Raw genomic sequence first — 41197 nt, 5'->3', positions numbered from 1 at the left:
TTAAAGAACGTTTTGAGTCGCTTTAGCGTCTCAAGGGATGCGAATAATACACCCTTTATTTTTCGAGTCAACACTTAGTTTTAAACTTTCTTTTTAGATAATTTAAAACCGAAGTTTTATTTAACTCTCTGAGTAGTTCGCTCCTCGCTAGGCGTTGGCGTTTCCCGTCTCAGTGGGGTCGCATTATAGGGATAAACGAGTGAGGGTCAATACTTTATTTCAGCTTTTTGACAATTAAATAAATTTAGTATGAAAGCTATACAAATAAAGGTCTGCATAGGGTTTTATGCTCAAAAATCAGGCTGCATTTACAACAATAGCTGTGTAAAGCACTATCTCTGACTCATAACTTAATAACACTGTTATATATACAATATAAACAACAAGTACAGTTGTGCTTATTTTTAGACATTTACCTATAACAGGATTAAAGGTATTAAGCTTTTGATAGAAGCCTTTTAAGCTCACCAAACCCATACCAGCTATATACCTTTATCGTATTATTATAGAAGGAGTAAAATACTGTGTTCACTATATATAGTATTAGATACATTTTTTAATCTGTTGTGACAAAAAGCTATGACTCAATTTATATTTAAAGAACCCTAAGAAGACAGTAAAACGATAATAGCTTTAGAGGTCTCGCCTATTACAACATTTGATCACTACATTCTGATAATAACGAATATAAAGGTTTTAATTAAAATTCACTTAAACGTGAAAATATTTTAAATGGGTGGTGTCCGCGAGTAAATGCAGTTGAGTTTACTGCACTCAAATTTTTGACATAAAAAAACCCCGACCAATTTGGTCGGGGTTATAAAAAGTGGTACCAGCGGCCGGACTCGAACCGGCACTCCTTTCGGAAGGGGATTTTGAATCCCCCATGTCTACCAATTTCATCACGCTGGCGTCATTTTTCTTTGACCTTCTAAACACGAGAAGATAAAGAAAAACCACTTTAGAGCTAAAGCTTATTAATGTGCCTTCGTCTCTATGCTAAGCATTATACAAACAATAAAGGTAGCAGCAAGCGTTTTATAGTATAAGTGTGATCAACCGCTTAACAATTAAGCAACCATTAACATTTTAAGGCAACTCTTATTTCTACACTTTGTTGAGACAGCATAGATCCTAGTATTTATTAACCTATTTGATAAACTAACGTACATATTAATAATGAGAGTATATTTATGTCTGGTGAGTTTCCACGAGCTGGTTTTTGGCGCCGATTTGCGTCGTTAATTTACGATGCATTAGTTGTAATTTCTTTATCTATGCTAACCGCCATACTCTATTTTGCGGTTATCCAAGCATTAACTTCTTTAGGTGTTATTGCCCAAACAGAAGACCCTGCTGCTTTGATACAAGATTCACCTTTGTTGTATGGTATTAGAAGTGCATTATTTGTCGGTATAAACATTTTCTTTTTTACTTACTTTTGGACTAAAAGTGGGCAAACCATCGGAATGCGCGCATGGCGTTTAAAAGTACAAACCAAAGATGGTGAACTTATTAGTTGGTCGCAATCTATTGTTCGTTGTTTAAGCGCATTACTTGGATTGGGTAATTTATTATTAATCATTGATTTTAAAAACAGAAAAGCGTTGCAGGATTACATCTCTAAAACAGAAGTTATTGCGTTAACTAAAGAAGAAAACAAGCGTATATATCGTGAGCTAGATTAGAGTTAAGCAACCTAAGTACTATGAGCGAAGCTTGAATAGATCACTAATAACAAAAAAGCGTGACCATTGGTCACGCTTTTTTGTTTTATCTTGTAAGTTATTATCTAAACTATCTTAAAAGCATTAAACCCGCTTATTCATTAAGTAAGTTGCAAAACCTATAAATATAATACTTGGTAATACCGCCCCAACAAATGCAGGAATTTGATAAACCATTACAACAGGACCAAATATCTCGTTTGTTAAATGAAACACAATGCCTGTCACTACGCCCATTATTATACGTGCCCCCATAGTTACAGTACGAAGGGGACCAAATATAAATGATAATGCGACTAATAACATGACTGCAACAGATATTGGCTGCATGACCTTGCGCCAAAGGGCTAGTTCATAAGTACTCGTATCTTGCTCATTTTGCTGTAAATAACTTAAGTATGACCATAAACCAGTAAACGATAACGACTCAGGTTTTACCGATACAACACCGAGCTTTTCAGCAGTGAGTTGTGAAGTATAAAATTCCTCAGCTACCTGCTCAGTCGAAGTTTTTTCATCTGTAATTATTACCTTGTTTACATTACGCAGTAACCAACCATCTTTACGACTTACAGCTTCTTTAGCTTTGGTTATTTGCGTTAAATCTAACGATTTATCAAAATGATACATATGCACACCATGCAGCATACCGTTTTGATCAACATCTTCTATATTAATAAAATTGTTGCCATCTTTAGCCCATACACCTTTTTGTGCATTATAAACATCGCCGCCGTGTATTGCTTGATTACGCATTTCTTTAGCATGCAGCTGTGCTTCGGGAGCACCCCATTCACCAAGCGCCATCATACAGATAGCCATAAATACAGCGGTTTTCATTACAGATACAATTATTTGCAGACGTGACATACCCGCTGCCTGCATAACCACCAGCTCACTATTTGAAGCAAGTGCCCCTAAGCCGGTTAAGCCTCCGATCAATGCTGCCATAGGGAAAAAAACAACAAGATCGCCAGGTATTGTATACAAAGTGTAGAGCATGGCGGTCATTAAATCGTAACTACCGCGCCCTACCGACTTAAGCTGTTCAATAAATTTAATTAAAGTACTTATACCCACAAGCACCAAAAGTGCAAAGCCTGTCGTTTGTAAAATACTGCGACCCAAATACCAATCAAGCATTTTCATTATGAGCCTACCTCCCGCTTAGTTATTACAGCTTTAAGCCAAGCGCCAAGTGGTCGTCCCTTAATTATTAATAACCCACCAATAAAGAGTGCACTTAAGTGAATCCACCATAAACCAATTGAAGGTGGTATTTTCCCGTCTTCTACTGCAAATTTAGCGGCGTTAAGTAAAATGAAGTAACCTAAATATAGGCTAATCGCAGGTACTAATTTGGCAAATTTACCTTGGCGAGGATTAACCACGCTTAAAGGCACAGCAAGTAATGTAAGTAACGGTATTGAAAGTGGTATGGCTAGTCGCCACTGCCACTGCGCTATTGACTCTGGTGTATTAATCGCAAGTAGCTGATTGGTAGGTACCGCTTCTAACTTACGTCGCTGATGTTCTATTTCTTGTTCTCGAATTTGTACGCTATAACCATCAAACTCAGTTAAATTAAGTGCAGGTGTAGTGCCGTCTGTTTCGTAACGTTTACCGTCGGTTAGTACCAATTGTTGTTCGCCATTTTGCGCTTCAACAACAACACCTTGCTCTGCATATACTAGGCGCGCAAGGTTATCTTTTTCACTATCGGGTAATTGTGCTACAAACACTTTATTTAGCTCTTTGCCGCCCTTTTCAATATTATGGATAAACACCACGGCTTTTTCGTTACCGGTTTCTTGAAAACGCCCTGCTCTGAGTGCAGATAACCCGGCATCCGCTTTAGCTTGTTCTTTTAATTGATATTCTTGCTCACTTGCCCAAGGGGCTAAATACATGGTGAGCGCAGCGGCTAAAAAGGCAAGCCCTGCACTTGATATAAGTGTTACTCGCACAACATACCACTCACTTACCCCACAAGCTTTGAGCACGGTCATTTCGCTGTCGGCATATATACGACTGTAAGCTAAAATAATGCCTAAAAATATGCTCAGCGGTAATATAAGAGAAGCAAGTTGCGGTAACTTAAGCGCTATCATCGATAACACTAATTTAGCCGGAATGCTGCCCTCAGAGGCATCACCTAAAATAACAACTAACTTTTGTGACAAAAATATAGTCATTAAAGTTAAAAATACGGCGACCTGCGATTTTAAAACCTCAGCGGTCAAATAACGGAAAATAAGCAATGCTCGCCCCTGTTAAACATGGAATTTCACTACAATAGTGATAATTGGATAGTTAAATAGCTATTTTATCCAGTTTGATCTGGCAAATAGAGTATTATTATAAGCCATCAAAATTAATTATCCTACCTAAGTGCACGATATAATGTTGCATTAGTAGCCCTTATGCATATAAAGTTCAATTACACAGTAAGAGTCAGAAAAAATCAGCTAAAATGAGTATTATCTCTACATAAGCTGAGCGGGTAAGACTAGAAATTATTTTTTTAGCCCTTATTAATAGCCTAAATGACTCAAAATCAGGAGTGACAATGGAATTTAGCGTAAAAAGTGGTAGCCCAGAAAAACAACGCAGTGCGTGTATTGTGGTTGGTGTTTACGAGCCACGTAGGTTATCCCCCATTGGTGAACAACTCGATAAAATAAGTGATGGTTATATCTCTAACTTACTTCGCCGTGGCGATTTAGAAGGAAAACCAGGTCAAGTTTTATTATTGCATCATGTACCTAATGTATTAAGCGAACGTATATTGCTTGTAGGTTGTGGTAAAGAACGTGAACTTGACGACAAACAATACAAACAAATAATTTCTAAAACAATAAATACCTTAAACGATACAGGCTCGATGGAAGCGGTATGCTTTTTAACAGAGCAACACGTTAAAGGTCGCGATACCTACTGGAAAGTACGCCAAGCAGTAGAAACTACGCAAGATTGTTTATATACATTCAATCAATTAAAAAGTAAGAAAGTAGATCCGCGCCGACCACTTCGTAAAATTGTATTTAACGTATCAACGCGTCGCGAACTGACTATAGGCGAAAGCGCTATTGAGCACGGTTTGGCTATTGCAGCTGGTAGCAAGCTATGTAAAGACGTAGCGAATATGCCACCAAACATTTGTAACCCCGCTTACTTAGGTGAACAAGCACAAGAGCTTGCAACTAATTTTGACAACATTACTGTTGATCTGATTGGCGAAGAACAAATGGCAGAGCTAGGTATGAACTCTTACCTAGCTGTTGGTCGTGGTAGTGTTAACGAATCAGTTATGTCGATTATTAACTACAAAGGTACCGCTGATGACCAAGCTCCGATTGTGCTGGTTGGTAAAGGCTTAACGTTTGACTCTGGCGGTATTTCATTAAAACCAGGAGAAGGCATGGATGAAATGAAATACGACATGGGTGGTGCAGCAGGTGTTATTGGTGCAATGCGCGCATTAGCACAAATGCAATTACCTATTAATGTTATTGGTATTTTAGCCGGCTGTGAAAACATGCCAGGCTCAAATGCGTATCGTCCTGGTGATATTTTAACAACAATGTCAGGCCAAACAGTTGAAGTGTTAAACACCGATGCAGAAGGTCGTTTAGTATTGTGCGACGCATTAACGTACGTTGAGCGCTTTGATCCAGATACTGTTATTGACGTAGCAACGCTTACAGGCGCATGTATAGTAGCACTTGGTGCACATGCAACTGGTTTGCTGTCTAATCATAACCCACTAGCGCACGACTTATTAAAAGCATCTGAGCAAAGTGGCGATCGTGCATGGCAGTTACCACTGTGGGATGATTATCAAGATCAACTAGATAGCCCATTTGCAGATTTTACAAACTTAGGCGGGCGTTCTGCTGGCACCATTACTGCAGCATGCTTTTTATCTAAGTTTACTAAAAAATATAACTGGGCACATTTAGATGTAGCCGGTACGGCTTGGAGAAGTGGCGCTAAAAAAGGCGCAACCGGTCGACCAGTACCAATGCTTACTCAATATTTATTAAATAGAGCAGGTGTGAGCGAAGCAGCTCAAGATTAAACATTAAATTAAGTTAAACCTGTTTATAAGGCGCCGTTTGGCGCCTTATTTATTTGTGTATTAATTGAAGCAAAACGCGTTATATGGCAAAATCTGCCTCTTAATTTATGTGTATCAACTTAATACACATTCAATGTCATGGGAAGCCCCGATACAATGAACATGAACGCACAATTTTTCGTTCTAAAGCAACAAGATGAATCGTTGGCAAAGCCAGATGATCATTTTGCTTTGGCAGCTCAAATTGCAGCCGATCAGTATCGAAATGGTCAACGTGTATTTATATGTGTAGATAACAACGAAACCGCCTGTGCCATTGATGAAATAATTTGGGCATTCGATCCCGACAGCTTTGTGCCACATAATTTACAAGGCGAAGGCCCTAAAGGTGGCGCACCTGTAGAAATTGGCATAACGCCTCCTGTTGGTAATCGTAAAGTTTTAATAAATTTGGCTAATAACTTGCCGGATTTTATTCGTCGATTTAACCAAGTTTTTGATTTTGTACCCGTAGAACCCGTTGCTAAGCAAGCTGCTCGCGAGCGCTTTAAAAAGCTGCGCCAACTCGGTGCCAATATCACCACGCAAGATATTAATAACTAAAAACACGTTTAGTTAAATAGCTAACCAACTAATTTAAGTACTTATTTAAGGTTCTGTGTAATGGATAAAACCTACAATCCGCAAGATATTGAACAGTCTCTATATCAAGACTGGGAACAAAAAGGCTACTTTAAGCCATCTGGTAAAGGCGTACCATATTCAATTATGATCCCGCCGCCAAATGTCACTGGTAGCTTACACATGGGCCACGCCTTCCAAGATACAATAATGGATACCCTAACGCGTTTTAAACGTATGCAAGGTAACAACACATTATGGCAAGTAGGTACTGACCACGCAGGTATTGCAACGCAAATGTTGGTTGAGCGTAAGCTTCATGCCGAAGAAGGTAAAACACGCCACGATTTAGGTCGCGAAGATTTTATTAATAAAATCTGGGAATGGAAAAAAGAATCGGGCGGAACTATTACCAAGCAGCTTCGTCGCCTTGGCGCATCGGTTGATTGGGATCGTGAACGTTTTACAATGGACGATGGCTTATCTGAAGCCGTTAAAGAAGTGTTTGTACGCCTTCATAAAGAAAACCTAATTTACCGTGGTAAACGCCTAGTAAACTGGGATCCTAAATTACACACGGCTATTTCTGATCTTGAAGTTGAAAACAAAGACAAAAAAGGCCACATGTGGAACTTACGTTACCCACTAGCTGATGGCGTTACAACACAAGACGGAAAAGACTACATTGTAGTAGCTACAACCCGTCCAGAAACCATGCTTGGCGACTCGGGTGTTGCAGTAAACCCAGATGACGAACGCTACATAGATTTAATTGGTAAAGAGATTTTATTACCAATCGTTAATCGTCGTATTAAAATTGTTGCTGATGAACATGCCGATAAAGATAAAGGTACGGGTTGTGTAAAAATAACCCCAGCGCACGACTTTAACGATAACGAAGTTGGTAAACGTCATCAAATGCCAATGATCAACATTTTCGATAAAGATGCAGCTATTCTAACCCAAGGTGAAACATACACCTTTGATGGTAAAGAAATTGAGTTTGATGCGCCAATTCCTGAGCGCCTACATGGGCTTGATCGTTTTGCAGCGCGTAAAGCGATTGTGGCAGAATTTGAAGAACTAGGCTTACTAGAAAAAATTGAAGATCATGGTTTAACCGTACCTTACGGTGACCGCTCTGGTGTTGTAATTGAGCCACTACTTACCGATCAATGGTATGTACGTGTTGCACCACTTGCTGAACCGGCAAAAGACGCTGTTAAAAACGGCGATATTCAATTTGTACCTAAGCAATACGAAAACATGTACTTCTCGTGGATGAACGACGTACAAGATTGGTGTATTTCACGCCAGCTTTGGTGGGGTCATCGTATTCCAGCTTGGTACGACAGTGAAGGCAACGTATTTGTTGGTCGCGACGAAGCTGAAGTACGCCGTGAAAACAACATTGCAGACAGCGTAACGCTAAGCCAAGACGAAGACGTACTTGATACATGGTTCTCATCAGCGCTTTGGACGTTCTCTACACAGGGTTGGCCAGAAAATACCGATGATTTAAAAACCTTCCACCCGTCTGATGTACTGGTAACTGGTTTTGATATTATTTTCTTCTGGGTTGCGCGCATGATTATGATGACGCTGCACTTTGTAAAAGACGAAAATGGCAAACCACAAGTTCCGTTTAAAACCGTGTATGTAACTGGCTTAATACGTGACGACAATGGCGATAAAATGTCTAAGTCAAAAGGTAACGTACTTGACCCACTAGATATGATTGACGGCATTGAACTTGAAGACCTAGTACAAAAACGTACTGGTAACATGATGCAGCCAAAACTTGCCGCTAAAATCGAAAAAGATACGCGTAAAGTATTTGCAGGCGGTATTGAAGCACACGGCACCGATGCCCTTCGCTTTACCCTTGCTGCAATGGCATCTACCGGTCGTGATATTAACTGGGATATGAACCGCCTTGAAGGTTACCGTAACTTCTGTAACAAATTATGGAACGCGAGCCGTTACGTATTAATGAATACAGAAGAGCAAGACTGTGGTTTTGCAAATGGCGCTCAAACAGAGCTTTCATTAGCTGATCGCTGGATTTTAGGTCAATACGAAGCTACCGTTAAAACCTATACTGAACACCTAGATAACTACCGCTTTGACTTAGCTGCTAACACGCTTTACGAATTCACTTGGAACCAGTTTTGTGATTGGTACTTAGAGCTAACTAAGCCGGTATTATTTAAAGGCAATGAAGCGCAGCAACGTGGTACACGTAATACACTTATTACCGTACTTGAAAGCTTACTGCGTTTAATGCACCCAATGATGCCATACATAACAGAAACTATTTGGCAACGTGTTGCACCACTTGCAGGCATTGAAACAGCAAATACCAGTATTATGGTTCAGCCGTTCCCAGTATATAATGCAGCAAGCGTTGATGCTAAAGCGATGGACGATTTAGAGTGGGTTAAACAATTCATTTTAGCGATTCGTAATATTCGTGGTGAAATGGATATTAGTCCAAGTAAGCCACTTAATGTATTACTTGCAAATGCATCGAGCGACGACGTGCGCCGCATTGAAGAAAACAAATCATTTTTAGCATCACTTGCAAAAATTGAAGAGTTTACAATGCTTGAAAACAAAGATGACGCACCTGCATGTGCAACGTCTTATGTTGGCAACCTTGAAATTATGATCCCAATGGCAGGCTTAATTGATGTAGAAGCCGAGCTTTCGCGTATTAATAAGCAGCTCGAAAAAGCCGAAAAAGGCCTAGCACAAGTGCAAAACAAACTCGCTAACGAAAAGTTTGTAAACAACGCACCTGAAGCGGTACTTGCTAAAGAAAATGCAAAACTGGCTGAGTTTAGCGACGCTAAAACTAAGCTACTTGAGCAAAAAACTAAAATAGAAAGTTTATAAGCTTTCATAAAAATGCCTATTAACACTATTTAATAGGTATTAAAAAAGCCGCTCATATTATTAAGTGAGCGGCTTTTTTGTGCCCAGAGCCTAAGCCCTAAGCATTTATACAAATATTAAAATTTGTAGTTGTACTGAGCACCAATTAATACTGCATGACCTTTTGATTCAAAAGACCATTCACTGCCAGAATCATCAGCTTCAGTAAAGTTTTGTGTTTTACCACGAATAATACTCGCACCTAAATCAACGTTAGAGTTTTGATCTATTGTGTAGTTACCACCAAACGAGAACCAAAAACGATCTGTATCTGGAATCGAAATTGATAGGTGTGTTTGTGATACAGGCGACTCATCAAATGCAACACCGGCACGAAGTAATAAATCTTCATTTAGTTGATAGTCAGCACCCACAGAATAACGGAATGAATCACTGAAGCTTTCATCTTTTTCAAATCCAACAAACTTATCACCAGTTGGTGCTGTTACTTGTGCTTCTAAAGACTCAAAGCTACTCCAGCCAGTCCATAATACACTGTAGTGTAAACCTAATTTGTCGTCTAACTGATGAGAACCAGAAAACTCAGCAATAGCTGGTAAAGTAATTTCTACTGAGCCAGGAAGCTCAGCACCACCAGTACCACCTGCAGCGGCTGGTAATCCGTTAGAAAAATCGCCATCAAACGTAATATCAGTTTCTGTACGGTAGTTAAAACCAAAGCGGCTATTTTCATCTAACTGATACATTAAACCTACGTTTAAGCCAAAGCCAGTGTCGTCACCTTGAAGGTTTACTGCATCAGTACCAAAATCAAAGCCACTTGCATTTGCACCCACTTTACGAATAACAGTCGCATCAGCATAAATAGCATTTAAGCCTATACCAAAGCTAAATTGCTTAGATACTTTATATGCAACGCTTGCATTAAGGTTTACTGTAAATATTTCTGTCTCACCAGCAATTTGACCAGCTACATAATCATCTTGAAACTCTGTAGATAAACCAAAGTTAGAAAATGCACCAAAGCCAATCGATACTCTGTCGTTGTATGGCATAGTAAAGTAAATTGCAGGAACAATAGCGCTAGGAGCAATACTGTCATCATCTAATGCATTAGGATCAATACCGTTATTAGTGCCTTCACCTTCAATACTTACATCAGGGATAACACCAATGGCTGCAACGCTTAGTTGCTTTTCTTTAAATAAAGTCATTAGTGCTGGGTTACGAGCAACAACAGACGCGTCGTCTGCAATAGAAGCTTCACCAGCATATGCACGGCCTAAACCCGATGCATTTTGCTCTGATAATTGAAACGCAGCTGCAAAACTGTCAGCTGAAACAAATGCAAGCGAAGCTGCAATAAGAGTTTTAGTAAATTTCATTGTTGTGTCCTCACCAAACGAACTGTTTGGATAACTATGTGTGTTGTTATTAGGGTTTCAAACCTTGTCACACTACCTTAATTTTTTGTAAAAAACTCTATGAATAAGTTAAAAAACAGCAAAAAACATGATTTTTAACGGCATTTTAACAACTAATTAAAACTCATCGGACTAGAAGTGTGCTATTAGAGCATATACTCTAAATGTAATTAGTTATCATTTAGATTGACTTGAAAAATTTAGCAATTTACACTGAGTATAAAATAACAAAGGGAATAAAATAGTGACCATTTCACTCATTGTGGCTGGACTTTTTTTTTGTGGTGCAAGTGTGTTCTGCTTTTACAAGGCTAACTACTGTGCATGTACCCAAGCAGGTCAATGCGATAATCCAGTAAACCATTATTGGCTTGGGGCTATGTTTAGCGCATTAATTTCATTAGCGCTTTGTTGCTTAGCACTGCATGTAGAGCTGGGTACTTTATTATGGTTAACGCTAATGGGAAGTTGTTTTTTAGGTGCGTTTATTTCAGCTAGGCAATATAAGTATAAGCAGTGCAAAAAATCTACGCTAACAAATGCTCCTTCAATAAACGAGATAAGTTAATTTGGTAGTCGAGTGGCTTAACACTCGCTAAAATTTTAAGCTCTTGAGTGTGCTCACTCAAATCGATGTCTTTCGCTGTAATATGATGTTTATGCTTAGCATTATAAAATAGCTTAATTTTAGGCTTAATAGGATTAAGTACATTCCCCTCAAGTACTAACGCTAAACGTTCGTTTGTTAACTTAACAATAGTGCCTACTGGATGAACACCTAAGCATTTTATAAATCGTTGTACTAACTCTCCATCAAATAACTGTTTATTGGCTAATAAATAACGTAATGCATTAATAGGCTCATCGCCCTCTTGATGAGGTCTGTCGGCAGTCATTGCATCATATACATCAACTATTGCCATTATACGTGCCGGACGACTTAGTTTTTCAGCTTCTATTCCTCGTGGATAACCAGAGCCATCTAATCTTTCATGATGATTCACTATCATATCGAGCATAAGTGGTGTAACGCCCTTTTCACCCTTAACTAAAGCTAAACCTTGTGCTACATGTTTTTTAATTGCCAGCAGTTCATTATTCGTAACTTTAGTTGGTTTTGAGAATATACCTTGAGGTAGTTTGGCTTGACCTAAATCATGGAGTAAAGCGCCCATGGCAAGTTCTTGCACAACAGCTTGTTTGTATCCCAAATATTTAGCAAATACAGCGGTAAAAATGGCGCAGTTAATCATATGACGCCAGTTGTAACTGTGTTTATCTTTGATACGAGTAAGAATACTCATAGCATTAGCGTTACGAAAAACAGAACTAACTATTTCATTAGCAATTTCATCAAGCACCTTCATATTGATAGTAAGACCTGATGTTAGATCACCATATAAGGATTGTAATTTTCGGTTATTTTGCTCATAGCTCACACTTGCTTTAGAGAATTCTTGCTCTATAGTTATAATTAACTTAGCTTTTTCAGGCTTTAGCTGACTGTTAGACGTTTTAAGTTTACTTTGCGGTTTATATTTGCCGGGTATTGCAGCATCACCTTTAGCAAAATCAATTAAAAGCTCAAGCACTCCCTCTGCAACTAAACGCTTAATAATAGATTTATCGCGCACTAAGCCACTCGTTTTAATTTTTATGCTGTTGACCCCTTCATGTTGCTTAGTAACGCTATCGACATACATGCCAGGTACAAGCTCTGATATAGGTAAAGTAATAAGCATAAAAGTGAGTTTTTCTACAAAAAATAAATATGTGTATTAAATAACACCTATCAACCCTAAAAGTCTACTTTTTGAGTTAATGGTAATGATAAATAACTAACACCGTAACTTGTAGTTCAATTTAAGTATTGTTGTAACGAGCGTTACTTTCTCTATGAGTAAAACTAAATCTTATTGATATTTAACTAATCATTATAAAAAATCGAACTTAATTAACCTAATTTGAACATAATATTGTTTAACCTCGGTCTAAATAAATATAACAACTAATAGCAGCTTTAAATATTTAAGAGTATTAACGTATATGACAAAACTAAACCAACCTGTATCAAATTTAAGTGTGGCAGCAATAAACACCGCTTCGCCATTAGGTCATATATTAAAAGTAGCAGCTCCGTTGCTCGACAGTTTATTAGGCATAAATAAACTACGTAATATTTACCTCTCTAATAATTTATCGGGTTTACCTAAACAAGAGTTTAGCGAGAAGCTTTTAAATGTATTAGGTATAAATGTAATTGGTGCTCAAGGTGTAACAAGTAAAATACCTCAGGAAGGTCCTTGTATTGTGGTATGCAATCATCCTTATGGAATGATTGAAGGCGTGATTATTGCCAAGTTATTAACTAATTATCGTAAAGATACAAAAGTAATGGCTAACGTAGGTTTAAAAATATTTAAAGAAATAGAAGAGTATTTTATATTTGCTAATCCACTAAAGCCAAAAGCCGCTATTAATACTTCCGCTATTAAGCAATGCTTTAAACACATAAATAACGATGGTTTACTTGTTGTATTTCCGGCAGGAAGAGTCTCATTTTTTCAATCTGATAAACAGCGCATAACCGATGCTGAATGGAATAGATTAGCAGCTCAGTTAGCACTAAAAACACAAGCCCCTTTATTACCTGTTTTTATTAGTGGCGAAAACAGCCCAGCGTTTCATAATTTAGGACGAATTTATTACCGTTTTAGACTACTCATGTTGGTGCGAGAATTACTTAAAATACAAAAAAGCACTATTAGCTTAAGTGCTGGTAATTTACTAACATCAAAATTATTAGGTAAGTTTGACCAAACTGTCGACGTTAATGACATAGCTCGTTTGCAGTGTTATTTAAATGATGAACGTTACATAACACCTTGGCAAGATGATAACCAATCAACTCAACTTAAAGCAATTATGCCCGATGTTGATAAAACAAAAATGACGAACGAACTATCTAACTTGCCAAGTGAGCAGCATTTAGTCGATTTTAAAAACTACTCTGTTTATTACGGTTATCAACAGCAAATACCTAATTGCGTAGCGGAAATAACTCGCCTTAGAGAAATAACCTTCCGTACATTAAATGAAGGGAGTGGCGAGCCGTGCGATACCGATAAATTTGACGCAACCTATATGCATTTGTTTATTTATGATCATAAAAATGAAGAAATCATTGGGGCTTACCGAATAGGCCAAACTGATTTATTACTAAAAAATAATGACATAAGTGCTTTATATTTGTCGCAAATGTTTAACTTTGAACCCTCTTTTATTAATCAACAACAGCCATGCTTAGAAATGGGTCGCTCATTTATAGTTGAGGAACATCAAGGGAGCTACCATGGGTTGTTATTGTTGTTTAAAGGGATTGGTGTGTATATGGCGCAAAACCCACGTTACCGAACATTATACGGCACGGTTTCACTCAGTAAGCTTTATGATCCTCGCTCTGTAGCAATTATTGACCATACAATGGTAAATAATAAAGATGGCGTAAACGCAAATACACCTTTTGATAATAAGATTCACCCAGAATTTACCGATTTTATTAATAACCGCACATTAAACATCGAGCAAGTATCAACTTTAGTAATGGGGATAGAGTCCGATAAAAAAGACCTGCCTATTTTATTAAAGCAATACCATAAGTTAGGCGCTCAATTTCATTGCATGGGAATTGATAGCAACTTTAATCACACTCCAGGGCTACTTTTGAGCGTTCACTTACCTAGCGCTCCGGAAAAGCTATTAAAGCTCTACCTTGGTGATAAAAAAGATAATTACGTAAACTACCCAGAAGCTGCTTATACTAATTCGCTTAATTAAATAGTCTATTTTGAGGTAAAAAACCTTGAAGATAACAAAGTAGAAATTCGTTATTTAGTTGTTCTCGGCAATTGCTCCTGTGTTGCTCTATCTCCTGTATTCATGTAGCTGTATATCAGAGATTTTTAACGCAGTTAGCGTCAGGTTTAATTCTTCAAATTGATTAAGTACTAATCCACTAAAAAGCCGAAGCAATTAATTGCTTCGGCTTTTTAAGTATTCATTTAAGCGCTATTTGATATAAATTACATAACTTATGATGTAGCTGACTTTAGACAATTAACACTACTAATTCGTTGAGATTGCTTATCTAAATAATCAAAGCTAATAGTATTACTTACCTGAATATGGCTAATGCTGACAGTCATAGCATCATCTCGGTGCATATTAACGCCATATTGCCCTTGCTTATCTTTACTATAGTGAAATGCTAAAAACTGCTCGCTTACTGGGTGTCTTAAATCAATCATTTTTTTAAATTGTTGTAGTCGTTTTTTAGTTACGACCTCTAATTCGACCCCTGATGACGTAACAATCGGTTCAATTTCGCATTGAGTTAACTGCTTAGCATCCCACCTAATAAAATTAACATCGTTATTATTTAGTGATAATTTAGCGGGGAAAATACACAACTTAAATGGTGCATATCCCGATAAATCTAAATTTTGTAGTTGCTGTAAAACACTTACATTATTGTTCAATAGTAATGGTATTAAAGCTCCTCGACTGTATTTAACTGCGTCTATATCAAATACACTTTGGTAATCGTTTAATAATGCTAACGTTTGCCCAAAACTCGAAACCCCCAACCATGTACCACCACCTTGCGGATCGGTTGGATAGATTACATTACCATTATGCTTTTTTGGCGGTAATGCCTTTGTTCGCGTTTTTTGTTCATCACGATTAAAAAACAACTCATAACCATCTTCAGTTAAAAAGTAGCTTAAAGTGCACATTTAATTTTGAGTCGTCTTAGTTTGCATTAGTTGATTTTTTTCTCTTAAAAAAGTAGCCGTACTTGGCGCTAAGCCAAAGCTTTGATCGAATTGTGATTTTTGAGCAAATGATATTTGCGAAATCATCGCATAATGATGTACTGCATGACTGCCTACAAAAATAAGCTCTCGTGCTAATGAAGTCGTTACTGTTTGTACATTTTTGCTTTTAATCGAAACTTCAGTTGAAAGTAATAATGGTTCATTAAAATTACTTTCACTGAGCTGTTCAATCCACGATGCTATTTCATCAATTTTACTGATTGCTGCCTTTGGACAACTTTCAATATCACCGCCTCTTAACCTATAATCATAGTCAACACTTTTTACATTAAAGCCAACCAGTAACGATTGATAATGATCGATAATATGGCGCATATGCGAGCCTGCCGAACTAATAAAGTTAGGAGTAACGATTTGCGAATAATCCTCTTTAGTTACACCTTCAAGATAAGCGCGTCCTTGAGCTAGTATTTCTAATTGACTATTTAACATTGAATCGACTTTCCCCATTTACTACTGCAATCGTATATGAATCACATAACGTTGAGTAAAATTTTAATAATTTGTATTGTATGATTTACTAGAAAGCTGTTTTTATAATTAACTTTCAAAATTTATCAGGAAAATGCATTTTATTGATTTTCTATTTAGTAAATTAGGAATATAAAAACGAACATTTGAAATAATAAGAGTAGATAGTGGGGGAATAAATAACAAGGTTATACTAAACAATATAAAGCAAATGGCGCTCTCGGTAGGGATCGAACCTACAACTCAGCCTCCGGAGGGCCACGTGATATCCATTTCACCACGAGAGCACATTTGTTGCCGCCACACCAACTCGCGATATCAGTGCTTTAGCATGCGCAATAATAAAGAGATCTTACGTTAAATGCTAGCAACATTAGTTTACATGCCTATTAATTAAGCTGTTTTAAATAAAACACTTCACAATAATGTAAAAACACGCTATTTATTAATATTAGATAAGAAAGGTAACGCTTTAGCAACATTTTACTATAATTGTCGCTGTGCATATTTTTAACACGAGGAAGTAATTATGAGTTTAATGTCTACAGAGCAAGTTGCTGAGTTTTTAGGTGTAAAAGCAGAGCGAGTAAAACGCCTAGCCCGAGAAAGTTTATTAATAGCTAAATCGCAAGATGAAAACGGTGAGCCACAATTTGATACTGATGAAGTAACTAAATATAAAGAGCTGGCAGAGCGTTTTGGTGGGCTTTAAATAGAATAAAAAGTAGTTAAGGTTTTATCTTATTTTGGCTAATTAGGTCATCAAGCTGCGCGCGTAATTCAACACTTTTATTACTTATAGCGCGTTGCTCATACCACCCTACACATAACACCAAATAAAGCAGCTTATAGTTATTAAGTTTATCTATTGATTGAGTAAACTTAAACTCCCCGCTTATACATTTTTTATAATCAGCTAATAATATGCTTTCACTGTGCTCACTTAAGTTAAAGCTAACAGCAAGGGATGCTAAGTCAAAATATACATCATTAGTTTTGGCGTACTCAAAATCAATTAAGTACATGCCAGTGGCGTTTACTATTATATTTTCTTTAACTAAATCGTTATGACAAAAGCCTTCATCAAATGACATCCTTGAAATTACTTTTAATGCGGCTTCAATTTGCGGTTGGTATTGTTTATAAACCAACGATTGTTGATAACAAAATAGTTCTTTCGCGATATCCATTGGTTCGGTTTTAATATCGTAATTATGCACTTGAACTAGTTTATTGATTAAACTGCGCGGAATACTCGATATATGTGATTGAGCAACATCACCTTCAATATAATTAAAGGCTGCATGTTGATTTACTTTGTCTAGCCAAATAGGTGCTGGGCATACACTAAAGCCACTTAAAAAACGCTGTGCTTCAAGCCCTATATTTGGCCAATGGCTTTTATAGCACTTTAATAAGTAACTTTGCTGTTCAGTGCGTATTAAAAAGTTGTGATTACTAAAGCCATTAATTATCCGTTCACATTTAACAATGCTCTGAGCCTCTGTAAACGCGCTACATATTTTAATTAACTCTGTCTTAGTAATCATCTATTAGAGCTGTGCAACAGGCTTAGCTTGGCTTTGTTCGTATTCTTCATACCAAGTTTTAAATCCCCACGCCGCCATAATGGTATAAAAGATAAAGAGTGCTAGCGTTGGGTAATAGCCTTTTTCGTAATATAAATACATAGACGCTGCATCTATTACAATCCAATACAGCCAGTTTTCGAGGACTTTTTTAGCCACTAAGTAAGTAGTTACTACTGCAAAACATGTTGTAAAGCTATCAAGATAAGCAAAATCGGCATGAGTATAGTTTTGCATAACGTAACCAATAGCTATTGCAGCTACGGTTGTTAAACTAATTAGAACTGCATGACGATTTATAGACCACGATGTAATATTTAAATTTGCAGCTTTGCCTTTACGCCACACAACCCAGCCAAATACAGCCATGTACATATAATAAAAATTAAGTAATGACTCCATAAGTAATGCGCCATTCCAATACATTATTGTATAAATAAGCGTGCTAAAAAAAGCAGCTGGCCAACACCATAGGCTTTCTTTTATTGCTAATAATAAGTAGGCCATAGACAACCCTACCGCAATGTATTCCCAATGCGACATTGCTGTAAAACCACTTAAGGTTTGTGTTAAAAAGTCCATATTATGCAGTTACCGTTTAGTTGTGCCGATTGTTATACCAATCTGCTTATATACGGGGTCTATTTAACGTTAAGAAAATTACGCTAGAACTAGGCAAAAATTTTTGTATCTAGTTGTTCTAAATAAAAAATTTTAACGACGTTATAGTGCAATTTAATTCGTTAAATTGATCAAAGATTTATGCAGGTTGGTATTATAGGTTATTCAGGCGATAAATCGCCAGAGAGAAACTTACATACAAAAATAGCTTTACCAAACTCTTCATATGAACGTTTAATTTCGGTATTTAACACCTGCATTACTAAATCATAATCACCAAAAATTTGAGTTGATAGTGTATTTGTAATCACTTTCAAGTCATCGTATTCATTTAATCGGTCAATAAAGCCCTGAATAAACGGGATGTAATCTTGGTGCAATGGGTATTTACTGATCTCTACTGATAATTTCATTTTAAACTCTTTATATTAATTATTTGATTTCAAAAAATCGTTCAATGCCAGTTCAATACAGTGTAAAATCACCGTAACACTCAATCGAAATGAGCTAAATATGGCACGCAGAATCACTTATACATTTAAAAACCAACCACGCGAGATTAATTTTGCTAAAGATAAATACCACGACATGTATCAAGCAATTGCTGCTGCTGAAGGTATTGACCTGACTAATTACTTAAGCATGGTACAACAAATAGAAATGACCTCAAAAGGGTCGGCCTCTGTTCGTAACTTTCGCGACCAAGAATTTGCCCGTATGGGCTTTAGCGATATTTACTTTATAAAAGAGTAAGTATCGCTTTATGGTAATTTATACCAATTACATTAAATTAGTGATCTATTTAATACGTTAAAATGATCATATTTTTAATAAAATTGGTATTAGTTAGCTGTATTAACGCTGATACTCATAACTTACGCGTGGTGTAATATTACATAACAGCTCGTAAGGGATAGTATCAGCGCATAGTGCTATTTCTTCCACTGGTAGCTCAGGACCCCACATAGTAACCCTATCGCCCACTTTAATATTGTGTTCATTAGCGCCTATATCTACGCTAATCATATCCATAGCTACACTGCCAACAATACCATAACGCTGCTTACCAATTATAACTGGAGTGCCTTCTTTAGCATGCCTAGGATAGCCATCACCATAACCCATAGCCACAACAGCTAACTTGGTTGGTTTATCACTTTTCCAACGCCCACCATACCCTACCGCTTCATGGGCTGGTACATTACGCACTGCAATTACACGCGTAGTTAAACGCATAACAGGCTTTAACTTGTGTTGCTGCCCAACGCTATTTGCTATTGGTGATACGCCATATAACATAAGTCCAGGACGCACCCAATCACCATGACCATTTGGCCATGCAATAATACCTGCAGAGTTTGATAAGCAATGTGCTTGGTCAATGCCATTCACTAAATTATCAAATAAGGTAATTTGTTGAACCGTTTTAGCATTATCAACATCATCAGCACACGAAAAGTGGGTCATTAAATTAACGGTATTTTTGGCGTTAGGCGTTTTTTGTAAACGGTTATAAAACTCTTCAAACTGCTCAGGCGCTATACCTAAGCGGTGCATACCCGTATTTATTTTTAACCAACATGTAATTGGTGCATCGAGCTTTGCTTTCTCAAGTGCAGTTAATTGATATTCATCGTGAATAATAGTCTGAAAGTTATTAGCGAGTAACAAAGGTAAGTCGGCTTTATTAAAAAATCCCTCTAGTAAAACTATTGGCTTTGTTAAGCCGCCAGCTCTAAGGGCCAAAGCTTCATCTACACGAGCTACAGCAAATGCGTCAGCATCATTTAAATGCTGCGCAATCGTTACTAAACCATGACCATAAGCATTCGCTTTTAAAACAGCCATTACTTTGCTATTTGGAGCAAAGCGTTTAACTTGCGCAAGGTTATGCGCAAGTGCCGTTAAGTTAATTTCAGCAGTCGCTAAACGCATTAGTAATCGTCATCTACCGCAGGACCCGCGTAATTATCAAAGCGAGAAAATTGACCTTGGAATGTTAAACGCACTTTACCAATTGGACCGTTACGTTGTTTACCTATAATGATTTCGGCAATACCTTTGTCGGTGCTGTCTTCGTTATAAACTTCATCGCGGTAAATAAACATGATTAAATCGGCATCCTGCTCTATCGAGCCTGACTCACGTAAATCTGAGTTAATTGGGCGCTTATCGGCACGTTGCTCTAGCGTACGGTTTAGCTGCGAAAGCGCAACAACTGGGCATTTCAGCTCTTTTGCTAATGACTTAAGTGAACGCGAAATTTCAGCAATTTCGAGTGTTCGGTTATCAGCAAGGCTTGGTACACGCATTAACTGCAAGTAATCGACCATGATCATGCTAATACCGCCGTGGTCACGTGCTATACGACGTGCACGAGAACGAACATCTGTAGGTGTTAAACCTGATGCATCATCAACGTACATTTTGCCTTTTTCCATCAACAAACCCATTGTTGATGAAAGTCGCGCCCAATCGTCATCATCTAACTGACCAGTACGTACTTTAGTTTGGTTAATACGACCAAGAGACGCTAGCATCCTCATCATAATTTGTTCTGAAGGCATCTCTAGAGAGTAAATAAGCACTGGTTTGTCTTGAGTCATTGCGGCATGTTCAGCAAGGTTCATCGCAAATGTGGTTTTACCCATTGAAGGACGTGCTGCAACAATAATTAAATCGGATGGCTGTAAGCCGGTCGTCATTTTATCAAGATCGGCATAGCCGGTACTCACACCCGTTACACCATCTTGCGGCGATTGATAAAGCTCTTCTATTTTATCAACGGTTTTTTCAAGGATGCTATGAATGCTTTGCGGGCCTTCATTATTTTTTGTTCGTTGCTCAGCAATTTTAAACACTTTGCTTTCGGCAAAATCGAGTAGGTCGTGACTGGTACGCCCTTCGGTATTAAAACCAGCTTCTGCAATTTCATTTGCTACACCAATCATTTCACGTACCACAGCGCGCTCACGCACAATGTTTGCATACGCGTCGATATTTGCTGCACTTGGGGTATTTTTAGCAATTTCGGCTAAATAAGCAAAACCACCAATTCCAGCTAATTTATTATTTTTTTCTAAACTTTCAGAAATAGTAATTAAATCTATCGGATCGCCAATTTCAGCAAGTGCCGTCATCGCCTCAAAAATTAACTTGTGCGTGCGGGTATAAAAATCCTGTGATACAACAAGCTCAGCTACGCGGTCAAAAGCTTGGTTATCAAGCATTAAGCCACCTAAAACAGATTGTTCAGCTTCTATTGAATGGGGAGGAACTTTAAGAGTATCGACTTGCTTATCTGGTTTGGCCATAACTTCACAGTAGTAAAATTGAATGGCTCTATTCTATCGACTTGCAGGGGCTGTGCAAATAGAAAAGCAGGAAATCTTTTCCTGCTTTTTGTAACTCAATAGCTTAATTTATCTATATCAACGGTTATTTCTTTCTAAGCTCTATTCGCCCGCTAATCGTATCCATTTCAACGTTCGCATTACCGCCATGAATACTAAATTCTAAATCGCTTGCTGGGCCATATTTAGCCTTTTGCACTTTATTGCTGTTGAGCTCATTTATTATTTTGCCATTCGCATGTGCTTTAATTTCAAACTTAGCGGATACATCGGCTGCAAAGAAAAACTCAGCATCGCCACTTACCGATTCAAAACGTACATCGCCGCCCTTTAAAAGCTCTTTAATATGTACTTCAGCTTCACCATTTACAGTATTAATCCGTAAGTTTTTAATAGCCGATAGCGTAAAATCTATATCGCCATTTACGTTTTCAAGGCGCACATCATTAGCACTTGAAATTGATTTAATATCACCATTAACCGCGCTAAAACGCAGCTCACCACTTGACTGCCTATCGTTAATTTCGCCATTTACGGTTTCAAATTGAATATTACCGCTTAAGTTTTCTGCATTTACATCACCATTAACGGTGGTTAATTTAACATTACCGACAATAGTATCTACAGTAATCTCACCATTAACCACATCAACCTCAGCGCCGTTTTCAAGCTCTTTTGCAATAACCGATGCATTTACGCCAGCAAATTCAAGCGCACTGCTTTTTGGCATAAATATAGTTAATTTTGATCCATCACCGTTATTTCCCCAGCTCATTTTACGCGGCATTTTTACAATAAACTCAGTTTTATCGCCACTCGTTTTAAGCTCATAACCATCAGCTTTGTCATCAAGTTCACCTGATACTTTAAATACGTTTTTATTCCATCCGGTTATATTTATATCGCCACGCTGGTTTTCGATAAAAATAGTGCCGCCATTTGGTACGTCTATTTGCTTATCTATTTTTTCACCTGCAAATACCACCAGTGGAAATAAGCTCAACCCTAATAAAATAGCTTTCATGTCGTACTCCTAAATATGTTGCCAACGAGGCGCGTGCACCTTGTTAATCAAATCAAGTTGTTGTTGATATATTTGCGCTAACATTGTCAGTAACGCTTGGTTTTGTGGTTCATTTTCAAGAGCTTGCTTTATGGCTTGCTCTGCTTCTTCTAATTCTTGTAATTGTATTTGCCAATTACTGGTAAGTGCTTCTTTATTTTTGTATTCAACCAACAAACTATTTTTTTGCGCTGAAAAGTAATCACTTATCGCAACTACAGGTTGTGGTTCAGGCGTTATATAAAATATATTTACTGCAACTAAAGCCGCAATTGTACAGGCTGCTATTACCGTTATTTTTGGCCAAATAACAGTGTTTATTTGTGCTGTTTTGCTATTTATAATTGCTCGCTCAACACCTGCCCACAAGTCTTTTTGTGGTGCTATATCTTTATCAAGCGTATTTAGCGACTCGTTTAAGTAGTTGTTAAAATTAGGTTTATTCATTTTCATACCACTCTTGTAATAACTGCCTAGCACGATGATATTGCGATTTACTTGAGCCAACAGCCATACCTAATTGCTCAGCTATTTCCTCGTGCCTGTAACCTTCAATTGCAAACAATACAAATACCATACGCGCACGTTCAGGTAGCCTTACTATTAGCTTATCTAGACCATTTAAACCTTCACAGTCATTAGCCGATTGCTCATCCATACCACTGTGCTCAATACTCACCACTTTTTGCAGCCAGTTTTTTTGCCTACGTAAGTAACTAATTGCTACATTACTTGCAACACTGTAAAGCCAAGTAGAAAACTGCGAGCGACCATCAAACAGCGCTATTTTATGCCACACCTGCACAAATACTTCTTGAGTGGCATCTTCGGCATGCGCTTGATCGGCTAATAAACGTAAACATAAGCCATAAACTCGCTTTACATGTAACTCATAAAGAGTTGCGTATGCAGCTTGATCACCCGATTTAATACGCTCAATCAATGCAGCTTCGCACAAAGGCGTTTGTTCGGATTTAACGTGTAACATCCGTAATGTCGCCTTTTAATTATTATTAGTGAGTTAGTGTATTGATAAGTTAGACGTAATGACAGTTCGGAAAGGTTTAAATGAAATGAAAAAATATTGAAGAAAAAAGAATTGCTTGTACAAGGTTTTATTTAACTGCGGCTTAATTAATAGCTTATACATAAAGTTAGCTAAATTACAGACACAAAAAAGCCGTGCTAATAGCACGGCTTTTGTCGCTTAATTAAAAATTAAGCTTCAGCGATTACGATTACTTTAATAGTAGCCGTTACGTCTGAGTGAACTGAAATTGATACGTCAAATTCACCTGTCTCACGGATAGTACCTAGAGGCAAACGAACTTCTGACTTAGCAACTTCAACACCAACAGCTGAGATAGCGTCAGCGATGTCACGAGTACCGATTGAACCGAATAACTTACCTTCGTCACCAGCTTTAGATACTAATGTAACTTCAGCTAATGCTTCTAGTTTTTCAGCGCGTGCTTGTGCAGCAACTAACTGTTCAGCGATTTTCGCTTCAAGTTCTGCGCGACGTGCGTCAAAAGTTTCAATGTTAGCTTTAGTCGCAGGAACTGCCTTACCTTGAGGGAAAAGGAAGTTACGTGCGAAACCAGATTTAACTACAACCTGTTCACCTAGGCTACCTAGGTTAGCGATCTTATCTAGTAGAATAACTTGCATGTTTCTACACCTTTTAAAAACTGTTAATCCGCTGCTTACTTATGTAAGTCAGTGTATGGAAGAAGGGCTAAGTAGCGAGCACGCTTAATAGCAGTTGCTAGCTGGCGCTGGAATTTTGCGCTAGTACCTGTAATACGGCTAGGTACGATTTTGCCACTTTCTGTAACATAGTTTCTAAGAGTAGCTAGATCTTTGTAATCGATTTGTTGTACGCCTTCCGCTTTAAAGCGGCAAAACTTACGACGTCTGAAATAACGTGCCATGAGATTAATTCCTCAAATAATTCTTTCGATATGCTGAGCATGCAAAACCAATTGGCTAAGGCCGTTACGACCTTCGTGGCGATTTAAAAAACCACTCACTTGCAATGCCTGCCCAACGTGCAAATGTTGAGTCTGTTGTTGCATTTGCTTTCCACTGGCAACTACCTGAAGCCTCACGTAACTATTACGGTTAAGGTCTGCTTCGGTTTGCATTGATTTATGTTCTATAACAAAAATACAATGCTTTATGCCAGCAGGGCTTTGGCTAAACTTGGGAGTTTTACAAACTACCCCAGATAAAACCAGTTGATTCATAAAAGGGCTAACCATTTATATTCATCACCAGTTAAACGCCATGCTTGGACTCAAAACAATTAAGCAGCTGGTGCTTCTTTCTTCTCTTCTCTTGCAAGAGGAGACGCTTCAGTTACAGCACTTTTAGTGCGAACAACCAAGTTACGAAGCACTGCATCGTTGTAGCGGAAAGTAGTTTCTAGCTCGCTGATTACTTCAGTTGGTGCTTCAACGTTCATAAGAACATAGTGAGCTTTATGAAGTTTGTTGATTGGGTAAGCCAGTTGACGGCGGCCCCAGTCTTCAAGGCGGTGTATAACACCATTTGCTTCAGTGATTGAACCTGTGTAACGTTCGATCATACCAGCAACTTGCTCACTCTGATCAGGGTGAACCATGAATACGATTTCGTAATGACGCATGGATATTCCTTACGGTTAATAGAGCCTTCTACCGTTTCGGCCGGTCGGTTTAAGGCAAGGAATTAATAGTTTAAAAGCCGAAATGAGCGCGCATTTTACGCTTAGTAGGATAATTAAGCAAGCATGTTTTTAACGCTTTATTAGAAAGAGCTTACAAAATATTTTACTCACATCAACAAAAAGGTAGGTACTTAATACTATTACTGTAAACGCTGAGCTTGAACGCGTAAAAACCGTGGTTTTTTTATTACTTAAGCTTTAAGTTTGCCTCGAAAATATAAGTATTTACTCAAACTAAAAGTCGTGCAATTATTAAGCAATACATTATTGAATAAGGATATTTATGAAGTATTTACTATCGCTTGTATTAATACTTACTTTTGTTACGTCTTCTTTAAGCCTCGCAGAAACTACTGCAACGGACATAACCGTTGGTAAAAAAATCATCTTGCAATCAAAAATACTTAACGAAGACAGGCCTATTAGAATTTACACCCCTGAAAATATAAAAGATGATGAGCCGTTGTATGTTATTTATTTGCTTGATGGTGTTGAGCATTTTCATACGGCTTCCGGTGTTATTAAATCGCTTATTGATTACGAACAGATTCCTAACGCGGTGCTCGTTGGCGTTGACACAACCAACCGTGTTCGCGATTATTTACCACAAGTACAAGGCGAGCCTAAAACCGAGTTTCAAACTTTTGTTAAAAACAAATGGTCTGATGCGGGGCAAACCGACAAGTTTTTAAAGTTTGTGTCTGATGAGCTCATGCCATACATAAATTCTCACTACTCAACTAACGGCTACAACACCTTAATTGGTCACTCCAATGCAGGAACGTTAGCGCTTTATACGCTAGTTAATCAGCCAGAGTTATTTAATAACTATATAGCTATAAGCCCTAATAGCTGGTGGAGTGATGAAGAGTTAAAAAATAATATTACAAAATACTCTAAGAACCCGAAAGGTAATCAAGCATTATTTATTAGCGTAGCAAGCGAAGGCGCACGCTTTTATACAGGCGTATTAAACACTTTAGTAAATTTAGAACAACAAGCGCCCGCACAACTTGAATGGGAATATAAGCACTACCCATCTTTTACTCATATGGGCACTATACTCCCAGCACTGAGCGATAGCCTAATCCACTTATTTAGTGACCTAATTTTTAACGTTACTGATGAGCATGGAAGATTTGCAGATGTATCGCTCATTACAGGTTACTACCAAGCACTTAGCGATAAGTACGGATTTAAGCTCAAAATTCCAAAAGATGTATATGTTGAATTTGCCCATAGCCAGCAAAAGTTTGATAACACTGCTAAAGCTATAATCACACTTAAACAATTTACTACCGACTACCCAAATACTACTTATGCTCATATGCGTTTATCGCAAGGCTACACTGCTAACAAACAGTTTAAAGAGGCAGTTACCAGCATGAAACACGCACTAGAGCTTGCTAAACAAAACTCACGCGACCCACTGTTAATTGATGCGCTCAAAGATATGCTGAATAAAGCACAAGATAATTTGTAGGTGATTTTACCTTCTTTTACGAGCTTCGCTCGTCGCGCCAGCAAGCTGTACGCTTACAAGTAGAACCAAACTCGGGGTTTAATATTTATTGTAGACGCCGAGCTTGCTCGCGTGAAAAGCGAGGCTTTTAATATATTTAAAACCACCATAAAACAAAAACCGATGTTTAAATTAAACATCGGTTTTTTTAATTGAGCTGATCGCTTTACTTTATTCGTTGAGTTTCGTTTCACTCAATCTACGTTACTTTCCTATCGCTTCTTTGGCGAACAGGTGTTTTATTGGTCCGAGGTTATCAACTAGCGAAAGCCCGACTCCACGAATAAGTTTTTTAAGCGGGTTTGCACCTTCAAACAACTCTTTTAGCCCTTGCATCATCGCAATGTGTTTTTGTGCATCGAGCTTACGGGTGCGCTCGTAATCTCTAAGTGCACGAGGGCTGGCAAATTCTTTCGTATCGCTGCTTAATAACTCAATTAAATAAGCGGCGTCTTTTAGGCCTAAGTTCATGCCAAGACCTGCGAGTGGATGAATAGTGTGTGCAGCATCGCCAATGAGTACCACTTTGCCTGAAACCCATTGTTGGGCGTAGCGCATTTTAAGTGGAAATGCAGCACGTTTACTTTGTACTTCACACAAACCACATTGACCGTCGATGGCTGCCATTACAGCTTTATTAAAGTCGCTGTCATCCATTTTAAGTAACTCATCACAATGGCTTGGGCTTGTAGACCATACAATAGAATGAGTATTGGCATCACTCAAAGGTAAAAACGCCAAAGGTCCTGTTGGTAAAAAAACTTGGCGTGCGGTGTTTGCATGTGGCTCTTTGGTTTTTATTGTCGCGACTAATGCATGGTGATCGTAATCTTTAAAGCTAAGTGCCATATTAAATTGCTTACGAATAGCTGAGTTTGCACCATCGGCCGCCACCAGCAGTTTTGCAATAATTGGCTCACCACTTTTTAAGGTAATAAATACATCCGATTCACTTTGATGTATTTGCTGATATTGCGTATCGAACATTAACGTGGCATTGCTTTGTTGTTCAAGCTGTTTTATTAGCGCATAACGAATAACGTCGTTTTCAACAATATGACCTAAATACTCGAGATCAAGCTGTTCGTTATTAAAGGTTATTTTACCAAAGCTGTCGGCATCGCGAACATCCATATGTGTATATGTACATGCTCGCAGTGCAGTAATATCTGCCCATACGTTCAATTGCTCTAACAAAGTTTGACTTGCAATACTCAGCGCACTTACACGTGAGCCATATGTATCTGCAGGTAATGCTTGCGTTGGTGCTGCGTCTAACACAACCACGCTTATATTTGCTTTTGCCAAACCAAGTGCCAGTGTTAGCCCCACACAACCGCCACCTACAATACAAACCTGTGCTTGCTTCATAAACGCCTACCTTGTTTAACTTGCCCCATTAACTGTTTAGCTAATGGTGCTTTTAATGCTGGAAATAAACCCATCGAAAACAACCCAATACTGCGCCCAAGTGCTAGCACGCGTGATGAGTTTGAAAATAACCTAACGAGTGCATCGGTTAAGGTCATCACGGTTTTTATGTCATCGCGGCGCTTTTGCGAGTATTCATGGGTAAAGGCATAACTACCTAAATTATGCAGGCTGTTTGCGATTAAATCGTTAAGTACTTGCACGTCGCGTAAGCCTAAATTAAAGCCCTGCCCTGCAATAGGATGAATAGCATGAGCAGCATTACCAATCACGACTGTACGATGCGCAGTAAGTGACTCTACTTGCCCGTACACTAATGGATAACTTGTGCGCTTACCCACTTTGGTGAATAGGCCTCCTCGGTAACCAAAAGCGCTTTGTAGTGCACTTAAAAACGCTTGCTCACTAAACCCCATGTGCTGCTCAACCTGTTCTTGGCGCATACACCACACTAACGAATAACGGTTATTGCTCATTGGTAATAACGCTATAGGACCATTTTGCGTAAAACGCTCAAAAGCTTCGTTATTATGTCCATCGCCAACTTCTATATTGGCAATTATTGCACCTTGATCATAAGGCTGAGTATTAAAACCAAGCCCAAGTAGATTGCGTGTTGGTGATTGCGCGCCATCAGCAATAACTAATAGCTTTGCATTTAATTGCTCGCCACTTTGGAGGGTAAGTATATTGCTATGCAGTGTTTGCTCAATTGCGGTTACGCTATCGGGGCAATATAAACTAATATTTGACTGCGTTAAACGCAGGTGTAGCGCACGACCAAACGGATTAACCTGAACCACATAACCTAATGAAGGTTTAGCAAACTCATTGCAATTAATGTGCGCTTTACCAAAGTGACCTCGATCAGACACACTCACTTTTTTAATAGCAGTCATGTAAGTTGCACTTTGTTCAAATAAATTAAGGCTTTGTAAATACTCTACCGATTGCTGAGCTAGTGCTATGCTTCTGTCGTCAAAGCTTGGATGATAGTCGCCATTAACTTGATTAGCCTCTACAACCGCAATATTTAACGCGGGGTTAGTTTTTGCCACACTTAATGCGCAGCTTGCTCCCGCTAAACCACCACCAATAACAACTACATCAAACTGCTTAGCCACTAGATTCTCCGAGCTTTATAGGTTTTTAGTACTTTGCATAAGTGCTTCTATATCACTAATTTTTTTAGGTACGCTTAAGGTTAGGTTTTCGTGACCCGTTTCGGTAACTAATAAGTTATCTTCGATACGGATACCAATACCTTTGTATTTTTGTGGTGCGTTTGAGTCTTCGCTTATATATAACCCAGGCTCTATGGTAAGTACCATACCTGGTTCAAATGCACGCTCAACGTTATTTACTTTGTAATCACCCACGTCATGTACATCAAGCCCTAACCAATGTCCTAGTCCGTGCATGTAATATTCTTTGCACGCCCCTTTAGCCATTAACTCATTAAAGTCGCCGGCTAAAATACCTAAATCGAGCAAACCTTGGGTCATTACTTCCATTGCTAGTTTATTAGCATGCGACATATAACCACCGGGTTTTACCTCATCAAAAGCAACTTCTTGCGCTTTAAGTACAATATTATAAAGCGCGGCTTGCTCTTCGCTAAATTGACCATTTACCGGAAATGTACGAGTAATATCGGCGGCGTAACCTTGTAACTCGCAACCTGAGTCAATAAGTACCAGATCACCATTTTTTAGCACGTCGCTATTTTGCGTGTAATGTAAAATATTAGCATTGTCGCCGCTGCCAACAATAGTGCCGTAAGCTGGGTGTGGTGCGCCGTTCATTGCATAATGGTGATGTAGCTCTGCTTCTAATTGAAACTCAGTAGCACCCGCATGAGAATAACGCATAGCGCGCATATGACCTCGAGCGCTTATTTCACAGCCCTCGCGCATAATTTCTATTTCGCTTGGCGATTTAAACAAACGCATTTCGTGAATAAGGCCGCGTATTTCTTTTAAAGTACTCGGTGCTTTGAAGCCTTTTCGAGAGCCACTTCGAAGCGTACCTAGTAACGAAAACACTTTAGTATCAAATGAAGGATAAGCACCTTGTGCAAAATAAATAGCACTTTTTGCATTTAGCATATCGAGTGTCTTATCGTTTAATTCACTTAGTGGGTAAGCTTCATCAAACAGATAGTCACTTTTAGCTTTATCAAAGCCAACTCTGCGGCCATGCCAAATTTCTGCAAGCTTGTCTTTATCTAGGCAAAATAAAGTACTGGGTGCATCACTGTTATTACACAGTACTAAAACAGCGTCGGGTTCGTTAAAGCCAGTTAAGTAAAAAAAGTCGCTATCTTGCCTAAATGCATATTCGGTATCGCGGCTGCGCGTCACTTCGCTCGCAGCAGGAATAATAGCAATACTGTTTTTATCCATTTGTGCAAGCAAGCTTTCGCGGCGCGCTTTAAATTCTGACTTCTGTATTTCAACCATAAATAACAAACCCGCTTTACTGTTTAAAAAGTAAATGTTTAATGAAGTGTTTTTTTAGTATTTGGTGCTTTTTGCTCTTTGCCTAATTCAGCAAAACAAAGCAATGCCGATACACGCACATATTCAACTACTTCATGCAGCGCTTGGCTGTCTTCTTCGGTTTCTTCAAAAGTGGTATCTAAGCGAGTGATTTCACTAAAGTCAGTAATAACCTCTTTAACATCAGGCGACAATTTACCGTAATCCTTTTGCTTTAAACCAAAGCCAAGCATAAAACCCGCTACCCATGATACGAGACCATTAGCCTGATCGATGAGTGTTTCATCGTCGCTTGGTAAAAACAAATCAAATTGAAACTCTTCATCATTAAAACTGGCAACTACTTGCTTATAAATAGTACCAAAAAACTGTTTTAAATCATTACTAAACGATTCACCATCGTTAAATACGTCGCTTAATAACCCTAAGTATTCTTTATCATCTATGCTCAAACCACAGGCAAGTAATCCACTAATAACACCGTGCGCTTCAGCTGGTGATACAAAAATTTCGTTTTTTTCTAAAAGCAGTTGGGCTTTTTCGTAATCTGGTAAATCGCTCATAATTAAATCTTCACTTTGCTAGTTAAGGTAATGCTACCACTGGCTAAAAAGCAACTCCAATTAATTGTATGATCAAGCTCAAAAACCAAGCTATAAAGTAAATAATGGGTTAAAGATGCGGGAAAACTAGCCGAACGATATCTTTTTTTGTATTTGGGGTTTAAGGATTCGATTATGTCTTATATACTTAAATTGTTCCCTGGGGTACCGGAGCTTAGTTAAGTCCCTGAGCCGATAAATTTTATACTAGGGTTTTTGTTCGTCTACTATTGTGCAGGCTCGGCATGTACCGAGAAGCCTACGGTAAACCGCAGATTCCCGCCTTGAAACCTTCTGGTTTCAGGACTGAAACCGAGGACCGTATCTTGGGGAACACCTTTAACTAAAGCCTATTTTTAAACGCATTCTAATATTATTTATCCTCTTTGTATCTCATACCTTATTTTTATTTACGTATTCCACTTACCAAGCTTGATTCTCTTTTTTTAACCTATAATACCAATCCGTAATAATACTTGATCATTTTGAGGGGCTAAACGTGTCGCTACCTGCGTTAAAAAATTCTCATTTACGACTGCATGGATGCAGAAGGTAGAGCAATGCAGGAGCAATTGCCGAGAACAACTAAATAACGAATTTTTTGTCTAGCTATCAGCACGTTTTTCCAGCCTCAAAATAGATCACTTAATTAAGCGAATTGGTATAAAAAATAAAAAAGCTGCAGGCAACTAATTACCTACAGCTTTTATAATCACTCTATTCTTAGAATCGTTTATAACTGTTATTTAAACCAGTTTTGAAAACGCTCCATTAGCATGTAGTTTATTGGTACTAGTAATAGAGTAATGAAAGTTGCAAAAATAATCCCGAAAGCTAAGCTCACCGCCATTGGTATTAAAAACTGTGCTTGAGTGGCTTTTTCAAACAGTAATGGCATTAAACCAATAAAGGTCGTTAAACTGGTTAGCATTACAGGGCGAAAACGCGATGCACCTGCAATTTTAACCGCATCTAATAACTTTCCACCTTCACTACGCTTTTTATTAATAAAATCAACGAGTACTAATGAGTCATTAACAACAACACCTGTTAACGCAAGCATTCCCAGCAAACTCATAATGCTTAAGCTCATTCCCATAATCCAGTGCCCTACTACCGCACCTATCATGCCAAATGGAATTACACTCATCACTATAATTGGTTGTAGGTACGATTTTAGCGGTATAGCTAATAACGCATAAATAATAAAAAATACAAACACAAGTGCCCAAGCCAATGACCCAAACGACTCTCGTTGCTCTTTAGCTTCGCCTTCTAGTTTGTAATCTACTCCAGGGTACTGCTGCATTAATTCATCTAAATATTCGGTTAAGTCAGCTTGAAGAACCGTCATGTTAGTATTATTTTTTTCAATGTCAGCCGTAACATTTAATGTGCGGTAACGGTCTATTCTATTAATAGTTGATGGACTTTGCCCTGCGGTAAGTGTTGCCACATGCGACAATGGCACAGAGCCACCAGTAGGCGTATTTATAAGTATATTTTGTAAATCTGCAACTGAGCGACGCTCTTCAATAGGTAGGCGTACCATTACACGTACGTCATCCCTGCCTCGCTGAATTCTCTGTACTTCTGAGCCAAAAAACGAGTTACGTACTTGCCCTGCTACATCTACTCTATTTAACCCTAGCGCTAAACCTTGTTCAGTCAGCTCTATTTGTAACTCTTCTTTACCGTCAGACATGCTATCTGCAATATCAAACACAGTTGGATAAGTTGCTAGACGAGTTTTAATATGATCAGCCACATCTTGTAAAATAGTGAGTGATGTACCGTTAAGCTGCACGTCAATAGGATCTGAACTACGTCCTGTTTCAGCTCTAAATGTTAAACTTTCAGCGCCTGGTATTACGCCAATTAAATCGCGCCATTCACTAGCAAGTTCTAAGGATCCGATATCTGATTCACGTTTTTCGGCAGGGGTAATCTCAAAGCGTACAGAACCTGAATTAGATACACCGCCACGCCCGCCTGTTGTGGCTAATATATTTAAAATAACGCTTTCGTCAGTATCTGGGTCGCGGTATTTATCTTGTAATTGCTGCGCCTTTTTCGACATATCTATTACGTATTTATTAGTTACTTCAAACGGCGTACCCGTTGGTAATGTTAAATTAACGACTATTGTTTCACTTGGTATGCGCGGAAAAAATACAAACTTAGTCCAACCACTGGTGATCATGGTTAAAATTATAACAAACACACCAATAAACAAGCTTACCGAAGCCAATTTATGGCGCAGTGCTAAATTTAAAGTGGGTTGATAGTATTTTAAAATCGCGTTTTCAAATCCATCTGCAAAACGCTGTTGAATAACATCAAACTTTGAAGGTTCGCCTTTTTGATGGCGTAGTTTTATATATTTTAAATGTGCTGGTAATACAAATTTAGATTCAATAAGTGAAAATAGTAATACCGGAATAACCACCACCGGTATTTGGGCAAATAAAGCACCACGCGCACCTTCAAGAAAGGCAAGAGGCAAAAATGCAGCTACGGTGGTTAATACACCAAATGTTACTGGTGTTGCTACTTCTTGAGTACCTAAAATTGCAGCTTGTTCACCCGACTCAGCTGTTTTTAAATGGGTGTAGACGTTTTCACCGGTAACTATGGCGTCATCAACAACAATACCTAGTACCAAAATAAAACCGAATAAGCTCATTATATTAAGCGTTACGCCAAATATAGGCATTGCTATAAATGCGCCCATAAACGAAACCGGAATACCAATAAACACCCAAAATGCAATTGCAGGGCGTAAAAATAAAGTAAGTAAAGCCAGTACTAAAATACCGCCTTGTAAAGCATTAGTAGTAAGTGTAGCAATTCGGCTTTTAACTATTTCTGAGTCGTCATCCCAGTAACTTAGTTCAAACCCTTGTGGTACAGAACTTTGTTGCTCTTTTATATAGTTTTTAACATCATCAGCAACAGCAATAGCACTTTGCGGACCTATACGATAAACATCAATAAAGGCGGCTTGTTTACCATTGAAGCGTGTGCGTACTGGGGTTTCTTCAAAATCATCTTTTATAGTTGCTATATCACCTAAGCGAATAATAGTGCCATCGGCTTGGTTTTTAACAACAATGCTGGCAAATTCATCTCTACGGTACGCTTGCCCTTTAGAGCTTATAAGTACATCGCCGCCTTCCGTTTTTAAGTTACCAGCAGAAATATCAGAACTCGAATTTGCAATAGAATTTGATATTTGAGCAAGACTTAAATTGTATTGACGAAGTGTATCTTGGCTTACCTCTATTGCTATTTCGTAATCGCGTACGCCACTCAACTCTACCTGAGTTACATTTGGCAGACGTAGTATTTGGTCCCGAACCTGCTCAGCAAATTCTAGCGTTTCTTTTTCACCGTAATCACTCGATACACTAACAGCAATTACATCTCGTATACGCTCAGCTAGAGCAACAATTGGGTTTTCAGCATCACTGGGAAAAGTATTAATAGCATCAACCCGGCTTTTTATATCAGCCAATAGTTCGCGTGGATCATACCCTGTTTCTACTTCTACTGTTACCGAGCCAGAACCCTCAGAAGAGCGGCTAAATATTTGCTTTATGCCCTCTAAATCTTGAACGGCTTCTTCTATACGAATTGTTACGCCTTGCTCTACATCCTCTGGTGTTGCACCTCGCAAACTTACGTTTATGCTTATCATGTCGGTTTCAAATGAAGGAAATACTTCAAGCGGTATCTTGGTCGATAAACTAAAAAGCCCCGACAGTAGCAACGTTACTAGCAATAAGTTAGCAGCAACGTGGTTTTTGGCAAACCAAGCTATCATTGTTTATCTCCTTGCTTTGCTGCACGGCGTTTTTTTAACTCCTCAACACTGACACCGAGCTCTTTTGCTTTTTCTTTTAATTGCTCTGGTGATAGGCGATTTCCTCTCCCCTCCCGGCTAGCTCCTCGGCTCTTAGGTTTATTTGTATCATCTTCACCTAAAATACTCACCTGTGTGCCAGAGCTCACTTGCCCTAGTGGAGTAGTAACAAGACGATCATTTGCCTGTAAACCCGTTTTAACCATCGCTTGTGTCGCATTTTGCCAAGTAAGTTGTATATCTTTACGCTTTAAAACACCCTCTTCTACAATATATACATACGTTCCTTGGTAAATAGTACTGTTAGGAATAATTAGTGCGTTAGAAACTGTTTTTCCGGTAATTTGCGCCTTTATGTATTGCCCTATTTTTATAGGGTACTGATTATTAGCGGCTGATTTGTATGGGTCGTTAATTTTAGCAACAGCATAAAGCTGCTGTGCGCCCTCATCAATAGCCCCTTCTGTGCGAGATAATTGCCCTTGCCAAGTTTGTTCGCCCACTAAGTCAGACGTAAACTTAACGACTGAGCCTGCTTGGTTTTTTTCACCATCGCGATACCTTTCTGGTAAATTTACAAACGATAGGTCTCTATTTTTAATTGGTAAGCGAATTTCTACACTGTCTATTGCATAAATAGTAGCAAGTTGCATGTTCTCACTAACCACCTGACCCAAGTCAACACTACGACTAAGTATGCGTCCCGCATATGGAGCCGTTATTTCTGTGCGCTCTAAGTCAAGATTCGCTTTTTCAAGTGTTGCTTGTGCAGATAACACCTCAGCCTCGGCCGCCGCTAGCTGTGGTTCACGCAGCACTAGAGTACTTGCTTGGTCAGAACCCCCAAGGCGCTTCCAATCAGTAATAGCCTGCTGACCTCTCGCTTTCTCCTCAAGTAGCCTTTGTTCTGCAGCAAGTAAATCAGCCTGCGCAGATTTAACTTCAGCCTGATGATCTCTATCATCTAACTTTAAAAGTACATCACCTTTTTTAAAAAAGCCGCCTTCCCTAAACTCATCACTTACTTTAATTATTTGCCCAGATGCTTGAGCAACTAATAAGCTCTGCGTACGTGGTTTTACAGTTCCGTAGCTCTCAACTATAACTTGATAGTTTTGTGGCTTAATATCTAATACAGCAACGCTTACAGTCGCTTTTGGAGGAGAACCAGAACGTTTGGACTGTGGCGAATTAGTTTTAAGAAACCAAATAATTAAAAGAGTGACTGTTATAATCACTGCTGGAACAATAATTTTTGCTGTTTTAGTTTTCATCGTTATGGCTCTTTAGTTCACTTGAGGGCTGTGCAAAATCACCACCAAGGGCAACGTGTAAGTTAATTCTGTTAGCTATTAATTGGTTTTTAATGTCGATTAAAGAGCTTTGTGCATCGAAAGAACGGTCTTGTGCGTCAAGTACAGTAGTGTAAGTTACTAAGCCACTTTGATATTGCTCAAACGATAACTGCTCTGCTGCAAGTGCGTTTTCTTGCGCCTCAAGGGTGCTGCTATATTGTGATTTAAGAGACTGCTGCTGTGAAATCGCATTTTCTACATCACCAAATGCATCGTAAAGTGTTTGCAAATAGAGTTGCTCTTGCTTTTGTGTATTGAGTCTAGCTATTTCTTCATTCGCTTTTAAGCGTCCACCTTCAAAAAGTGGTGCAGAAATACTACCAAGCAGCGACCACGCGAGGCTTGATGGCGAAAATAAATCGCTCACTCTGTCGGTGCTATCACTTAAGGTGGCTGTTAAATTTAGACTCGGAAAGCGTTGCTTATGTGCATAAGCCAATGAGGCATCAGTAGCTAAAAGTTCATACCAACTTGCACGTAAAGTTGGTTTACGCGTTATAAGTTCAGAAGGTAAACCGAGCGGAATTTCTGTGGTAATAACAGGCAAATCACTACTTGCGGTAATAGCACCTTTTGGATATTCACCTAATAAGCGCTCAAGTACACGCGCCGAAGCCGTTAAGTTCGCCGTTTGAGTAGCAATGCGAGCGCGTTCAGTATTGAGCTCATTTCGGGCTAAATATACATCGAGTGCTTCGTTTATACCTTGGCGGTAACCCGATTCTATAATATCAAGGCTCTGCTGGGCATTTGCTTCTCTGCGTTTAAATAAATCGAGTAATTGTTGCGATGTAACAACATCAAACCAGCCTGTTACCACATCAGCAACGAGTTGCTGTTTAGCTTGCTCAAATCGTGCCTGTTGCGCTAAATAAGTAAGGTTAGCTTCACGCTTTGAATCAGAAAGCTTACCCCATAAGTCCACCTCATAAGTTAGCTCTAGACTTACTGAACTCGCATTATCGTAGCTCACTGGGCGGTTGCCTTTACTGCGGCTAGTACGCGTTGATAAATCAAGGCTAGGCCAAAGGGCAGCACCCGATACAATAAGCTGCTGTTTTTGAATTTCTACATCGTAGCTAGTTTGTAAAAGCTGTTGGTTGTTTTTAAGTGCTTGTTCTACAAATTTGTTAAGCGTAGGGTTTTGTAACTGTGTAAGCCACTGCTCTTGTACTGTTAATACCGAGTTTGACGCTTTTTGTTGCCATTGCTCTGGCACATTATTAGGTGCTTGGTCTCGCTGCGACGAATTTAAATTACTCGCACAGCCACTGAGCAGCATCACACTGATTGCCAATAAGGTTGGCTTGCATTGCCAAATCATAATTAAACCTGAATTACTGCTATTTATGAACGTAATTCAAGCACTTTGGCAATATTTGCTCAACTTACTTTACATAACATTACATAGCTAGCGATGAACTAACATAATTGATAGTTATACGGTAAAAATAGACAAATGATCAGCACTTTTCAATGCTAAAAATAGAAATATAAACGCTACGTATTAATATTTAAAGCAGAGGTAGGTATGTATTTTTAAAATCTACCTTACAAAAAATACAGTAGAAGCTAAAAAGCCTCGCATAAACGAGGCCCTTAAATACAACTAACTAAGATACTTTTTTAAATCATCAAAGTTATCTTTATCTATTTTTAACGACTTTAATATTTTTTGTACGTTTCTACCGCATTGGTTGCCCTTTACTCTAAGAGGGTTAGAAAAAACGAGGTCGCCGACTAATTTATTATTTTGCATTTTCCAATCAACATAAACCGCTAACGAGCGATCGCCATCCCATTTATCACTAGTTGCCCTATAATTAAGTGCCTTACATGCAAAGTAAATATCTTTACCTACAACATAATGGTCAATTTTTACAAGCTTAGACATATAGTAATTAGCTGATTGCGTAATATTATGATCTGTTTCAAGTATAAATTCAGCTATGCCTGAATCTTTAATTTTAATATCGTTAACCATGCTGTTCGCTTTACCAGGGCCTATATTAGTACCAGCATAAACATCAATTTTTTGTTGTTTATTTAAAATTAATATACCCGATTTCTTTCCAGATATTCTGTTTAAGAGTTCAAACTTCCAACCTAATGTAATGCACTTAGGCTCAGTTCTTCCTTTTCTCTCAAAGTTAATTAGCATTTCATCTTCGAATGATTTTTTAATTCGTAATGTAGATTGTTTAATTATTGTAGGGGCTTGAATACCAAATATTTCTATCGCTCTTTCAAGTCGCATTTTATTTTCTAAAAAGTCTGCGTTATGTTGCTTTACTGATATTTTGAACTCTTTGGTTTCACTAGCGCTTTTAGCAAGGATATAAATATCAGTTTTACATTCTCCTTTTTCTGATCTTGGTTTTCCGATATTTAGCACTGTGTAGCTTTCATTATTAAATTCGAATACTTTACTGTTTTTAAACAACTTTATGAGTGAAACTTCAGTGTTTGAATAATTTATTATACCCATTTAAATCCTTTAATATATTCGAGTGAATTAAATTGAGTATATCAAACAATTAATATATGTCTGTATTTCGATTACTATTTAGTCAAATTATAAAATAAAAACGAGTTCAAAAAATAATCAGCTATTATTAAACATTATCAGAAAAGTTAGTCCCTACTCCACTACCTTCAAAATTATCAAAGCTATTAACAAATGCAAAAGGTATAAAATGAGTCATCGAAATATTTACTTGAGGAAAAATTGAGGTTGCTTATTCTTTTTAAGTTTAAGTACAACTCCTAGCCTTAACAAGCTTCAATTTTCAATTTTCAATTTTCAATTTTCAGAATATACAGTTCTAAAAAACGTGAATACGTAGATTTTTTACATAAAAAAACGACCAGCAAAAGTTACATGGTCGTATTAAATTATTTTTTAAACATAGTAAATAGTTAGACTACTTTTTTACATTCATCTCTAAATGCTCATATATACTTTTTGCTATTTCTTTTGCAAAACCAACCGCAACAGCGTTGCCGATCATTTTGTAACCATTTGCGACATTTTTATAGTAAAAAGTAAAGTCATCAGGAAAGCCTTGAATTCTGGCACACTCCCTAACACTCAGTCGTCTATAATCATGTCCATCTACAAATGAAAATTTATTTGTCTCAACCTTAGTCATTACAGGCGCGCTCGGATGAATAGGCGCATGCCTCCCGCCCGCTTGAATAGTAAATGATGGTTGATCCCATGTTCTAACCCTATTACGAGACATAAACATTGTAGAAAAACCACCAATCATGTATTCGTGATTTGGTATTGATAGATCTAAATTTGGTTTTTGTTTTTCTTGAGCCGGTGTGGCTTTGCCATCTAAATCTTTAATAATATCTTTTAAAAACACTTTATCCGCTAAAGGCTCTGGAAAAGTAAAATCAATATTTAAATCTTTTTTAAATCCGATAAAAATAACTCGCTTTCTATCCTGCCCAACACCGTAGTCTGATGCATTAAGTAATTTAAAAAACAAATCGTACCCAGCATCAGAAAAAGTATTTTTTATACGCTCTAATGCTTCACTATGCTTGGGGTGCAACATGCCACTGACATTTTCAGCAAGAAAAAACTTCGGCTGCTTATCTTTAAGAATACGAATAAAATCATAAAATAACTGCCCCCTATGATCGTTTATACCTCTGCGCGCACCAGCTTCACTCCAACTTTGACATGGCGGACCGCCAATAATCCCATCGCAATCGGGTACTTCACTAGAATCAACAATAGCAATACTTCTACGATCAAGCGGTGTTGATAAATGATTTTTTTCGTATGTTTCCCAAATATCTTTATCATATTCGTTTGCATATACAATAGAGAAACCTGATTGTTGAAAACCTAAATCAAGTCCACCTGCACCTGAAAAAAATGATGATACTTTATACATAAAATTATAATTTCTTCTTGATATTTAGATAGCAAATATAGTTTAAAATAAACTGTATGTAAACACAGCACTTATGCATTTATAATAACATTTGGTAGTAAGTATTTCTATGAAATACTTATCCCTAAAGCATCTAGTAAGACGTGTTAGAAGTAGCGTTTTTAAGTGTTTTTGTTCACGAACTGGGTATTGAATAATGAGGTTTGGTAACGCAGTGTAGTTTTTACTATTAGATAGCAGCTTCTAAAGTGTAGATACAAAAAAGCCCTAACCGAAGTTAGGGCTTTTTGCTTCTTACGAAAGAATGGTGCCGACTAACCGAGTCGAACGGTTGACCTACTGATTACAAGTCAGTTGCTCTACCAGCTGAGCTAAGTCGGCACACAAAACTGTGTGCTAAGGCACTTTCAATTTTAAAGATTGAGAACTTTATAATGCACTTAAAATAAAAAGCCTTGCATAAGCAAGGCTTTAAATAAATGGTGCCTCGACGCGGAATCGAACCACGGACACGAGGATTTTCAATCCTCTGCTCTACCGACTGAGCTATC

The 41197-nt window shown here is 38.2% G+C and carries 36 protein-coding genes, 4 tRNA genes and 1 other RNA gene; 10 read left to right on the top strand and 31 right to left on the bottom strand.

What is annotated here, in order from left to right:
• Positions 1–827 precede the first annotated feature (827 nt).
• A tRNA-Leu gene (locus tag I6F65_RS16910) sits at positions 828–912 on the bottom strand.
• A gap of 281 nt (positions 913–1193) precedes the next feature.
• Between I6F65_RS16910 and I6F65_RS16905 the strand changes: the two genes are divergently transcribed.
• On the top strand, positions 1194–1688 hold the full coding sequence (locus I6F65_RS16905; RefSeq protein WP_197114063.1) for an RDD family protein: 495 nt from the start codon (positions 1194–1196) through the stop codon (positions 1686–1688).
• A gap of 123 nt (positions 1689–1811) precedes the next feature.
• Here the strand turns inward: I6F65_RS16905 and lptG are convergent, their stop codons facing one another.
• Both lptG and lptF read right to left on the bottom strand, forming a co-directional pair.
• Complete coding sequence (lptG, locus tag I6F65_RS16900) at positions 1812–2879, bottom strand: LPS export ABC transporter permease LptG (RefSeq protein ID WP_024611996.1); 1068 nt, start codon at positions 2877–2879, stop codon at positions 1812–1814.
• Positions 2876–3988 (bottom strand): LPS export ABC transporter permease LptF, encoded by a 1113-nt coding sequence (lptF, locus tag I6F65_RS16895; protein WP_166115185.1) that lies wholly within the window; start codon positions 3986–3988, stop codon positions 2876–2878. Before lptF ends, lptG begins: the two co-directional genes overlap by 4 nt.
• Before the next feature lie 308 nt (positions 3989–4296).
• On the opposite strand from lptF, the gene pepA reads away from it, so the two are divergent.
• From pepA to I6F65_RS16880, 3 genes are all read left to right on the top strand, one after another.
• On the top strand, positions 4297–5808 hold the full coding sequence (gene pepA, locus I6F65_RS16890) for a leucyl aminopeptidase (protein ID WP_197114061.1): 1512 nt from the start codon (positions 4297–4299) through the stop codon (positions 5806–5808).
• Positions 5809–5964: 156 nt separating this feature from the next.
• A complete protein-coding gene (locus tag I6F65_RS16885) occupies positions 5965–6411 on the top strand; it encodes a DNA polymerase III subunit chi (protein ID WP_024611994.1) in 447 nt (148 codons plus the stop codon).
• Positions 6412–6471: 60 nt separating this feature from the next.
• Positions 6472–9327 carry a valine--tRNA ligase gene (locus I6F65_RS16880; RefSeq protein ID WP_024611993.1) on the top strand — a complete coding sequence of 952 codons (2856 nt, stop codon included), beginning with the start codon at positions 6472–6474 and terminating at the stop codon, positions 9325–9327.
• 116 nt (positions 9328–9443) lie between these two features.
• On the opposite strand, the gene I6F65_RS16875 is transcribed toward I6F65_RS16880, so the two are convergent.
• Positions 9444–10712, bottom strand: a complete 1269-nt coding sequence (locus I6F65_RS16875; protein WP_197114059.1) for an outer membrane protein transport protein — start codon at positions 10710–10712, stop codon at positions 9444–9446.
• Positions 10713–10995: 283 nt separating this feature from the next.
• Between I6F65_RS16875 and I6F65_RS16870 the strand changes: the two genes are divergently transcribed.
• Positions 10996–11319, top strand: a complete 324-nt coding sequence (locus I6F65_RS16870) for a hypothetical protein (RefSeq protein ID WP_197114057.1) — start codon at positions 10996–10998, stop codon at positions 11317–11319.
• Here I6F65_RS16870 and I6F65_RS16865 read toward each other — a convergent pair.
• A complete protein-coding gene (locus tag I6F65_RS16865; protein WP_197114055.1) occupies positions 11279–12493 on the bottom strand; it encodes an HD-GYP domain-containing protein in 1215 nt (404 codons plus the stop codon). The genes I6F65_RS16870 and I6F65_RS16865 overlap by 41 nt on opposite strands.
• Before the next feature lie 304 nt (positions 12494–12797).
• Here I6F65_RS16865 and I6F65_RS16860 point away from each other — a divergent pair, with 304 nt between their 5' ends.
• The gene (locus tag I6F65_RS16860; protein ID WP_166115017.1) at positions 12798–14588 is read left to right on the top strand and encodes a lysophospholipid acyltransferase family protein; all 1791 of its coding nucleotides are present in this window, start codon (positions 12798–12800) and stop codon (positions 14586–14588) included.
• 254 nt (positions 14589–14842) lie between these two features.
• On the opposite strand, the gene I6F65_RS16855 is transcribed toward I6F65_RS16860, so the two are convergent.
• From I6F65_RS16855 to I6F65_RS16845, 3 genes are all read right to left on the bottom strand, one after another.
• Positions 14843–15547 (bottom strand): NRDE family protein, encoded by a 705-nt coding sequence (locus I6F65_RS16855; protein ID WP_197114053.1) that lies wholly within the window; start codon positions 15545–15547, stop codon positions 14843–14845.
• Positions 15548–16081: a hypothetical protein gene (locus tag I6F65_RS16850; RefSeq protein ID WP_166115023.1), complete on the bottom strand. Its 534-nt coding sequence runs from the start codon at positions 16079–16081 to the stop codon at positions 15548–15550. It abuts the gene before it with no gap.
• A gap of 251 nt (positions 16082–16332) precedes the next feature.
• Positions 16333–16407, bottom strand: a tRNA-Arg gene (locus I6F65_RS16845).
• Positions 16408–16649: 242 nt separating this feature from the next.
• Here I6F65_RS16845 and I6F65_RS16840 point away from each other — a divergent pair.
• Positions 16650–16832, top strand: coding sequence for a hypothetical protein (locus tag I6F65_RS16840; RefSeq protein ID WP_024611987.1), 183 nt, complete (start codon positions 16650–16652; stop codon positions 16830–16832).
• A gap of 16 nt (positions 16833–16848) precedes the next feature.
• Here I6F65_RS16840 and I6F65_RS16835 read toward each other — a convergent pair whose 3' ends face one another.
• From I6F65_RS16835 to I6F65_RS16825, 3 genes are all read right to left on the bottom strand, one after another.
• On the bottom strand, positions 16849–17670 hold the full coding sequence (locus tag I6F65_RS16835) for a phosphotransferase (protein ID WP_197114044.1): 822 nt from the start codon (positions 17668–17670) through the stop codon (positions 16849–16851).
• A gap of 3 nt (positions 17671–17673) precedes the next feature.
• Entirely contained in the window at positions 17674–18291 is a 618-nt protein-coding gene (pnuC, locus tag I6F65_RS16830) for a nicotinamide riboside transporter PnuC (protein WP_024611985.1), read from the bottom strand.
• Positions 18292–18491: 200 nt separating this feature from the next.
• Positions 18492–18743 carry a hypothetical protein gene (locus I6F65_RS16825; RefSeq protein ID WP_007587304.1) on the bottom strand — a complete coding sequence of 84 codons (252 nt, stop codon included), beginning with the start codon at positions 18741–18743 and terminating at the stop codon, positions 18492–18494.
• A 100-nt stretch (positions 18744–18843) separates the two neighbouring features.
• Between I6F65_RS16825 and I6F65_RS16820 the strand changes: the two genes are divergently transcribed.
• Complete coding sequence (locus I6F65_RS16820; RefSeq protein WP_011329083.1) at positions 18844–19083, top strand: DUF2960 domain-containing protein; 240 nt, start codon at positions 18844–18846, stop codon at positions 19081–19083.
• A 102-nt stretch (positions 19084–19185) separates the two neighbouring features.
• Here I6F65_RS16820 and alr read toward each other — a convergent pair whose 3' ends face one another.
• From alr to rpsF, 9 genes are all read right to left on the bottom strand, one after another.
• A complete protein-coding gene (alr, locus tag I6F65_RS16815; protein ID WP_166115036.1) occupies positions 19186–20265 on the bottom strand; it encodes an alanine racemase in 1080 nt (359 codons plus the stop codon).
• Positions 20265–21644, bottom strand: a complete 1380-nt coding sequence (gene dnaB, locus I6F65_RS16810) for a replicative DNA helicase (protein ID WP_024611982.1) — start codon at positions 21642–21644, stop codon at positions 20265–20267. The genes alr and dnaB overlap by 1 nt, the downstream gene beginning before the upstream one ends.
• A gap of 124 nt (positions 21645–21768) precedes the next feature.
• A complete protein-coding gene (locus tag I6F65_RS16805; protein ID WP_197114042.1) occupies positions 21769–22707 on the bottom strand; it encodes a DUF4097 family beta strand repeat-containing protein in 939 nt (312 codons plus the stop codon).
• Positions 22708–22716: 9 nt separating this feature from the next.
• Complete coding sequence (locus I6F65_RS16800; protein WP_024611980.1) at positions 22717–23199, bottom strand: hypothetical protein; 483 nt, start codon at positions 23197–23199, stop codon at positions 22717–22719.
• Positions 23186–23734, bottom strand: coding sequence for an RNA polymerase sigma factor (locus I6F65_RS16795; protein ID WP_024611979.1), 549 nt, complete (start codon positions 23732–23734; stop codon positions 23186–23188). Before I6F65_RS16795 ends, I6F65_RS16800 begins: the two co-directional genes overlap by 14 nt.
• A 230-nt stretch (positions 23735–23964) precedes the next feature.
• Positions 23965–24417 carry a 50S ribosomal protein L9 gene (rplI, locus tag I6F65_RS16790; RefSeq protein ID WP_002962755.1) on the bottom strand — a complete coding sequence of 151 codons (453 nt, stop codon included), beginning with the start codon at positions 24415–24417 and terminating at the stop codon, positions 23965–23967.
• A gap of 35 nt (positions 24418–24452) precedes the next feature.
• Complete coding sequence (gene rpsR, locus I6F65_RS16785) at positions 24453–24680, bottom strand: 30S ribosomal protein S18 (RefSeq protein WP_006793721.1); 228 nt, start codon at positions 24678–24680, stop codon at positions 24453–24455.
• A gap of 12 nt (positions 24681–24692) precedes the next feature.
• A complete protein-coding gene (priB, locus tag I6F65_RS16780) occupies positions 24693–25010 on the bottom strand; it encodes a primosomal replication protein N (protein WP_024611978.1) in 318 nt (105 codons plus the stop codon).
• A 44-nt stretch (positions 25011–25054) separates the two neighbouring features.
• Positions 25055–25396, bottom strand: coding sequence for a 30S ribosomal protein S6 (gene rpsF / locus I6F65_RS16775; RefSeq protein ID WP_024611977.1), 342 nt, complete (start codon positions 25394–25396; stop codon positions 25055–25057).
• A 343-nt stretch (positions 25397–25739) separates the two neighbouring features.
• Between rpsF and I6F65_RS16770 the strand changes: the two genes are divergently transcribed.
• A complete protein-coding gene (locus I6F65_RS16770) occupies positions 25740–26939 on the top strand; it encodes an alpha/beta hydrolase-fold protein (RefSeq protein ID WP_197114040.1) in 1200 nt (399 codons plus the stop codon).
• Positions 26940–27182: 243 nt separating this feature from the next.
• Here I6F65_RS16770 and I6F65_RS16765 read toward each other — a convergent pair whose 3' ends face one another.
• The 4 genes from I6F65_RS16765 to I6F65_RS16750 are packed head-to-tail and all read right to left on the bottom strand — an operon-like array spanning position 27183 to position 31473.
• Positions 27183–28349, bottom strand: coding sequence for an FAD-dependent monooxygenase (locus I6F65_RS16765; protein WP_197114038.1), 1167 nt, complete (start codon positions 28347–28349; stop codon positions 27183–27185).
• On the bottom strand, positions 28346–29533 hold the full coding sequence (gene ubiH / locus I6F65_RS16760; RefSeq protein ID WP_024611974.1) for a 2-octaprenyl-6-methoxyphenyl hydroxylase: 1188 nt from the start codon (positions 29531–29533) through the stop codon (positions 28346–28348). The genes I6F65_RS16765 and ubiH overlap by 4 nt, the downstream gene beginning before the upstream one ends.
• Positions 29534–29548: 15 nt before the next feature.
• Entirely contained in the window at positions 29549–30871 is a 1323-nt protein-coding gene (pepP, locus tag I6F65_RS16755; RefSeq protein WP_197114036.1) for a Xaa-Pro aminopeptidase, read from the bottom strand.
• 38 nt (positions 30872–30909) lie between these two features.
• Complete coding sequence (locus I6F65_RS16750) at positions 30910–31473, bottom strand: UPF0149 family protein (protein ID WP_197114034.1); 564 nt, start codon at positions 31471–31473, stop codon at positions 30910–30912.
• 193 nt (positions 31474–31666) lie between these two features.
• On the opposite strand from I6F65_RS16750, the gene ssrS reads away from it, so the two are divergent.
• Positions 31667–31849: non-coding RNA, 6S RNA (ssrS, locus tag I6F65_RS16745), on the top strand.
• A gap of 405 nt (positions 31850–32254) precedes the next feature.
• On the opposite strand, the gene I6F65_RS16740 is transcribed toward ssrS, so the two are convergent.
• From I6F65_RS16740 to I6F65_RS16710, 7 genes are all read right to left on the bottom strand, one after another.
• Positions 32255–35338, bottom strand: a complete 3084-nt coding sequence (locus I6F65_RS16740; RefSeq protein WP_197114032.1) for an efflux RND transporter permease subunit — start codon at positions 35336–35338, stop codon at positions 32255–32257.
• Entirely contained in the window at positions 35335–36651 is a 1317-nt protein-coding gene (locus I6F65_RS16735) for an efflux RND transporter periplasmic adaptor subunit (RefSeq protein ID WP_197114030.1), read from the bottom strand. Before I6F65_RS16735 ends, I6F65_RS16740 begins: the two co-directional genes overlap by 4 nt.
• On the bottom strand, positions 36641–38056 hold the full coding sequence (locus tag I6F65_RS16730; protein ID WP_197114028.1) for an efflux transporter outer membrane subunit: 1416 nt from the start codon (positions 38054–38056) through the stop codon (positions 36641–36643). The genes I6F65_RS16735 and I6F65_RS16730 overlap by 11 nt, the downstream gene beginning before the upstream one ends.
• 285 nt (positions 38057–38341) lie before the next feature.
• Positions 38342–39220 (bottom strand): hypothetical protein, encoded by an 879-nt coding sequence (locus I6F65_RS16725; protein WP_197114026.1) that lies wholly within the window; start codon positions 39218–39220, stop codon positions 38342–38344.
• Between the two features lie 436 nt (positions 39221–39656).
• Entirely contained in the window at positions 39657–40646 is a 990-nt protein-coding gene (locus tag I6F65_RS16720; protein WP_197114024.1) for a DNA cytosine methyltransferase, read from the bottom strand.
• Positions 40647–40951: 305 nt separating this feature from the next.
• Positions 40952–41027, bottom strand: a tRNA-Thr gene (locus I6F65_RS16715).
• A 99-nt stretch (positions 41028–41126) separates the two neighbouring features.
• Positions 41127–41196, bottom strand: a tRNA-Phe gene (locus tag I6F65_RS16710).
• Between the last annotated feature and the right edge of the window lies 1 nt (position 41197).

This window comes from Pseudoalteromonas sp. SWXJZ94C, from assembly GCF_015864385.1.
Classification (GTDB): Bacteria; Pseudomonadota; Gammaproteobacteria; order Enterobacterales; family Alteromonadaceae; genus Pseudoalteromonas.
The sequence above is the reverse complement of the archived record's forward strand: the minus strand, read 5'-3'. Positions and strand labels throughout refer to the sequence as shown.

Bases quoted from the DNA above. Each gene is read 5' to 3' on its own strand.
- I6F65_RS16905 (WP_197114063.1), top strand. From the start codon at position 1,194: ATGTCTGGTGAGTTTCCACGAGCTGGTTTTTGGCGCCGATTTGCGTCG.
- pepA (WP_197114061.1), top strand. From the start codon at position 4,297: ATGGAATTTAGCGTAAAAAGTGGTAGCCCAGAAAAACAACGCAGTGCG.
- I6F65_RS16885 (WP_024611994.1), top strand. From the start codon at position 5,965: ATGAACATGAACGCACAATTTTTCGTTCTAAAGCAACAAGATGAATCG.
- I6F65_RS16880 (WP_024611993.1), top strand. From the start codon at position 6,472: ATGGATAAAACCTACAATCCGCAAGATATTGAACAGTCTCTATATCAA.
- I6F65_RS16875 (WP_197114059.1), bottom strand. From the start codon at position 10,712: ATGAAATTTACTAAAACTCTTATTGCAGCTTCGCTTGCATTTGTTTCA.
- I6F65_RS16865 (WP_197114055.1), bottom strand. From the start codon at position 12,493: ATGCTTATTACTTTACCTATATCAGAGCTTGTACCTGGCATGTATGTC.
- I6F65_RS16860 (WP_166115017.1), top strand. From the start codon at position 12,798: ATGACAAAACTAAACCAACCTGTATCAAATTTAAGTGTGGCAGCAATA.
- I6F65_RS16855 (WP_197114053.1), bottom strand. From the start codon at position 15,547: ATGTGCACTTTAAGCTACTTTTTAACTGAAGATGGTTATGAGTTGTTT.
- I6F65_RS16850 (WP_166115023.1), bottom strand. From the start codon at position 16,081: ATGTTAAATAGTCAATTAGAAATACTAGCTCAAGGACGCGCTTATCTT.
- I6F65_RS16840 (WP_024611987.1), top strand. From the start codon at position 16,650: ATGAGTTTAATGTCTACAGAGCAAGTTGCTGAGTTTTTAGGTGTAAAA.
- I6F65_RS16835 (WP_197114044.1), bottom strand. From the start codon at position 17,670: ATGATTACTAAGACAGAGTTAATTAAAATATGTAGCGCGTTTACAGAG.
- pnuC (WP_024611985.1), bottom strand. From the start codon at position 18,291: ATGGACTTTTTAACACAAACCTTAAGTGGTTTTACAGCAATGTCGCAT.
- I6F65_RS16825 (WP_007587304.1), bottom strand. From the start codon at position 18,743: ATGAAATTATCAGTAGAGATCAGTAAATACCCATTGCACCAAGATTAC.
- I6F65_RS16820 (WP_011329083.1), top strand. From the start codon at position 18,844: ATGGCACGCAGAATCACTTATACATTTAAAAACCAACCACGCGAGATT.
- alr (WP_166115036.1), bottom strand. From the start codon at position 20,265: ATGCGTTTAGCGACTGCTGAAATTAACTTAACGGCACTTGCGCATAAC.
- dnaB (WP_024611982.1), bottom strand. From the start codon at position 21,644: ATGGCCAAACCAGATAAGCAAGTCGATACTCTTAAAGTTCCTCCCCAT.
- I6F65_RS16805 (WP_197114042.1), bottom strand. From the start codon at position 22,707: ATGAAAGCTATTTTATTAGGGTTGAGCTTATTTCCACTGGTGGTATTT.
- I6F65_RS16800 (WP_024611980.1), bottom strand. From the start codon at position 23,199: ATGAAAATGAATAAACCTAATTTTAACAACTACTTAAACGAGTCGCTA.
- I6F65_RS16795 (WP_024611979.1), bottom strand. From the start codon at position 23,734: ATGTTACACGTTAAATCCGAACAAACGCCTTTGTGCGAAGCTGCATTG.
- rplI (WP_002962755.1), bottom strand. From the start codon at position 24,417: ATGCAAGTTATTCTACTAGATAAGATCGCTAACCTAGGTAGCCTAGGT.
- rpsR (WP_006793721.1), bottom strand. From the start codon at position 24,680: ATGGCACGTTATTTCAGACGTCGTAAGTTTTGCCGCTTTAAAGCGGAA.
- priB (WP_024611978.1), bottom strand. From the start codon at position 25,010: ATGGTTAGCCCTTTTATGAATCAACTGGTTTTATCTGGGGTAGTTTGT.
- rpsF (WP_024611977.1), bottom strand. From the start codon at position 25,396: ATGCGTCATTACGAAATCGTATTCATGGTTCACCCTGATCAGAGTGAG.
- I6F65_RS16770 (WP_197114040.1), top strand. From the start codon at position 25,740: ATGAAGTATTTACTATCGCTTGTATTAATACTTACTTTTGTTACGTCT.
- I6F65_RS16765 (WP_197114038.1), bottom strand. From the start codon at position 28,349: ATGAAGCAAGCACAGGTTTGTATTGTAGGTGGCGGTTGTGTGGGGCTA.
- pepP (WP_197114036.1), bottom strand. From the start codon at position 30,871: ATGGTTGAAATACAGAAGTCAGAATTTAAAGCGCGCCGCGAAAGCTTG.
- I6F65_RS16750 (WP_197114034.1), bottom strand. From the start codon at position 31,473: ATGAGCGATTTACCAGATTACGAAAAAGCCCAACTGCTTTTAGAAAAA.
- I6F65_RS16740 (WP_197114032.1), bottom strand. From the start codon at position 35,338: ATGATAGCTTGGTTTGCCAAAAACCACGTTGCTGCTAACTTATTGCTA.
- I6F65_RS16735 (WP_197114030.1), bottom strand. From the start codon at position 36,651: ATGAAAACTAAAACAGCAAAAATTATTGTTCCAGCAGTGATTATAACA.
- I6F65_RS16730 (WP_197114028.1), bottom strand. From the start codon at position 38,056: ATGATTTGGCAATGCAAGCCAACCTTATTGGCAATCAGTGTGATGCTG.
- I6F65_RS16725 (WP_197114026.1), bottom strand. From the start codon at position 39,220: ATGGGTATAATAAATTATTCAAACACTGAAGTTTCACTCATAAAGTTG.
- I6F65_RS16720 (WP_197114024.1), bottom strand. From the start codon at position 40,646: ATGTATAAAGTATCATCATTTTTTTCAGGTGCAGGTGGACTTGATTTA.